The organism is Streptomyces sp. NPDC092296, assembly GCF_044755465.1.
Taxonomy (GTDB): domain Bacteria; phylum Actinomycetota; class Actinomycetes; order Streptomycetales; family Streptomycetaceae; genus Peterkaempfera.
Genome location: NZ_JBIVRB010000002.1, coordinates 499,856 through 555,738 on the forward strand (window position 1 = coordinate 499,856; position 55,883 = coordinate 555,738).

Sequence of the window (55,883 nt, forward strand, 5' to 3'; positions counted from 1 at the left end):
GGGAGCGGCGTACAGCTGCTCCTTGTACTCGTGGTACATCGAGTCCGCGATCGAGGCGATGGTGTCCAGCCCGATCAGGTCGCACAGGCGCAGCGGCCCCATCGGGTGGGCGCAGCCGGCCTCCATGCCCTTGTCGATGTCCTCGGCGGTGGCCACGCCGGACTCGAACATCCGCACGGCGGAGAGCAGGTACGGCACCAGCAGCGCGTTGACCACGAAGCCGGCCCGGTCGCGGGCCCGGATCGGCTCCTTGTGCAGCACCTCCACCGCGAACGCCTCGGCGCGGGCCACCGTCTCCGGCGAGGTGGTCAGGGCCGGGATGACCTCGACCAGCCGCTGTACCGGTGCCGGGTTGAAGAAGTGCAGCCCGAGCACCTGCTCCGGGCGGGAGGTGGTCGCGGCGAGCTTGACGATCGGGATGGAGGAGGTGTTGGACGCCAGGATCGCGTCCGGCCGCGTCACCACCTGGTCCAGGGTCCGGAAGATCGCCACCTTGACGTCCTCGCGCTCGGCCACCGCCTCCACCACCAGGTCGCGGTCGGCGAAGTCGGCCAGTTCGGTGGTGAAGGCGATCCGGGAGAGCGCCGCGTCGCGCTGCTCCTCGGCCAGCTTGCCGCGCTTGACGGCAGTGTCCAGCGAGTTGGCCAGCCGGGCGCGGCCCAGTTCCAGCGCCTCGCCGCTCGCCTCGGAGACCAGTACGTCCAGGCCGGCCCGTGCGAAGACCTCCGCGATGCCCGACCCCATGAGGCCGCAGCCCACCACCCCGACGCGTCCGATGCCGCTCACACGCTTGCCTTTCGTTGTGTCCGGTTGGCACAGCGCGGGGGCAGGGTATGCCGGGCCCGCGCTGCCGTGCCGACGTTACCGGTCCGGTCGGTCCGGCTCACGGCGGGGCCTGCGGCGGGTGGCGCGGCGGATCAGGACAGGTAGTCCTCCACCTCGGTGGCGGGCCGCACCCGGGCCTGCCCCGGGTCCTCGTCGAACTCCTCCTTGGCCCGGCGCTGGCGCAGCAGGTCCCAGCAGCGGTCGAGTTCGGTCTCCAGCGCGGTGAGCTGCGCGCGGGCGATGTCGCCGTCCACGCGGCCCTGCGCGATCTGGGCCCGGAGCTCCTTCTCCGCGGCGACCATGTCACCGATCCGGGTGAACAGCTGCTCGTTTCCGGTGGGTGGTTGGGCTGTCATCGCTCGCCTCCCTGGTCCTCTTGCCACTGTAGGACGGGTTGCCCCTGCAAGTCGGGCTGCCCCTGCAAGACGGGCTGCCACCGTAAGTCGGGCTGCCCCTGCAAGGCGGGCCGCTCCCGGAGGCCGGGTCCGCCGGGCGCGCGGTGCCCCGGGGCGAGGAGCGGCGGGGAGGCGGCGTCGGGCGGCGCGGGGAAGTCGGAGACGGCCAGCTCGACCAGCTCCTCGCAGCCGGCCCGCCCGCACTCGCAGCAGAACGGGTACACCGTCGTGCCGGTGTCCGGGGGCGCCCAGGGCCGGACGAAGAACGCCAGGTGCTGCGAGACGACGGCCCGGTTGCCGTACCGCAGCAGCCGCCGCCGCTCGGCCGCGCCCCCGGCGACCGGGCCCGCGGCCAGCGCGGCGGCGAACAGCTCCTCGACCTCGGCCGCCGTCTCCCGTACGCCGCGCCGCCCGTCGACGGTCAGCACCCGGCCCCCGTGCTCCCGCACCTGCTCCTCGATCTCCCGCAGCAGCCGCCGGTACAGCGCGGCCGCGCCGCGCGACAGCCCCCGCTCGGCCAGCCGGGCGCGCTGCACCTGCGGTGACGGCAGCAGCCACAGCGAGCGGTCGCCGGTCCCGGCGATCTGGGGGGTGACGGGTGTGCCCTCCGCGACGACCAGCGGTGCGGCGGGCAGGGCGCGCACATCGTCGCGGATCATCGGGCCGCGCTCATGGTGCAGGGACATCGCCAGCAGCTCCTCGGACGGCACCGCCCAGCGCTCCGCGCGCGACAGCCGCTCCCAGCGGACGGCGGGCGGGCAGCCGGCGGCGAGGGCCCGGTCCCGGTGCTCCCAGGTGTGGGCGTCCGCGCTGTACCAGCGCAGGCCCCACCGCCGGGCGAGCAGCCGGGCCACGGTCGTCTTCCCCGCGCCGGGCGGCCCCCCGATCCACAGCACCGGCGGCATCGCCCACCACCCCTCTCCGCCACCCGGACCCGGCGGGGACCAGCGTCCCCGGTGCGGGCGGCACGGGGACATCTTGCATGGATTTTCTATACTGCGTATATTCATGCTCAGTCGTAGGAGGGATCACCCATGGCATTCCGGGCTGCCGTCGCCGGTGCGAGCGGATATGCGGGCGGCGAGGTACTGCGCCTGCTCCTCGGCCACCCAGAGATCGAGATCGGGGCGCTCACCGGCGGTTCCAACGCCGGGACGGCGCTCGGCGTCCTCCAACCCCATCTGCTGCCGCTGGCGGACCGGGTCCTGGAAGCCACTACCCCGGAAGCGCTCGCCGGACACGACATCGTCTTCCTGGGCCTGCCGCACGGCCAGTCCGCCGCCGTCGCGGAGGCGCTGGGCGACGAGGTGCTGGTGATCGACTGCGGCGCCGACTTCCGGCTGAAGAACCCCGCCGACTGGGAGCGGTTCTACGGCTCCCCGCACGCCGGGACCTGGCCCTACGGCCTGCCCGAGCTGCCCGGCCACCGCGACGCGCTCAAGGGCGGCAAGCGGATCGCCGTCCCCGGCTGCTACCCGACGGCCGTCTCGCTGGCCCTCTTCCCCGCGTACGCGGCGGGGCTGGCCGAGCCCGAGGCCGTGGTGGTCGCCGCCTCCGGCACCTCCGGCGCGGGCAAGGCGCCCAAGCCGCACCTGCTGGGCAGCGAGGTGATGGGCTCGATGAGCCCGTATGGCGTCGGCGGCGTCCACCGGCACACCCCCGAGATGGCGCAGAACCTCAGCCCGGTGGCCGGGCAGGACGTGCTGGTCTCCTTCACCCCGACCCTGGCCCCGATGTCCCGGGGCATCCTCGCCACCTGCACCGCCAAGGCACGGCCGGGGGTGACCGCCGCCGGGGTGCGCGCCGCGTATGCCGAAGCGCTGGCCGGTGAGCCCTTCGTCCACCTGCTGCCCGAGGGGCAGTGGCCGAGCACCGCCGCCGTGTACGGCTCCAACGCCGCCCTGATCCAGGTCGCGCTGGACGAGACGGCCGGGCGGATCGTCGCCATCAGCGCCATCGACAACCTGGCCAAGGGCACGGCGGGCGGCGCGATCCAGAGCATGAACATCGCCCTCGGCCTGCCCGAGACGCTCGGCCTGCCCCTGATCGGAGTCGCCCCGTGACCGCCACCCCCACCCCGGCCGCCGGCCAGGGCGTCACGGCGGCCCGTGGCTTCCGCGCGGCGGGCGTCACCGCCGGCATCAAGCAGTCCGGCACCCCTGACCTGGCCCTGGTCGTCAACGACGGCCCCTCGCTCGCCGCCGCCGGCGTCTTCACCGGCAACCGGGTCAAGGCCGCGCCGGTGCTCTGGTCCGAGCAGGTGCTCAAGGGCGGCCTGGTCTCCGCCGTGGTGCTCAACTCCGGCGGCGCCAACGCCTGCACCGGCCCGCTGGGCTTCCAGGACACCCACGCCACCGCCGAGCGGGCCGCCGAGGCCCTGGGCCTCAACGCCGGCGAGATCGCCGTCTGCTCCACCGGCCTGATCGGTGAGCGGCTGCCGATGGCCAAGCTGCTGCCCGGCGTCGACCAGGCCGCCAAGGCGCTCGATGCCGACGGCGGCGAGGCGGCCGCCGTCGCCATCAAGACCACCGACACCGTCCACAAGACCGCCGCCGTGACGGTCGACGGCTGGACGGTGGGCGGCATGGCCAAGGGCGCGGGCATGCTCGCCCCCGGCCTCGCCACCATGCTGGTCGTCCTCACCACCGACGCGGCGGTCGACTCCGCCGGGCTGGACGCCGCGCTGCGCGCCGCCACCCGTACCACCTTCGACCGGATCGACTCCGACGGCTGCATGTCCACCAATGACACCGTGCTGCTGCTGGCCTCCGGCGCCTCCGGCACCGCTCCCGACCCGGCGGCCTTCGCGGAGGCCGTCCGCGCGGTCAGCGCCGATCTGGCCCGGCAGCTGATCGGGGACGCCGAGGGCGCGAGCAAGGACATCCGGATCGACGTCACCGGCGCCGCCACCGAGGAGGACGCCGTCCAGGTCGCCCGCACGGTGGCCCGCAACAATCTGCTCAAGTGCGCGATCCACGGCGAGGACCCCAACTGGGGCCGGGTGCTCTCCGCCATCGGTACCACTTCGGCCGTCTTCGACCCCGATGAGCTGGATGTCGCCATCAACGGTGTACTGGTATGCCGGGCCGGGCAGACCGGCGAGGACCGCAACCTGGTCGACATGTCGGCGCGCGAGGTTGTGATCAGCGCCGATCTGCACGCCGGCAGCGCCACCGCCACCGTATGGACCAATGACCTGACCGCCGACTACGTCCACGAGAACAGCGCGTACAGCACATGAGCATCGCAACCGGCAAGCCGTCAGCAGCAGCGACCCACGGGAGCCCCGTGAACACCGAGCCGGCCTCAGCCCAGGCCCGCAATCACACCGCCCTGCCCAAGGCCCGTACGCTCATCGAAGCCCTGCCGTGGCTGGAGCGCTTCCACGGCAAGACCGTCGTCATCAAGTTCGGCGGGAACGCCATGGTCGACGAGGCGCTCCAGCGCGCCTTCGCCCAGGACGTCGTCTTCCTGCGCTACGCGGGCATCAGGCCCGTCGTGGTGCACGGCGGCGGCCCGCAGATCAACGCCCACCTCGACCGGCTGGGCCTGGAATCCTCCTTCACCGCCGGCCTGCGGGTCACCACCGCCGAGACCATGGACGTGGTCCGGATGGTGCTCGCCGGCCAGGTGCAGCGCAATCTGGTCGGCCTGCTCAACGAGCACGGGCCGTTCGCGGTCGGCATGACCGGGGAGGACGCCCACACCCTCACCGCCGTCAAGCGCTACGCCGAGGTCGACGGCGAGCAGGTCGACATCGGCCTGGTCGGGGACATCGTCAAGGTCGAGCCCGGCACCGTCCAGGCGCTGATCGACAACGGCCGCATCCCGGTGATCTCCTCCATAGCCCGCAGCGACGACGGCGCCGTTTACAACATCAACGCCGACCTCGCCGCCGCCGCGCTGGCCTCCGCGCTGGGGGCCGAGATGCTGGTGGTGCTCACCGACGTCGAGGGTCTGTACGCCGACTGGCCGGCCAGCGACGACGTGATCAGCAGGCTCACCACCAGCGAGCTGGAGGAGCTGCTGCCCACCCTGGCCAGCGGCATGGTGCCCAAGATGGAGGGCTGCCTGCGGGCGGTCCGCGAGGGCGTCGGCACCGCCCGGGTGCTGGACGGCCGCGTCCAGCACTCCCTGCTGCTGGAGATCTTCACCGATGAGGGGATCGGCACCATGGTGGTGCCCGACCCCGTGTCCGATGCCACCGCAACAACTGGCGCCACCACGACCACTGACGGGGGTCAGTCATGAGCAGCAACGCGGAACTCACCGGCCGCTGGCAGCAGAGCCTGATGGACAACTACGGCACCCCCCGGCTGCCGCTGGTCAGCGGCGAGGGCGCGCACTTCACCGACGCCGACGGCACGGTCTACCGCGACTTCATCGGCGGCATCGCGGTCAATGCGCTGGGCACCGCCCACCCGGCCGTGGTCGAGGCGGTCAGCCGGCAGATCGCCACCATCGGGCATGTCTCCAACCTCTTCATCGCGGAGCCCCCGGTCCGGCTCGCGGAGCGGCTGCTGGAACTGCTGGGCCGCCCCGGCCGGGTCTTCTTCTCCAACTCCGGCGCCGAGGCCGTCGAGTGCGCCTTCAAGATCGGCCGCCGGACCGGGCGCACCCACCTGGTCGCCACCGAGGGCGGCTTCCACGGCCGCACCATGGGCGCCCTGGCGCTGACCGGCCAGCCCGCCAAGCAGGACCCGTTCCGGCCGCTGCCCGGCGACGTCACCCATGTCCCGTACGGGGACGTCGAGGCGCTGCGGGAGGCCGTCAGCACCGACACCGCTGCCGTCTTCATCGAGCCGATCCAGGGCGAGAACGGCGTGATCCCGGCCCCCGACGGCTACCTCGCCGCCGCCCGTGAGATCACCCGCGCCACCGGCACCCTGCTGGTGCTGGACGAGGTGCAGACCGGCATCGGCCGCACCGGCCACTGGTTCGCGCACCAGGCGCTCGGCGTCGAGCCGGACGTCATCACCCTGGCCAAGGGCCTCGGCGGCGGCCTGCCGATCGGCGCCACCGTGGCCTTCGGCGACACCGGCGACCTGCTGACGCCCGGCCAGCACGGCACCACCTTCGGCGGCAACCCGGTGGCCTGCGCGGCGGCCCTCGCCGTACTGGACACCATCGAGGCGGACGGGCTGCTGGAGCACGTCAAGCGGCTCGGTGAGCGGCTGCGGCAGGGGATCGAGGCGCTGGGCGACCCCCTGGTCGCCCGGGTCCGCGGCGCCGGGCTGCTGCTCGGTATCGTGCTGACCGAGCCGGTCGCCGCCCGGGTGCAGGAGGCCGCCCAGCAGGCGGGCTTCCTGGTCAACGCCTGCGTCCCCGACACGGTCCGGCTCGCGCCGCCGCTGGTGGTCACCGAGCAGGACGTGGACGCCCTGCTGGCAGCTCTGCCCGGGGTGCTGGCGAGCGTGCGGGATGCTGTCCCCAGCGATCGACGACCGTAGGCAGGAGAGCCGCCCCTCATGACCGATGTCCACCGCGCCCAGGCCGGGCAGCCGACGCCGCAGGTCCCGCAGACCCGCACGGCCCGGCACCGGCGGATCGTGGACCTGCTGACCCGCCAGCCGGTGCGTTCGCAGAGCCAGCTGGCCAAGCTGCTCGCCGACGACGGGCTGGTGGTGACCCAGGCCACCCTCTCCCGCGACCTGGACGAGCTGGGCGCGGTCAAGATCCGGAACAAGGACGGCGCGCTGATCTACGCGGTCCCGGCGGAGGGCGGCGACCGTACTCCCCGGGCACCGCTGGGGGAGTCCGCCACCGAGGGGCGGATGGCGCGGCTGGCAGGGGAGCTGATGGTCTCCGCGACCGCGTCCGGCAATCTGGTGGTGCTGCGCACCCCGCCGGGCGCGGCGCAGTTCCTGGCCTCGGCCATCGACCAGGCGGAGGTGTTCGAGATCATCGGCACCATCGCCGGGGATGACACCGTGCTGCTGATCAGCCGCGACCCGCAGGGCGGCCAGGAGTTGGCCGACCACCTGATGCAGCTGGCCCAGTCGAAGAGTGCCTGAGTCGCGCAGCTGAGCCCCGCCCCCGACCGCCCGTGGAGACCCGCTCTCCACGGGCGGTCGCGCGTCCCAGCTGCTCGGCTTTGAATTCCATACGGACTCATGCATACTTATGCCTAGCACCGCATGGAGTGCCCCGCACCCACTGTGGCCCCGCACCCACTGTGAAGGAGAAAGCCGTGACCGAGCGCGTCGTACTCGCCTACTCGGGCGGTCTGGACACGTCCGTCTGCATCGGCTGGATCGCCGAGGAGACCGGCGCCGAGGTCATCGCGGTCGCCGTGGACGTCGGCCAGGGCGGCGAGGACCTCGACGTCATCCGCAAGCGGGCGCTGGCCTGCGGTGCGGTGGAGGCCGAGGTCGCCGACGCCCGCGACGAGTTCGCCGACGAGTACTGCCTGCCCGCCATCAAGGCCAACGCGCTGTACATGGACCGCTATCCGCTGGTCTCGGCGCTCTCCCGGCCGGTGATCGTCAAGCACCTGGTCGCCGCCGCCCACAAGCACGGCGCCGGCATCGTCGCCCACGGCTGCACCGGCAAGGGCAACGACCAGGTCCGCTTCGAGGCGGGCATCTCCTCGCTGGCCCCCGACCTGAAGTGCATCGCCCCGGTCCGGGACTACGCGATGACCCGGGACAAGGCCATCGCCTTCGCGGAGGCCAAGAACCTCCCGATCGCCACCTCCAAGAAGTCCCCGTACTCCATCGACCAGAACGTCTTCGGCCGCGCCGTGGAGACCGGCTTCCTGGAGGACATCTGGAACGCCCCGATCGAGGACATCTACGAGTACACCCAGAACCCCGCCGAGCCCCGTGAGGCCGACGAGGTCGTCATCACCTTCAAGCAGGGCGTCCCGGTCGCCATCGACGGCAAGCCGGTCACCGTGCTCCAGGCGATCGAGCAGCTCAACCAGCGGGCCGGCGCCCAGGGCATCGGCCGACTCGACATCGTCGAGGACCGGCTGGTCGGCATCAAGTCCCGCGAGGTGTACGAGGCCCCGGGCGCGATCGCGCTGATCACCGCTCACCAGGAGCTGGAGAACGTCACCGTCGAGCGGGAGCTGTCCCGGTACAAGAAGGGCGTCGACCAGCGCTGGGGCGAGCTGGTCTACGACGGCATGTGGTTCTCGCCGCTCAAGCGGGCGCTGGAGGGCTTTGTCGAGGAGGCCAACCAGCATGTCTCCGGCGACGTCCGGATGACCCTGCACGGCGGCCGCGCGGTGGTCACCGGCCGGCGAAGCGAGGAGTCGCTGTACGACTTCAACCTGGCCACGTACGACACCGGCGACACCTTCGACCAGTCGCTCTCCAAGGGCTTCATCGAGATCTTCGGCATGTCGTCCAAGATCGCGGCCAAGCGCGACCTGCGGGCCTGACCGCACCGGTGTGACCAGCAGTGCCGATAGCAGTACCGGAGTGACCAAGTAGTGCAGGGCCCCGGCCGTCCCCAGGACTCCGGGGCCCTCGATCGCCACAGCACCCCAAGGAGTACCAGGTGTCGCACGACCCGACCTCGACCGCCGCCGGTGACGTGCGCCTGTGGGGCGGCCGATTCGCGGACGGCCCCGCCGAGGCGCTGGCCCGGCTGTCCGCCTCCGTGCACTTCGACTGGCGGCTGGCGCCGTACGACATCGCGGGCTCCCGCGCCCACGCCCGGGTGCTGCACAAGGCGGGGCTGCTCAGCGACGACGAGCTGACCCGGATGCTGGACGGCCTGGACCGGCTGCTGGCCGACGTCGAGTCGGGCTCCTTCACCGGCACGGTGGCCGACGAGGACGTGCACACCGCGCTGGAGCGCGGCCTGCTGGAGCGGCTCGGCCCCGACCTGGGCGGCAAGCTGCGGGCCGGCCGGTCGCGCAACGACCAGGTCGCCACCCTCTTCCGGATGTACCTGCGCGACCACGCCCGGACCATCGGCGGCCTGCTGCTGGACCTCCAGCAGGCCCTGGTCGGCCTGGCCGAGGCCCACCCGGACACCGCCATGCCCGGCCGCACCCACCTCCAGCACGCCCAGCCGGTGCTCTTCGCCCACCATGTGCTGGCCCATGTCCAGGCGCTCTCCCGGGACGCCGAGCGGCTGCGCCAGTGGGACACCCGGACGGCGGTCTCCCCGTACGGCTCCGGTGCGCTGGCCGGCTCCTCGCTCGGGCTGGACCCGGAGGCGGTCGCCGCCGACCTGGGCTTCGAGGGCGGCTCGGCCGGCAACTCCATCGACGGCACGGCCGCCCGGGACTTCGTGGCGGAGTTCGCCTTCGTCACCGCGATGATCGGCGTCAACCTCTCCCGGATCTCGGAGGAGGTGATCATCTGGAACACCAAGGAGTTCGGCTTCATCACGCTGCACGACGCCTTCTCCACCGGCTCCTCGATCATGCCGCAGAAGAAGAACCCCGACATCGCGGAGCTGGCGCGCGGCAAGTCCGGTCGGCTGATCGGCAACCTCACCGGGCTGCTCGCCACCCTCAAGGGCCTGCCGCTGGCGTACAACCGCGACCTCCAGGAGGACAAGGAGCCGGTCTTCGACTCCTGCGACACCCTGGAGGTGCTGCTGCCCGCCTTCACCGGCATGATCGCCACCCTCACCGTGCACCGGGAGCGGCTGGAGGAGCTGGCCCCGGCCGGCTTCTCGCTGGCCACCGACATCGCGGAGTGGCTGGTCAAGCAGGGCGTGCCCTTCCGGGTGGCGCACGAGGTGGCCGGCGAGTGCGTCAAGGTCTGCGAGCAGCGGGGCATCGAGCTGGCCGACCTCAGCGACGAGCAGTTCGCCGCCATCTCCGCGCACCTCACTCCCGAGGTCCGCTCGGTCCTCACCGTGCACGGCTCGCTGGCCTCCCGCGACGGCCGGGGCGGCACCGCTCCGGCGGCGGTCGCCCGGCAGCTCGCGGAGGTCAAGGCCGACCTGGCGGTCCAGCAGGAGTGGGCGGACGCCAAGCGCTGACCCGCGCCCGCAGGGGCGGTCCGGCAACCGCCGGGCCGCCCCTGCGGCGTACCGGGGGCGGCCGTACGGGCAGACCCCGCGCGCACCCGGAGCCGCCGCGCCGATCGGCTGGGTCTGCTGACGCTGCGTGAGGTTCCGGCGACCCGTGGTCCGGTGCGGACGGAGCCCCCGGCGGTGCTGCCGCTCCGCCCCGCCGCCGCGCGGTGGCATCGGCCGGGACCGGTTCCGCCGCCTCGTCCGGCCGGGTCGGCTGCTCTGCCCGGCCCCGAGCGGCGGCGCGCCGGGAGAGTGATCTTCGCCACGTGGGGGTCCGTCAGGTTGCAAACGTCCGACGGCGGGGTAGTGCCTGGGCGAACGCATCTCTTGACGAACCCGCGCCCGCCCGGATACTGAGCGTGAGCGCGGTCCGTCCTCCTCCGATCCGGCGACCACCGGGCCATGGGAGCGGTACGTTCGCGCCCCACCCCCGGCCGGGAGCGATCCCCGGCACGGGTCCACCTCCGGTCAGGGCCGCCCGCGCGCTCCCCCCATCCCTCGGCGCCGGGCACACACGAAGGGGAGGCATGCGCCCATGGGCATGAGCGTGATCATCTCGGACGCCGGCGAGGACGACGCCGAGCAGATCCTGAAACTCCAGTACCTCTGCTTCCAGAGCGAGGCGGCACTCTACGGGGACTGGACCATCGAGCCGCTGACGCAGACTCTGCAGAGCCTGCGCCAGGAGCTCACCGAGCAGTGCGCACTGGTCGCCCGGCTCGGCGGCGAGGTGGTCGGCTCGGTACGCGGCTGGGTGGACGACGCGGGCGTGGCCCGGATCGGCCGGCTGGCCGTCCACCCGCGCATGCAGGGCCACGGCCTCGGCGGCCGCCTGCTGACCGGCATCGAGCAGCGGTTGGCCGCCACCGGCCGGGTCCGGGTGTACCGGCTGTTCACCGGGCACCGCAGCCTGGGCAACCAGCGGCTCTACCGGCGCCTGGGCTACCAGGAGACCGGCGTGGTGGAGGTGGACCGCCGGCTCAGCATGGTCACCCTGGAGAAGTCCGCGCTCCCCGAGGACCTCCCCTCCCCAGCCGCGCCGACCCTGGCGGCCAGCGCCTGAACCCAGCCGCGCCCGCCCAGCCGCGCCCGCCCAGTCGCGCCCGCCCCGCCGCACCAGGCCGGGCGGGCGCGGCTGTGGGCGGTCTCACGGTCCGGGGCCCGGCCGCCGTCCGGAGCCCCGGGTAGAGTCGAAGATCATGGACATCACCGCAGACGCCCTGCTCTTCGACATGGACGGCACCCTGGTCGACTCCACCCCCGCCGTACAGCGCTGCTGGCTGGCCTGGATGGCCGAGTACGGGCTGACCGCTGCGGACTTCGCCAGGATCTTCACCCATGGCCGCCCGGCGGTGGAGATCATCCGGGATGTGCTCTCCCCGGAGCAGCTGGCCGGTCAGGGGCTGGCGACCGCGCTGCGCCGGATCGAGGAGATCGAGATCGCGGACACCGAGGGCACCGTCGCGCTGCCCGGTGCCCAGGCGCTGCTGGAGTCGCTGCCGGCCGGCCGCTGGGCCGTGGTCACCTCGGCCACCCGGGCGCTGGCGGAGGTCCGGCTGAAGGTCGCCGGGCTGGCGGCGCCGCTGCTGGTCACCGCCGACGACATCACCCGGGGCAAGCCCGACCCCGAGCCGTTCCTGCTGGGCGCCACGCTGCTGGGCGCCGACCCGGCCCGCTGCGTGGCCGTCGAGGACGCCCCGGCCGGGCTGGCCGCCGCCCGCGCCGCCGGGATGCGGAGCATCGCGGTCACCACCACCCACCGGCGCGCCGAGCTGGCTGCCGACGTGGTGGTCGACGGCCTGCGCCAGGTCTCGGCGGCACCGGTACCGGACGGCCTGCGCGTCCGGGTGACCGGCTGACGGACGGTTTTCGTCCGCAATGCGGACGGTCGGGGCCGGAATTTGGGCGCCGTCGCGCCGGTCTGATTTACTTACCGCATGACTGAGACGGCGAACCGCACCCCCACCGGCACCCTGCCGGCAGGTGGTTGTGCCATGTGTCGCCGAATGCGCGTCTGCTGAGGGTCCCCGTACCAGCCTCGCGCCCCGAAGCGAGACCCCCGCGCGCTGCCGCTGCGGCCCGCGCTCTGCCCCCCTGCTGACCCGCACCCAGTCCTCGTCCCGCGCCCCGGGCCCCGGCCGCGCCACGCGCAGCCGCCCGCCGTCGCTGAGGCACGCCCGCACGGCACCCCCGGCCGGTTCGACGCGCCCGCGCGCACCCGGCCCGGAACCGCACACCGCCGACGCGCGGCGGCCTGCCGCCCCGCGCCCCGACCCACGGATGCCCCCTGTGATCACCACCGCAGACCTGACCAAGGTCTACCGCGTACGAGGCCGCGACGTCGTCGCCCTCGACGGCGTCGACCTGCACGTCCGAGAGGGCGAGGTGTACGGCGTCGTCGGCACCAGCGGCGCGGGCAAGAGCACCCTGATCCGCTGCGTGAACATGCTGGAGCGCCCCACCTCCGGCACCGTCACCGTCGACGGGCAGGAGCTCACCCGGCTGGCCGGGCGCGGCCCCCGGGCCGGCCGCGAACTGCGGGCCGCCCGGCGCCGCATCGGCATGGTCTTCCAGCACTTCAACCTGCTCGCCTCGCGCACCGTACGGGAGAACGTCGAACTGCCGCTGGAGATCATCGGCCTGGACCGCACCGACCGCCGCCGCAAGGCCGCCGAACTGCTCGACCTGGTCGGCCTCACCGACAAGGCCGCCGCCTACCCCGCCCAGCTCTCCGGTGGGCAGAAGCAGCGCGTCGGCATCGCCCGCGCGCTGGCGGGCGACCCCAAGGTGCTGCTCTCCGACGAGGCCACCTCGGCGCTCGACCCGGAGACCACCCGCTCGATCCTGGCGCTGCTGCGCGACCTGGGCCGGGAGCTGGGCCTGACCGTACTGCTGATCACCCATGAGATGGACGTGATCAAGTCGGTCTGCGACTCGGCCGCGCTGATGCGGCACGGCAAGGTGGTGGAGTCCGGCCGCCTCAGCGACCTGCTCGCCACCCCCGGCTCCGAACTGGCCCGCGAGCTGTTCCCGCTCGGCGACCTGCCCACCGGCGGCAGCCCGGCGGCCACCGTGCTGGAGATCACCTTCCAGGGCGACACCGCCGCCCAGCCGTTCATCTCCCAGCTGGCCCGCACCTACCACGTGGACCTCAACATCCTCGGCGCGGCCGTGGAGACCATCGGCGGCCGCCAGGTCGGCCGGATGCGGGTCGAGCTGCCCGGCAGCTTCGAGGACAACGTCGTCCCCGTCGGCTATCTGCGCGAGCAGGGCCTCCAGGTGGACGTAGCGGAGCGGCCCGCCACCGGGCCGCGTACGGAGGAGGCAGCATGACCTGGGACGACATGCAGCCGCTGCTCCAGACGGCCACCCGCGAGACGCTCTACATGGTCGGTGTCGCCGCGCTGGTCACCCTGCTGGTCGGCCTGCCGGTCGGCGTGCTGCTGGTCCTCACCGACCGGGGCGGGCTGCTGGCCAACCGCCCGGTCAACAAGGCCGTCGGCGCGGTGGTGAACATCGGCCGCTCGCTGCCGTTCATCATCCTGATGGTGGCGATCATCCCCTTCACCCGCTGGGTGGCCGGGACCACCCTCGGCTGGCAGGCCGCCACCGTGCCGCTGGCGGTCGGCGCCGTCCCGTTCTTCGCCCGGCTGGTGGAGGCCTCGGTCCGCGAGGTGGACCCCGGGCTGGTCGAGGCGGTCCAGGCGATGGGCGGCTCCACCTGGACGGTGGTCCGCAAGGCGCTGCTGCCCGAGGCACTGGCCTCGCTGGTGGCCGGCCTCACCACCACCGTGATCGCCCTGGTCGGCTACTCCGCGATGGCCGGTACGGTCGGCGGCGGCGGCCTGGGCACCCTCGCCGTCAACTACGGCTACATGCGCTTCGAGACCGGCTTCATGGTCGTGATCGTGATCGAGCTGGTCATCCTGGTCACCCTCGTCCAACTGGTCGGCGACGTCGCCGTACGCCGGCTCTCGCACCGAGGCTCCGGCCCGGTCCGACTGCTGCGCCGCCGCCGTGCCGCAGCAGCCCCGCAGTCCACTCCCACCGGCGGGGAGGCGCCCGACCCCGGGCCCGCCGCCACCGGCGCGGACGGCGACCCCGCCGCCGCGCGGCCGGCATCCTCCCCGCGTTAGCACCCCCCGCCCACCGGCCCGCGAACCGGGCCACCGGGCATCCCCATATGGAGAAAGGCACTCTTCGTGCGCAACGCCATCAAGCTCACCACCAGCATCATCGCCGCGGCCGGTCTCTCCCTCGGCCTGGCCGCCTGCGGCAGCGACTCATCGTCGTCCGACTCCGCGACCGGCACGGACAAGCCGCTGGTCGTCGTCGCCAGTCCCACCCCGCACGCCCGCATCCTCGACTACATCAAGGACCACCTGGCCGCCAAGGCGGGCCTGAAGCTGCAAATCAAGCAGGTCACCGACTATGTCACGCCGAACACCGCCGTGCAGGACGGCTCGGCCGACGCCAACTTCTTCCAGCACCAGCCCTACCTGGACGACTTCAACAAGCAGCGCGGCACCGACCTGGTCTCGGTGGAGACCGTCCACCTGGAGCCGCTGGGCGTCTACTCCAAGAAGGTCAAGCAGCTCACCGACCTGCCGGACGGCGCCACCGTCGCCGTCCCCAACGACGCCACCAACGAGGCACGGGCGCTGAAGCTGCTCGCGGACAACGGCCTGATCACCCTCAAGGACGGCGCCGGCACCGCCGCCACCGTGCACGACGTCACCGGCAACCCCAAGCACCTCAAGTGGAAGGAGCTCGAAGCCGCCCAGCTGCCGCGCTCCCTCGACGACGTGGGCGCCGCCGTGATCAACGGCAACTACGCGCTGGACGCCGGGCTCAAGCCCACCAGCGACGCCCTCGCGGTGGAGAAGGCCATCGGCAACCCCTACGCCAATGTGCTGGTGGTCAAGCAGGGCCACCAGAGCGACCCCCGGGTGCAGAAGCTCGCCGAGCTGCTGCACTCCGACGAGGTCCGCAGCTACATCGAGGACACCTTCAAGGGCTCCGTCATCCCGGCGTTCTGACCGCCGCGCCCACCGGGCCCGGCCCCCCGCGCGGGGGGGCCGGGCCCGGTGGGCCGTCAGACCCGATGGGTCCAGTACAGGTCGGTGATGTACGGCAGCTCGATGCGCTCGCCGTCCCTGGTCTGCGGATGGGCCCGCAGCACCGCGTCCACCTCGGCCCGCACCCGCTGCTGCCCGGCCGGGTCCAGCGCCGCGATGATGCTGCTGGACGCCATCCGCTCCAGCACGCCCTCCCGGGTCACCGGATGCGGGTTCGGCAGGTGCCGCTCCTGGATGGCGGACCAGCAGGGCCGCCGCTCCAGCAGCCGCCGCCAGGCGCCGTCCAGATGGCTGGGCAGCCCCTCCGGCGCCCGGCCGAAGTAGATCTGCTGGAAGTCGCGCACCCAGGGCACCGAGGTGTCGAAGGTGTTCCACACCAGGGCCAGCGCCCCACCCGGCCGCAGCACCCGCTCCACCTCGGCCAGCGCCTCGTCCGGCCGGAACCAGTGCCAGGACTGCGCCGCCACCACCACGTCCGCCGAGCCGTCCGGCAGCCCGGTGGCCTCGGCCGTGCCGTCGCCCACCTCCACCCCGGGCAGCAGCTCCGCCAGCCGCCCGCGCATCGCCGCCACCGGCTCCAGCGCGATCACCCGGGCCCCGGTCAGCGCCAGCAGCCGGGTGAACTTGCCGGTACCCGCCCCCAGATCCACCACCGTACGACCGCGCTCCAAGCGCACCGCGTCGGCCAGCTCGCGGATCACCGGCATCGGATAGGACGGCCGGGACCGCTCGTAGGTGTCCGCCGCCCGCTGGTACCCGACCCCTGCCGCCTGGTGAACCGTCACGCCCCCTGACGCTATCAGCCGCAGGTGGACGACGTGCGAACGACGTGCGGCGCCCGTACGGCACCCGTACGGCGCCCGGATGGCAGCCGATCACCGCCCCCGCCGCGTCCCCGGCCGTCCCAAGCCGCTGCGCGCGCCGCGCCGATGCTGCATGCTGCTGTCTCCGCCGTTCGCGCACCGCCCCGCGGTGCCGGCGGCCCCGCTCATAAAGCATGATCACCGAGGTCACCGCCGCCGGGCAGCCCACCGGCAGGCGGGGCGTACCGTGTGTGCACCACCCGGCGAGGAGAGACGGCCATGGCACCCACCTTCCCCGAGACCGCGATCAGCACCGAACGGCTGCTGCTGCGCCCCTTCGAGGAGGAGGACGTCCCCGCCCTGGTGGAGATGGTCAACGACGAGCTGGTCCGCTGCTGGACCGCCGTACCGCAGCCCTACACCGAGCGGCACGCCCGCGAGTGGGTGCACACCCGCGCCCCCGGCGACCGGGCCGAGGGCCGGGGCATCGCCTTCGCCGTCACCGAGAACCTCACCCAGCGGCTGGTCGGCCTCGTCCAGCTGCACCGCACCCACTGGCGGCTGCGCTCCACCGAGGCGACCCTGATCACCGCCGCCTGGGCGCGTGGCGAGGGCTACGCGCCCGAGGCGCTGCTCGCCGTCGCCCAGTGGCTCTTCGAGGACCAGGGCTTCGAGCGGCTGGAGCTGCGCACCGCCGCCGGCAACACCGCCGCCCAGCAGGTCGCCCAGAAGACCGGCGGCATCAGCGAGGGCGTGCTGCGCAGCGCCTGGATAGTGCGCGGCGGCGAACCGGGCGGCGGCGACGGCGAGACGCGCACCGATCTGATCGTCTGGAGCCTGCTCCCGGAGGATCTGGAGCTCCCCCGCCGCCCCGCCGTCGACGACCGCTACGCGAGCTGGGTCTGACGCACGGCTGATCGATACCGGTACGCTCCTCGCGGGCGGACGCCCGGCCCCGCCGCCCGTGGCGGCCCGGCCGCGCACCACCCGTACCACCGGGCAAGGGGGCCCCGGTACTCCGGCACCTCGTACGGCTGCGCGCCGGGACGGTACGCGGGGCACGGCACATCGGGCACGGCGCATCGGTGGGCACGGCACATCGGTTACGGACAGCGAGGAGAGCGGCCGGAATGGCTGACCGGGTCACGGTCATCGGGTGGGACGGCACTCCGCTCACCGAAGCGGCACGCGCGGCGCTCGGCGCCGCCACCCTGGTGGCGGGGGCCCCGTACCAGCTCAACGCGCTCCCACTGCCGCGCGCCGCCGAGCGGATGGCGCTGGGCAGCGTCGAACTCGCCGCCCGCCGGATCGCCGACCACCGGGGGGCGGCCGTGGTCGTCGCCGAGGGCGACCCGGGCTTCTTCGGGGTGGTGCGCACCCTGCGCCGCCCGGAGTTCGGTCTGGAGCTGGAGGTGCTGCCCGCCGTCTCCTCGGTCGCCGCCGCCTTCGCCAGGGCCGGCATGCCCTGGGACGACGCCCAGGTGGTCAGCGCCCACGGGCGGCGGCTGCGCCGGGCGGCCAACGTCTGCCGGGCCAACCCCAAGGTCGCCGTCCTCACCGCCCCCGGCGCGGGCCCCACCGAACTCGCCCTGATGCTCCGCGATGTGCACCGCACCTTCGTGGTCTGCGAGGCCCTGGGCACCCCGGACGAGGAGATCAGCGTGCTGACCTCCGAGCGGGTGCCTGACCACGTCTGGCGCGACCCCAATGTGGTCCTGGTGGTGGGCGGCCACACCCGGGGCGGCACCGAGGCCGCCGGCTGGATCGCCGGGCACCCGCTCGACTACCCCGGCCCGGTGCGCGGCTGGGCACTGCCCGCCGAGGCGTACGCGGCCGGCGACCGCCCGCTCGGCGTGACCGGCGCCGCCCCCGAACCGGCCGACCAGGCCAGGTCCGGCGGCGCGGGGGCCGGTGCGCTGCCGCCCGAGGCCCGCGCCCTGGCGCTGGCCCGGTTGGGGCCGCGCCCCGGTGACCTGCTCTGGTCGGTCGGCGCGGGCAGCGGCTCGCTGGCGGTGGAGGCGGCGCGCTTCGGCGCCGCCGTGGTCGCCGTCGACCCGGACGCCGGGGCCTGCGGGCAGGTCGCGGTCAACGCCCGCCGCTACGGCGTGGAGATCGGGGTGGTGCACGGCAACCCGCCGGAGGTGCTGGGCGAACTGCCCGAACCCGACCTGGTGGCCGTCGAGCACAGCGGTGCCGAGGTGCTCGCCGCCTGCCTGGCCCGGCGGCCGGAGCGGGTGGTGGCGGCGCCGCGCACCCTGCCGGAGACGGTGGACTTCCGCCGGGCCTTCACGGCGGCCGGCTACCGGGTGTCCGGCACCCTGGTGCAGGCGTCCGCGCTGCTCCCGGCCAATGAGCAGTGGCCCGGCGGTGACGGCGCGCTGGCGGCCGCCGTCCCGGTCCTCCTGCTCTGGGGCGAGCGCTCCGGCTGAGAATCGTCGTACGGTGGCCGTCCATGATCCGGACGAACACGGGCGTACCAGTCGGGATGGGGCACCGCCCTGACCCGATGTCCTTGTCGGCCGGTAGTCTGACGTCCGGTTGTCTCCGCGGCGGTGCGGCGGCCAGGTACCGGCGACCCCGGAACCCGACCAAGACGTGGCGGAGCCCACACCGGGCGCGCGCGTGCAGGTGTGCCGTCGGACGGGCCGGGCGAGGAGAATGCCCTGTCGTCCGGGGGCGGTCGTGCCGGTTGCCCCGGGTCCGTCGTTGTTGTAGCGGCAGGTCGGTCGCCCGGCCGGTCGTCGGCGCAGCGGAGGACCGGACGGGAACAACGGCTGCCGCGCCTGTGCGGGAGCCTCCTGCGGCCTCCGGCCGCAGGGACCCCCATGCACGCGACGGGGCGGGTGCGCTTGCGGCCCGGCCCTGAGCGGTCGGGCGCCGCGGTCTGCGGATCGCGCGCCAAGGACGCCCACGCGGCCCTGGAAGGAGTTTCTGAGATGACCGATACCGGCCACGTCCCAGCCGAGGGACTGCCGGAGCGCCCGCTCGCCGAAGCAGGTCCCGACCCGGCGTACCCGGTCGGCGTACCAGCAGGGGCGGCAGGCGCCGGTTTCCGTCCCGATCCCTTCGGCCCGGAGGCCGTCCCCGGGCCGGACGCCGCACCGCGCCCCTCCTTCACCTTCCTCGACCAGCCGGACCAGCTGGACGAGGAGGAAGACGTGCTGCTGATGCCCGGCCCGCAGGGGTCCTGGAGCGAGGCCGCGCTGCGCGAGCCGGCCCCCGGCGAGGAGACCGCCGCCCTGCCCGAGCCGCCGCCGGTCGGCGCCCCGCCGGCGGCCGCCGCCGAGCAGACGCTGCCGCTGCGGCCGGTGGCGGCAGCGGAGCCGGCCGCCCCGCCCGTCGGTACGCCGATCGCGCCCTCCTGGCCGCCGCTCCCCCCGCCGGAGGTGGCCGGCCAGGCCGCCGCCGAGCCGCAGCAGTCGCCCGTACCGCAGCAGGCCGCCGCAGCGGAGGCCGCGCCGGGCCCGTTCACTGTCGCTCCGCCGGCCGAGCCGGCACCGGTCCAGGCCGCATCGGCGGCCCGGCGTCCGCTGCACGCCGGTCCGCCCATCCCTGACCCGTCGATGACGACCGGTCAGGTGCCGGTGCGCTCGCTGGCCGACCGAGGCCCCTCGTCGGGGGAGACGCAGGGGTACGGCATCCGGATGGTGCCCGTGCAGCAGACGGGCGCACCCGACCAGGCCACCCCCGAACCGGTCGCCGCGGCGGTGCCGCAGGCTCCGGCCCCGGCCGCCGAGCCGGTCGCGCCGGTCGCGGTCGAGCCGGTTGTGCAGGCCGTACCGGAGCCGGTCGCCGCCGCGCCGGTCGCGCCCGCGCCGGTCGCCGCCGAGCAGCCCGCGCCCGCGCCCGCGCCGGTCGTTGCTGAGCAGGTCGCTGCTGAGTCGGCCGCGCCCGAGCAGGCGACCACCGCCACCGAGCAGACCCCGGCCGCAGCCGTCCCGGTGGAAGCCGCAGCGGCTCCGGCGCCGGAGGCTCCGGTGGTCGAGACCTCGGTAGCTGAGCCCCCGACAGTCGAGCCCCCGGCGGCTGAAGCCCCGGTGGTCGAGGCGACGGCGGCGGAGCCCGCCGCCGAGCCGCAGCCCGCCGAGGTGACGGCCCCCGAGGTCGCCCCCGAGCCGGCGCCGGAAGCGGCCCCCGCCCCCGAGCCGGAGAGCATCCCGGTCGTCGGCGCGGAGCAGGGCGGAGCGCAGGCGGTGCTGATCCCGGCCCCCGCCCCGGCTCCGGGCGGCCCGCACAGCCGGATCGCGGCCTTCCTGGCCGTACCGTCGGCACCCCGCCTGGCGGAGCCCGAGCCCGTCGCGGCCCCGCAGCCGGTCGAGCAGCCCGCCCCGGCACCGGTGGCACCCGAGGCCCCGGCCGAGGCCGTCGCCGCCGCCGAAGCGCCCGCCCCGGAGGCCGTACCCGCCGAAGCGCCCGCCGAGCAGCCCGAGCAGCCCGAGCAGCCCGCCGAGGCCGTGCTGCCCGAGCCCGCCGCCCCCGCCGAGGAGCCGATAGAGGCGCCCGCCGCCGTACCGGACGAGCAGCCCGCCCCGGCCGCCGCCGAGCAGCAGCCCGAGGCCACCTCGGCCGCGCCCGCCCAGGACGCCGCCGAGCAGGCCGCCGCCGCCGAGGCGCCCGCCGCCGTGGAGCCCGCCCCCGAGCCGCAGCCCGCGGCTGCGGCCCCCGCGCCGCAGGCCGAGGAGCCCCAGCAGCCCGCCGTCCACCCGGTGGCCGCCGATGGCACCGCCGCCCCCGCCGAGCCGCAGGCCGCCGCCGAGGAGCCGACCCAGGCCGCCGCCGACCCCGCCCCCCAGCCGGAGCCCGAGCCCGAGGCCGAGGCCGAGCCCACCCCCGAGCCGCCAGCCGCCCCCCAGCCCGAGGCAGCACAGGCGCCCGAGCCCGACCCGGCGCCCGAGCCCGAGCCGGAACCCGCCCAGCCGCAGGGCCCCGCCGCCCCCGGCTACGACGAGGGCATGCGCGAGGCCGTCCACCGCGTGATGCGCGAACGCCGCGACATCCGCAACGGCTTCCGCCCCGACCCGATCCCGCACGAGGTGCTGATCCGGGTCCTGGAGGCCGCCCACACCGCCCCCAGCGTGGGTTACTCCCAGCCCTGGGACTTCGTGGTCATCCGCTCCGCCAAGACCCGCCGGCGGATGCACGAGCTGGCCGAGCGCCAGCGGGTCGCCTACGCGGCCTCGCTGCCCAAGGGCCGGGCCAAGCAGTTCAAGGAAATGAAGATCGAGGCCATCCTCGAGACCCCGGTCAACATCGTGGTCACCGCCGACCGCACCCGGGGGGGCCGCCACACCCTGGGCCGCCACACCCAGCCGCAGATGGCGCCCTACTCGGCCGCGCTCGCCGTGGAGAACCTGTGGCTCGCCGCCCGCGCCGAGGGCCTGGGCGTCGGCTGGGTCTCGTTCTTCGACGAGCAGGAGATGATCCGCGAGCTGGGCCTGCCCGAGCACCTCGACGTGGTGGCGTACCTCTGCGTCGGCTATGTCGACTCCTTCCCGGACGAGCCGGAGCTCCAGCAGGCCGGCTGGGCCAAGAAGCGCCCGCTGTCCTGGGTGGTGCACGAGGAGCAGTACGGCAACCGGGCGCTGCCCGGCGAGGAGCCGCACAGCGTCCTCGGCGAGACCCTGCGCGGCATCCGCCCGCTGGACGCCAAGGCGCTGGGCGAGGCGTGGGACCGGCAGAAGCGGATGACCAAGCCGGCCGGCTCGCTGGGCATGCTGGAGATAATCTCGGCGCAGTTGTGCGGCCTCTCGCGCAAGTGCCCGCCTCCCATCCCGGAGCCCGCCTGCGTCGCCATCTTCGCGGGCGACCACGGGGTGCACGCCCAGGGCGTCACCCCGTGGCCGCAGGAGGTCACCGCCCAGATGGTGGGCAACTTCCTGGCCGGGGGAGCGGTGGTCAACTCCTTCGCCGCCCAGGTCGGCGCGGAGGTCTGTGTGGTGGACGTCGGCGTGGCGGCCGACCTCCCGGCGCCCGTCCAGCAGGGCCGTACCACCGGCCTGCTGCCGCGCAAGGTCCGCGCCGGCACCGCAGACATGACCACCGGCCCGGCCATGAGCCGGGAGGAGGCGCTGCGCGCGCTGGAGACCGGCATCGAGATCGCCCGCGACCTGGTCGCGGCCGGCAACAAGGTGATCATCACCGGGGACATGGGCATCGCCAACACCACCCCGGCGGCCGCCCTGATCTCGGTCTTCACCGACACCGATCCGGCCGAGGTCACCGGCCGGGGCACCGGCATCGACGACGAGACCCACGCCCGCAAGGTCGACGTCATCCGCCGCGCCCTGGAGCTGCACCACCCCGACCCCACCGACCCGATCGGGGTGCTCGCCGCCGTCGGCGGACTGGAGCACGCGGCCATCGCCGGTCTGCTGCTGGGCGCCGCCTCGCTGCGCACCCCCGTCATCCTGGACGGTGTCATCGCCGGCGCCGCCGCGCTGGCCGCCAAGGCCATCGCCCCGGAGGTGCTCGCCGCCTGCATCGCCGGCCACCGCTCGGCCGAGCCCGGCCACAAGGCCGCGCTCGCCAAGCTCGGCCTGCGCCCGCTGGTCGACCTGGACCTGCGGCTGGGCGAGGGTACCGGTGCGCTGCTCGCCCTCCCGGTGGTGCAGTCCGCCGCCCGGACGATGCACGATGTAGCCACCTTCGACTCCGCCGGGGTCACCGAGAAGCACTGATCCGGCACCGTACGCACCGCTCCGCAGCCGGTCCGAGGGCGCACCGGCTGCGGAGCCGCATCCGGCCCCGCCCGACCCCGACACCCGGCCGACCCCGACACCCGGCCGACCCCGACACCCGGCCGGCCCCCCAGACCGGCCGGCCCCAGCCCCGTCCGGCCTCCGGACCCGCCCCCGCCCCACCGAGCCCGTCCCGCACAGGAGCCCCACCCATGGCCGCGCCCACCCACCGCCCCGCCGAGACCGAGACCCCCTACCCGGTCGGCCTGCGCCTCGCCGGCCGCCGCGTGGTCGTCGTCGGCGGCGGTCAGGTCGCCCAGCGCCGACTGCCCGCCCTGATCGCGGCCGGCGCCGACATCCAGCTGATCTCCCCCGCCACCACCCCCGCCGTGCAGGCGATGGCCGACGCGGGCGAGATCACCTGGCACGCCCGGGGCTACACCCCGGGCGACCTCGACGGCGCCTGGTATGCCCTGGTCGCCTCCGACGACGCCGCCGTCAACGCCGCCGTCAGCGCCGAGGCCGACCAGCGCCGGGTCTTCTGCGCCCGCAGCGACGACGCCGCCGCCGCCAGCGCCTGGACCCCCGCCACCGGCCGGGACGGCGCGGTCACCGTCGCCGTGCTCTCCGGCGACCCCCGCCGCTCGGCCGCCCTGCGCAACGCCGTGGTCGAGGGCCTGCGCGACGGCTCGCTCGGCGCCCGCCGCCACCGCGAGCGCACCCCCGGCGTCGCCCTGGTCGGCGGCGGCCCCGGCGACCCCGACCTGATCACCGTGCGCGGCCGCCGGCTGCTGGCCCAGGCCGATGTGGTGGTCGCGGACCGCCTCGCCCCCCGGGAGCTGCTGGCCGAGCTGCCCCCGGACGTCGAGGTGATCGACGCCTCCAAGATCCCTTACGGCCGGGCGATGGCCCAGGAGGTCATCAACCGCACGCTGGTGGAGCAGGCCGGGGCCGGGAAGTTCGTGGTCCGGCTCAAGGGCGGCGACCCGTACGTCTTCGGCCGTGGCATGGAGGAGGTCATCGCCTGCACCGAGGCGGGCATCCCGGTCACCGTGGTGCCGGGCATCTCCAGCTCCATCAGCGTCCCCGCCGCCGCCGGCATCCCGGTCACCCACCGCGGGGTCACCCATGAGTTCACCGTGATCTCCGGCCATGTCGCCCCGGCCGACCCCCGCTCGCTGGTCGACTGGGAGGCCGCCGCCCGGATGCGCGGCACCCTGGTGCTGCTGATGGCCGTCGAGCGGATCGCGGAGATCGCCGCCACCCTGATCGCCCACGGCCGCGCCGCCGACACCCCCGTCGCCGTGATCCAGGAGGGCACCACCGCCGCCCAGCGCCGGGTCGACGCCACCCTCGCCACCGTCGCCGCGACCGTCGCCGCCGAGAACGTCCGGCCGCCCGCCGTGGTCGTCGTCGGCGCGGTGGTCCCGGTCTTCCAGGGCTGACCGGCGGACGGGATCGGGACCGTGGCACGGATCATCACCGTCGAGGACGCCCAGGACCCGCGCCTGGGCGACTACACCTCCCTCACCGACGTGGAGCTGCGGCGCCGCCGCGAACCCGCCGAGGGCCTGTTCATCGCGGAGGGCGAGAAGGTGGTCCGCCGCGTCCTGGCGGCCGGCTACCGGATGCGGTCCATGCTGCTCACCCCCAAGTGGACCGAGGTGATGCGCGATGTCATCGAGGCGGCCGACGCCCCGGTGTACCAGGCCACCCCGGCCCTCGCGGAGGCCGTCACCGGCTACCACGTGCACCGGGGCGCCCTCGCCGCCATGCAGCGCAGGCCGCTGCCCGCCGTCGCGGACGTACTGTCCGCCACCGGCCCGGAGAGCCGGATCGCCGTCTTCGAGGACATCGTCGACCACGCCAACATCGGCGCCGCCTTCCGCAACGCCGCCGCACTGGGCGTCGACGCCGTACTGCTCACTCCGCGCTGCGCGGACCCGCTCTACCGGCGGGCGGTCAAGGTCTCCATGGGCGCCGTCCTCCAGGTCCCCTGGACCAGGATCGACCCCTGGCCGCAGAGCATCGACCTGCTGCGCGCCGCCGGATACACCACGGCGGCGCTCACCCTGGCCGCGGACTCGCTCACCCTGGACGAGCTGGCGGCCCGCCGCGACCGCCGGCTCGCCCTGGTCTTCGGCACCGAGGGTGACGGCCTGCGCCGCTCCACCGTCGCGGCGGCCGACCTCTCGGTGACGATCCCGATGGCGGCCGGCGTCGACTCGCTCAATGTGGCGGCCGCCTCCGCCGTGGCCTTCTACGCGGTGGCTCACGGGCGCTTCTTGACATGAGCGGCGCAGCCCGCCCGCGAGTGAGGCGCCTCCCGGCCGGGAAGGCTCCTCTTCCGGGGCGGGGGAGCGGACCCCCGCCCGTCCCCCGGACGGAGCCCCCCCGAGATGGCATTCTGCCCCGTGGAAGCCCCTGACGGCCGCTACCTCACCGTCGGGGTCGAGGAGGAGTTCCTGCTGGTCGATCCGGTCGGCGGCAGTCCGATCCCGCACGCCCCGGCCGTCATCGAGCAGGCGGTCTCCTGGTTCGGCGACGACCAGGTCCAGGCGGAGCTGTTCCCCACCCAGATCGAGATCGCCAGCAGGCCCTGCGCCGCCCTGGCCGACCTCCGCGCCGACCTGCACCGGCTGCGCTGCGGGATCGCGGACGCGGCCCGGCCGCACGGCTGCCTGCCGATGGCCTCCGGCACCGCCGTCCTGGCCGCCCAGGCGCCGGTGGACGTCACCGACAAGCCCCGCTACCGGCAGATGGTGGACGCCTTCGGGCCGAGCGCCCGCGCCCAGACCGAGGGCGTCTGCGGCTGCCACGTCCACGTCGGCATCAATGACCGCGAGGAGGCCGTCCAGGTCAGCAACATGCTGCGCCCCTGGCTGCCCGCGCTGGAGGCGCTCGCCGCCAACTCGCCCTTCCACCACGGCCGGGACAGCGGCTACGCCAGCACCCGGGCGGTCATCCTGCGGCAGTGGCCCAGTACCGGGCCCGCCCCCTGCTTCACCTCCGTCAAGGCGTACGACGACATGGTCGACACCCTGGTGGACTCCGGCATGCTGCTCGACCGCAAGATGGTGTACTGGTACGCCCGGCTCTCCGACCACTACCCGACCCTGGAGGTCAGGGTCGCGGACGTCAACGCCGACCTCGACACGGTGGTGCTGGTCGCCGCCCTGATCCGGGGCCTGTGCGGCACCTTGCTCGCCGAGGTCCGGGCCGGGCGCCCCGTACCGGCCGTCCCCGACGAGCTGCTGCGCGCCGCCCACTGGCGGGCCGCCCACGACGGCCTGGACGGGCTCGGCCTGGACCCGGTGACCGGCAGGCTGCGCCCGGCCTGGGACCTGCTCGACCAACTGGTCCGGCACGCCGCCCCCGGCCTGGAGGCGGCGGACGACCACGGCGCCGTACTGACCCTGCTCGGCCGGGTGCGCCGCCTCGGCGGCGGCACCGCCCGGCAGCGTACGTCCTTCGGCCGCCACGGCCGGCTGGGCGGGGTGGTCGGGGACCTGGCCGCCGCCACGACGGCGGCCTGAGCCCCGGCCCGGCAGTCCGAGCCGCTATTCGATCCGGCAGTCCGCGCGTCCGGCGGCCTCAGCGGGCCGGGATCACCGGCCGCCGGTGGCGGTGGCGGTGGCGCCCGGCCAGGACTCCTCCAGGGTGCCGTCGCCCCGTACGGTGTAGCGGGTGACCGTGGCCGGGCCGCCCGGCACCCGCTCCTCCCGGATCAGCGTCCCGTCGTCGATCCACCACGCGGCGGTCGCCCCCGCGTCCGCGACGGAGGACCGCGCGGCCAGCAGCACCGGTGTCCGCCCGGAGAAGCCGAACACCTCCACCAGGTCGACCGGTACCGAGCCCTGGGTCCGGTGCAGCACCACCACCGCGGCCGGAGCGCCCCGGTAGCGGGCGGAGAGCACGGTGGCCAGCTCGACCCGGGCGCCGCCCGGCGCCGCCACACCGTCCCGCAGCCGGATCGCCGGCCCGTCGTCGGGGTCGGAGTAGCTGCGGTTCGCCCAGTCGACGTCGGGCGGCGCGGCCGACGACGCCGACAGCCCCCCGTCGCCGGGCGCCCCCCGGCCGGCCGCCGAGCTACCGGGGGAGGGCGAGGTCAGCGCCGCACCGTCCACCGGGCCCTCCGCCCGGTCCGCCGACTGGTGGAAGCCGCTGCGGACGCCCACCGGGCTGTGCAGCCCCTCGGTGTCCCGGTTGCGGCAGCCCTGGGCCGCCGCGATGGCCAGCGCCACCCCCACCGTCACCGTGACGAAGACCACCAGCCGCTGGCGCAGCAGCCGCCGCCGGTCGGGGGCGGGGCGGCCGGGCGCCGGAGTCCGCTGCCGGTCGGCCGCCGGGCGCGGCCGGGCGTCGGGCCGGCCCTCGCCCGGCTGCTGCCCGCCGCCGGCCGGCCCTTGCGGCATCGCCGCCGTCGGCGCCTGCCCGAGCGGCCGGCGCCGCGCGCTCTGCTCGGTGCCGGACGGCTGCCGGGGCCGCCGGGCGGCACCCGGCTCCCCGGTCGGCGGGTGCGCGGCCCGGCCGGGCGCCTCGGCGGCGGTCCCGCGGGCGGCCAGCTCGCGCAGCCGCTCGTACAGCTGCGCCGTCCCGGGCCGCTCGCCGGGCTCCTTGGCCAGGCAGGCCCGGATCAGCGGTGCCAGCGCCCCCGGCACCCCGGTCAGGTCGGCCTCCTCGTGCACCACCCGGTAGAGCATCACCTCGGAGGTGCCCGAGCCGAACGGCGAGTCGCCGGTGGCCGCGTACGCCAGGGTGGCGCCCAGCGCGAAGACGTCCGTCGCCGGGGTCACCGCGGCGCCCCGCACCTGCTCCGGGGCGAGGAAGCCGGGCGAGCCCACCGCCGTGCCCACATGGGTGAGGGTGCTGGCACCCAGCGACCAGGCGATGCCGAAGTCGATGATGCGCGGGCCCTTGGGGGAGAGCAGGATGTTGGACGGCTTGAGGTCGCGGTGCACCACCCCGGCCTCGTGCACATGCACCAGGCCCTCCGCGAGCGCCGAGCCGATCGAGGCCACCTCGGGCCACGGCAGCGGGCCCTCGTCGCCGACCTTCTTGTATAGCGAGGGGCCGGGTACGTACGCGGTGGCCAGCCAGGGCCGGTCGGCGTCGATGTCGGCCGAGACCAGCCGGGCCGTGCAGCCGCCCCGGATGCGGGCGGCGGCGGCGACCTCGCGCGCGAAGCGGGTCCGGAACTCGGGGTCCTCGGCGAGTTCGGCGCGGATCAGCTTGAGTGCCACCCGCTGCCCCCGGCGGTCCGAGCCGAGGTAGACCACGCCCATGCCGCCCGTGCCCAGCCTTCGGTGCAGCCGGTAGGTGCCCACGATGCGCGGATCCTCTCTCCGGAGCCGCATCAACGCCATTCGCTTCCCGCCGCCTCAGTTCCCCTCACCGGGGCATCGCCAGACCTCGTCGGGCACAGCTTACGGACTGCCCGCAGCGGTGTGCTGATACGCAACGCCTGGGCGAGCGGCGGGATTGCCGGATCGCGCGGCCGCCGGCGGGCACCGGCCCCGGGCCCTTGGACCGGCCCGCGGAGCGCCGCAGCCGTACCGATCTTGTGAGCCGGGCGAATTGACGCTACGTCAGTTCGAACACTTCTCCGGCGAGACCCAGCTCAGCACCGTGATCAACGATCACTCGACCATCCCCTCGGGGGTGCCCTCAGGGTTGCGTCGGGGTGCGGGGGTCGATCTCTCAGTCTCTGGTAGTACGCCTCGGGGGCGCGCCTCATCCTCCGGGATGCCGGAAGGACGTACGCGGGCATGAGGACCCGGCGCCCCCGCCGCACCTACGGTAGAGACCAGCGGTGGACGGGACACTCGTCCCCCGAGGTACACCGTCCACCGCGCCAGACCCAGCAGGAATCCCCAGCGGTATCCGTGCAAGTGCGGCGGTACCCGCGAAGTGAAGTACGGCAGCACGACGAGGAGCAGAGGCCATGGCAGTGCAGTTCGCGGGGCCCGTGCGGCGCCGCCGCCGGGTGCCTGCCGCCCGACGGGCGGTGGGGGACACCCGCCATCCGCTGGTCGCCGCCGCCATCGTCGTCCCCTGCGCCGTGCTGCTGACCGTGGCGTTCGGCGGGTGGCACCAACTGGTGGTGCACACCCAGTCCGTCGCCGCTCTGGTCGGGCGCTGACTCCCAGGGGTTGGGAGCAGCGTCGGTCGAGGTGCGGTTCGCGTTCGCGTGGGACACGCGGACGGGCGAAGCGATACGCGTACCGCCCCGGCCAATCGGTGGCGCCGCGTCCGGATGTCGGTGAGGGCATTCGGACGCGGTCGCCGCGTACCCACCGCCGGCGCCCCCGGAGGCGACTGGCATCCCCGCAGACGACTGGCATCCCCGGAAACGACTGAGGCCGCCAACCCCCGTGGGGGTGGCGGCCGTTGCCGTATCTGCTGTGGGCGATACTGGGATCGAACCAGTGACCCCTACCGTGTCAAGGTAGTGCTCTCCCGCTGAGCTAATCACCCGTGACGCCCGCCGAGGCGGCCGTACGTTACTGCGTCGTACCTTACTGCGTGGACGATACTGGGATCGAACCAGTGACCCCTACCGTGTCAAGGTAGTGCTCTCCCGCTGAGCTAATCGTCCTGGCGACCGGAGACCGGCCGTCGAGGAGGTGCGCGCACGAGGCGCGACCGCCGGGCCCCGAAGGACCCGGTGGGCGATACTGGGATCGAACCAGTGACCCCTACCGTGTCAAGGTAGTGCTCTCCCGCTGAGCTAATCGCCCCAGGGGTATCCCGGCGAACCGGGACACCTCTTGGAGGTGGAGACGGGATTTGAACCCGTGTAGACGGCTTTGCAGGCCGTTGCCTCGCCTCTCGGCCACTCCACCAAACGAAGGGTTGACCAACCCTTCTCCGAGCGGACGACGAGATTCGAACTCGCGACCCTCACCTTGGCAAGGTGATGCTCTACCAACTGAGCCACGTCCGCATGCCCTCCGGTCGGCTTCCCCGCTTCTGTGCGGCTCCGCTTCCCGGCGACGTCATGAACTTTAGCGGATTCCCTCGCCAGCTCAAATTCCGTATCCGCAGCGTGGCGGCGCAGTGCACCGGCCGACGCCGGCCGCGGCCGTGAATGCGGTGGCGGCAGCGGCCCGCCACCCGCCCGACGACGGTGCCGACCTACACTTCCGGCACGCCCGAACCCGTTCCCCCCACCGTTTCGCCCACCCGTTCCGCCCACCCGTTCCGCCCACCCGTTCCGTCCACCCGTTCCGTCCGCCCGTTCCGTCCGCGCCAGGAGCACCATGTCCGGCACCGCCCACCGACCGTCCGCCGCCGACCCCGGCCTGCCGCCGCTGGCGCGCTTCGGCGGCCGGATCGCCACCGGCCTGCGCGAGGTGACCAGCGACCCGGCGGCGCTGGACTCGGCCGGATTCTGGGCCGTGGTGGCCGACTTCGAGGGCCGCACCACCTGCGCCCGCTTCGACCGGGTCACCGCCGCCCCCGCACCGCCCGCCACCACGGGCTGGCACGGCCCCGCCCGCACCGCCTGGACCGGCTCGCTGGACCGGGCCGGCTACACGGCGGGCGTACGGCGCATCCGGGAGCACATCGCGGCCGGCGAGGTGTACCAGGCCAATCTGTGCCGGGTGCTGTCCGCGCCGCTGCCCGACCCGGCCCGCAGCGATGTGGACGCCCTCACCGGCCGGCTCGCGCGGGGCAACCCGGCCCCGTACGCCGGAACGGTCCGGCTGCCCGCACACGGCGTGGAGGTGGCCACCGCCTCCCCCGAGCTCTATCTGCACCGCAGCGGCAGCACGGTGGCCTCCGGCCCGATCAAGGGCACCGGCCGCACCGAGCACGACCTGCTGGACAAGGACTTCGCCGAGAACGTGATGATCGTCGACCTGGTCCGCAACGACCTGGGGCGGGTCTGCGCCACCGGCAGCGTCACCGTGCCCGACCTGTGCGCGCTGGAGAAGCACCCCGGCCTGGTCCACCTGGTCTCCACCGTACGCGGCACCCTGCGCCCCGACGCGGGCTGGCCGGAGCTGCTGGCCGCCACCTTCCCACCCGGCTCGGTCACCGGCGCCCCCAAGTCCACCGCGCTGCGGATCATCGAGGCGCTGGAGACCGCCCCCCGGGGCCCGTACTGCGGTGCCGTCGGCTGGGTGGACGCCGACCGGGGCGAGGCCGAGCTCGCCGTCGGCATCCGCACCTTCTGGGTCGACCGCGCCGACCCGGCCGGGCCCGTCGTCCGGTTCGGCACCGGCGCGGGCATCACCTGGGACTCCGACCCGGACCGCGAGTGGGACGAGACGGAACTCAAGGCGGCGCGGCTGCTGGCGGTAGCGTCGGAACCGGAGCCCGACGTCCGCTGATCCCACCCGGTACCGGTCCCGGTTCCACCCGTCCGGCCCCACGCCGTCCTGGCAGAGCACAGACGAAGGAGCAGACACCCATGATCTGGGTCAACGATTCGCTGGTCGATCCCGGGGACGCCGCCGTCTCCGTGCTCGACCACGGCCTCACCGTAGGCGACGGGATCTTCGAGACCGTGAAGGCCGTCGACGGCCGGGCCTTCGCCCTCACCCGCCACCTGGACCGGCTCGCCCGCTCCGCAGCCGGCCTCGGACTGCCCGAGCCCGACCGCGACCTGGTCCGCCGCGCCTGCGAGGAGGTGCTGCGTACCAACCCGATGCCGCTCGGCCGGCTGCGCATCACCTACACCGGCGGCCTGGCCCCGCTCGGCTCCGACCGGGGCGACGCCGGGCCCACGCTGGTCGTCGCCCTCGGCACCGCCGCCCCGCGCCCCGACACCACCGCCGTGGCCACCGTGGAGTGGACCAGGAACGAGCGCAGCGCCGTCGCCGGCCTCAAGACCACCTCGTATGCCGAGAACGTCGTGGCGCTGGCCCACGCCTCCCGGCGCGGCGCCTCGGAGGCGCTGTTCGCCAACACGGCGGGGCTGCTCTGCGAGGGCACCGGCTCCAATGTCTTCGCGGTGCTCGGCGGCCGGCTGCTCACCCCGCCGCTCAGCTCCGGCTGCCTGGCCGGTGTCACTCGCGCCCTGGTCATCGAGTGGGCCGGCGCCGAGGAGGCCGACCTGCCGCTGTCGGCGCTGTGGGAGGCGGACGAGGTCTTCCTGACCTCCAGCCTGCGTGACGTCCAGGCCGTCACCCGGGTCGACGACCGCGAACTGCCCGCCGCCCCGGGGCCGGTCACCGCCAAGGCAATGGCCGTCTTCGCCGAACGCAGCGCCGACGACATCGACCCCTGAGCCGCCCCGGGATAGCCTCGTCGGCCCGGAGACCACCGGGCCGACGACCGGGAGAGGCGGGTACACCCACCCCATGACCACCACACTGCGCCCTGCGGCCCCCGAGGAGCCGCTGCCGGGCGGCGGACGGACCCGGCACTACCACGTCTGCGCCAACGGCCGCCCCATCGGCACCCTGCGCCTGAGCGCCCATGCCACCGGACCGCGCCCGACCGGCGAGATCGCCGGACTTGAGATCACCGAAGGCCGACGGCGCGGCCGGGGCACGGTGGCGGTGCTGGCCGCCGAGGAGGTGTTGCGCGGCTGGGGCTGTACCCGGGTGGACGCCACCGTGCCCGAGGACGCCGCCGAGGCGCTGCGGCTGGCGGCGGCGCTCGGCTACCAGGAGCGGATGCGCTCGATGGCCAAGCGGCTGCCCACCGGGCCGCCGCAGCTGCCCGCCGGGCTGGTCGAGCGGCCGATCGACGCCGCCGCGTTCCCCGACTGGATCGCGGTGCAGGAGCAGGGCTACGCCCAATCGCTGGTCGACTCCGGACTCAGCCCGGAGCACGCCCGGCGGAAGTCCGCCGCCGACCATCAGGCGCTGCTGCCCGACGGCGTCGACAGCCCGGACACCGCGCTCCGGTTCCTGGCCCCGGCGGACCCGCCGGAGGCGCCGCCGCTGGGCAGCCTCTGGGTGCAGCTGCGCGGCCGCTCGCTGCCCGGCGGCGGCCGCCTCGCCTGGGTGCTCTCGGTGGAGGTCGCCGAGGGCAGCCGGGGCCACGGGTACGGGCGCGCGCTGATGCTGCTGGCCGAGCGCTGCTGCCTGGCGGTCGGCGTCCACGACCTGGGCCTCAATGTGTTCGCCGGCAACGAGGTGGCCCGCGGCCTGTACACCTCGCTCGGCTACCGCACGCTGGACCGTACGCTCGGCAAGGCCCTGCTGTGACGCAGGGCCCCACCGTGCCGCGCGGTGCCGCGCGCCCGGCTCAGCCCGCCGTGCGGGAGCGCTCCAGCACGGCGGTGATCCGGTCCCGCAGGCCCGCCTGGCTCTTGCCGCCGTCCAGCCGCTCGCCCGCGATCACATAGGTGGGCGTGCCGGTGACCCCGATCGCCTTGCCCTCCGCCTGGTCCGCGTCGACCGCCAGGAAGTGCCGGCCGTCGATCAGCGCGGTGTCCAGCTCCTCCACGTCCAGGCCCACCTCCCGGGCCACCTCCAGCAGCAGCGCGTCGCCGCGCCGGTCCAGCTCGGCCACCCGTGCGAGCACTGCTTCCACGAACGGCCAGCCGAGGCCCTGGGCGAACGCCTCCTCGGCGGCCTGGGCGGCGGTGAAGGCGTGCTTGTGCTTCTCCAGCGGGAAGTGGCGCAGCTGCACGGTGAGGGCGTCGCCGTACGCGGCACGCAGCGCGCGGACGTCGTCGAGCGCGGTGCGGCAGTCGGGGCACTGGAGCTCGCACCACAGGTCGAGGCGGGGAAGGGAACGGTCGGTCATGGGGCCCAGTCTTCCACTGGCCGCCCTGCCTCCACTGCCCACCCGCCTTTCGTTGGCCGCCCGCCTTTCATTGCCCGCCCGCCTTTCGTTGCCCACCCGCCTTTCGTTGCCCACCCGGCGTGGTTGCCACCGCAGGGGGTGGGCACGATGGAGGGCGTGACGACCGAAGAGGTGTGCATCGCACTGTTCGCGGTGGGGCTGCTGGTGGCCCTGCTCCTCGGCGTGCGCGGGCGCCGGCTGGCGGCCACCCGCTGGGCGGCCGCCGCCCTGCTGCCGCTGGGCGCCTGGCTCATCGGCCTGGCCCCGGTCGTCCGCCGACTCGGGCGGGCGCTGCGGAGCTGGGGTGACGAGCTGGTGTTCGATCCCCGGGTGTGGACCGGGATCGGGGTACTGGCGCTCTCCCTGGTGCTGTTCGCCGCCGCCCGGATCGCGGGCCGCCGTCGAGCCGCCCGTACGGCACCCGCCGCGCCCCCGCGCGCGGCGACCGCCGCCCCGGGCCGCTCCCCGGCCCTCGGCAGCGGCCCGGCCGGCGGGCAGCAGGCCCCCGGCCGTGAGCAGCCGCCCAAGCCCGCGCCGAAGGCCGACCCCGCCCGCAAGGGCGACGACGACCTGGGGGACTTCTCGGAGATCGAGGACATCCTGCGCCGCCGGGGCATCTGACCACCGGCCCGACCGCAGGCCCGACCGCAGCGAGGGCCGCCGCCGCTCAGCGCGCGGCGGTCACGCCCTGCTGCGCCGGGACCGTGTCGGGGACGTCGGACGCCGAGCGGCGGCGGGCCCGGTACGCGGCGACATGCAGCCGGTTCCCGCAGGTGCGGCTGTCGCAGTAGCGGCGCGAGCGGTTGCGGGAGAGGTCGACGAAGGTCCGGGCGCAGTCCGGCGCCTCGCAGCGGCGCAGCCGCTCCCGCTCCCCGGCCACCAGGATGAAGGCCAGTGCCATCCCCGCCTCGGCGGCCAGGTGGTCGGCCAGCGCCGCGCCGGGCGCGAAGTAGTGCATGTGCCAGTCGTGGCCGTCGTGGTCGGTCAGCCGGGGCGTGGTGCCCGCCTTGGCGACCAGCGTGTTCACCAGCTCGGCGGCGGCCCGGGTCGAGGTGGCCGCGAAGACGTCCCGGAAGCGGTCCCGCAGGGCGTGCACCGCCACCAGATCGGCCGGCCCCAGCGCACCGACCTCGCTGATCTCCCGCCGTACGACGAACTCGCGCAGCGCCGCCAGATCCGGCAGCTCCTCCTGCCCGCAGGCCTCGGGCGAGGTGTTGAGGAGTTCCACCAGCATTCCGAGTGCGCACTCGGTGTCATGGGTGATCAGCACGTCGAGGTACTCCTCGCTCGGCGTCCGGGCTCGGCCCGGCTGCGGCGGGGCGGTCCGGCCGCCCGCGTCGGTCACCGCGACTTTACCGGTACAGGCGCCGGGGTACCGCTGACGCCACGCGCTGTACGCCGCAGTGGCCGCCGTGTCGGGACACGACGGCGACTGCGGCGTACGGCGGCGCTCCTCCGCCGTGCCGCGCCGGAGCGCGGACCCGCCGCAGAAGCGCGCCGAGCGGCCGTACCCCCGAGTAGGACGGCCGCTGCGGCACCGGACGGGCGCTGCCCGCCCGGCGGTCAGCTCTCCGCCAGGATGTGGGTCAGCTCCCGGTCGAGGTCGAAGTGACGATGCTCGGTGCCGGGTGGCACGGCCGCGTCGGTGCGCTTGAGGAACGACTCCAGCGCACGCGCCGGGGCTTCGAGGAGGGCTTCTCCTTCCGGGGAACTCAGGGCGATGCAGACGACGCCCTGCCCATGGCTGCGGGACGGCCACACGCGGACGTCGCCGGTGCCCGTCGGGCGGTGCAGCCCCTCCGCCAGGAGGTCGCGGGCGAACACCCACTCCACGGTCTCGTCGGCACCGGTGTGGAAGGTGGCGTGCACGGCATAGGGGTCGGCCGTGTCGTAGCGCAGGCCCGCGGGGACGGGCAGGGAGGAGTCGCTCGACACGATGAGGCGCAGGTGCAGCTCGCAGCTGACCGTGGTGTTCATAAGCGCCAGGGCCTTTCGCTCAGTGTGCGCTCGGGGAATCGCACGTCGGCGAACGGACCATCCCACCGTGGCGACCGGTGTAAACCCCTCTGTCCCGATTCGGGGCCGCTTCGTACCCCTTACGGCGCATCGCGGAATCCGTTCCGGCACGGTGTCGGCACGCGGCGTCGCGAATGAGTCGGTAGGTTTTCGAGCATGGCGCCGAACAGGGACGATCACAGCGCCGGGCAGACCCCGTCCGGCACCGCCGCCGCTCCGCTCCCGGCGCCCCCACCGGAGCCCGCGCGGCCGGTGGCGGACGGCGGCGCCACCCGGGTCGAGCGGCCGGAGCGGCAGCCCGGGTACGGCTCCAAGGCGCCCGCCTTCATCCGGCGCTCCCGGTCGCTGCACCTCGCCTGGCGGATCGGGATCATGGTGGTCGGCTGCGCGGTGATCGCCGGCGGCGTGCTGCTGCTGCCGCTGCCCGGACCCGGCTGGGCGATCATCTTCGCAGGTCTGGCGATCCTTGCCACCGAGTTCGCCTGGGCGCAGCGGCTGCTGCACTGGACGAGGGCCAAGCTCACCGAGTACGCCCGCCGGGCCGTCGATCCCGGCGTGCGCCAGCGCAATCTGGCGATCCTGGCGGGCCTGCTGGTGCTGCTGGCGGTCGGCGTCGCGCTGTACGTCTGGCAGTGGGGCTGGACGCTGCCCTGGTGAGCCCGGTCCGCCGGTGTGCACGACCACCCCGGGCGATGCGGTAATGTTTTCCCTGCACCCGGGCGATTAGCTCAGCGGGAGAGCGCTTCGTTCACACCGAAGAGGTCACTGGTTCGATCCCAGTATCGCCCACCGGGAATTACCCCGGCCGGATATCCGGCCGGGGTTTTCCGCATTGTCGTAATACTGCTCCGCCCGGTGTCGGGAGCCGCTCTGCGGCGGCGGGTGCGGCGCTGACGGCCGATCATGCGAACGGCGTTGCGGGGCCGCCCCCGAGTGGTGCTAATGTTCTTCCTGTGCCCAGGGCGATTAGCTCAGCGGGAGAGCGCTTCGTTCACACCGAAGAGGTCACTGGTTCGATCCCAGTATCGCCCACCGGGTTGCAGGCCCCGACCGGATCATCCGGTCGGGGCCTGCGCCGTTTCACGGCGGCCGTCCCGGCGGTCGTCCCGGTGGCCGCCCCCGCTGTCGGGCGTACGGCCCGTCAGGCCGCCAGCTGGCAGCGGTGCGACCGGCCCGGCACCAGCGGCCTGCCGCAGGCGCACCGCTGGTGGCGCAGCGGCCAGGCGGTGTCCACCCGCTCCGGCGTACCGGCCCGGTCGAACCACTCCTGGAGTCCCCGGGCCTGCGCCGCGTGCCAGGTGGCCTGCCGCTGGTGCAGTTCGGCGGGGGAGTGGCCGCCCAGCGTGGCCGGGTGCCGCGCGCCGAGCACCCGTACCAGCTCCAGCGAGGCCAGCGCGTCCGCCGCGGCGTCATGCGCCGACCCCAGCACCACCCCGTAGTGCGCGCACAGGTCGGTCAGCGTCCGGCGGCCCTTGCGGTAGCGGTCGATGTGCTTGTCCAGCACCCGGGGGTCCAGTACCAGCAGCGGTGCGTCCGTCAGGTAGTCACCGAGCGGGCGGCCCCGGTGCCGGCGCAGCTCCCGGTCCAGCAGCGTCAGGTCGTACGGCGCGTTCATCACCACCAGCGGCACGCCCGCCCGCGCCTGGGCGGCCAGTGCCAGCGCGACCTCCTCCACCACGGCGTGCGGCGGTCGGCCGTGTTCGCGCACCCGGGCGTCGCTGATCCCGTGCACTGCGCGGGCCGCCTCGGGGATCGGCACGCCGGGGTCCGCTAGCCAGTCCCGGGTGTGCACCGGGGCGCCCGGCGACGGCTGGAGCACCAGGGCGGCGGAGACGATGCGGTCGCTCTCCACGTCCACGCCGGTGGTCTCGGTGTCGAAGGAGGCGAGCGGGCCCTCGTACCAGAGCGTCATGACGGCACCTCACTTCCCTCGGCCTGCGGCCTCCTTGGGGTTGATACCCGCGCGGCGCCCTTTCGCAACCCCGCCGCGACCTGGGGACTTCCGGCGCGGTTGCGGCCCGGTCGGGCCGGGAACGTACCGGGGTGACGGCCCGTCCACTCCAGGCGTGCGGCGCCGTCACGGGGACACGGGGACGGCGTGCGATGGCGCTGGCACAGCCCGGACCGGACGGCCCGCCGACCGCGTGGGCCGCACCGCTGAGGGGAGATCTGGCCACCACCGCCTGCATGGAGACGCTGCAGGTGGCGTATCTGCACGCGGTCGCGGCGGCGGCCGGCTGCTCGCTCTCCCAGCCGTTTCCGGACAATGGCATCGACTGGCACCTCAGCCACGGCTCGCGGGCGCACGCGGTGGACGACGAGGTGACGCTCAAGGTCCAGCTGAAGGCCACTCAGCAGACCGCGCCCTGCCCGCCGGGACCGTACTTCAGCTTCACCCTGGACAACGACCACCTGCGCAAGCTGGCCCGGCCCCGGGTCGCGGTGCCCAAGATCCTGGTGGTGATGCTGCTGCCCAGGGCGGTGGACGACTGGCTGCTGGCCCGGCCGGACCGGCTGGAGCTGCGGCACTGCTGCTACTGGATCAACCTGGCGGGCCACCCGGTCAGCGGGCGGTACCGCACCAACGTCCGCATCCCGACCGCGCGGATCTTCGACGACCGCGCGCTCTGCGCCATCATGGCGCGGGTCGGCGCGGGGGGCGTCCCATGACGGGCACGGATGGCACGGGCCTCATCGGCGGGGGCCCGGACGGCGGGGGCCCAGCCGGCGGGGGCCCGGACGACGAGAGCACTGACGGCATGGGCAGGGGAGGCGCGGTGTGACAGCGGTACGGCGCGGCGGCGGGGCGGACGGGGACAGCGCGGACGGCGACAGAACGGACGGGGGCGTGGCTGACGGGGCCGGGGCGGACCGGGAGGACGGGGTGCCGCCGCCCGACCCGTCCCGGGTGGACCCGCAGGTGCTCGGCACCCTGCTGGCCCGGCACGGCTGGGTGCGGCGCGGCGGCCCGGCCGGGCGGTACGGACGCTGGACGCCGCCCGGCGGCGGACCCGGGACCGGGCTCAGCCTGCTGATCCCGGTCGGCCGCGACCACGACGACGCCGCCGACCTGATCGCCGAGGCCGTCACGGCCCTCGCCCGCTCCCGGCTGCCGTCGGCCCGCGCGGTGCTGCTGGCACTCGGCGTACCCGGCGACGAGATCCGCTGGGACCGCGAGCTCCCCGGGACCGGCGGCGCGGTGCCCTGGGAGGCCGACGCCGAGCTGCGCGGCGCCGCCGCCGCCATGCTCACCGCCGCCGCCAAGGCCGGGCGCAGCCGGGCCGCCTTCTTCGGCGCCCGGCTGGACGGCCACGCCGCCGCCTTCCTGCGCCGGGTACTGGTGGCCGGGCCCGGCAGCGGCGCCGGCCGGCTCACCGCGTACGCCCCCGCCCCCGAGGGGCGCGGTGCGGCCACCACCCTGGCCGGGGCGCTGGCGGCGATGCGGGACGCGGTGGACTACCGCCGCGCCACCGGGCGGCTGGACGCCTTCGACAACGCGGTGCGCACCGGCGTGAGCCGGGAGCTGGTGGGGTCGGTGGAGCGGCTGGTGCGCGGCAGCGAGGGGGCCAGGATCGCGCTGGCCTGGTCGCCGGCGGCCGGTCCGCCGCGCGGCTTCGCCGACCGCCCGCTGGAGTTGGAGTTCTCGCCGGGCGACCTGCCGGCCCTGGCGGCGGCCGCCGAGCGGCTGGAGCGCAGCGAGCCGGCGGTGGAGGTGCGGATCACCGGCGCGGTGGTGCGGCTGGACCGGCCCCGGCCGGACGGCGCGGGCACGGTGCGGCTGCGGGTGCTGTCCGGCGCCGAGGTGGCCGAGGTCGCCGCCGGGCTGGACGAGGCGGCGTACCGGGTGGCGGCGCGGGCGCATCTGGCGGGGGTGCCGCTGCGGCTCAGCGGCCGGCTGGAGCGCCGGGGCGGCTTCCGGCGGCTGACCCGGGCCCGCGACCTGGCGCCGTGCGAGCTGGACGCGGCGGAGCGGGAGCGGCTGTTCAAGGCGCTGCGGGAGCGGCCGGAGGGCCCGGGGACGGGCGGCGAGGAGGGCGTCCGGTAATTCTCGGTACCATCGTCAGCGCAGTCGTACGCTGCGTGGAACGCATTCCGTGAGTCAGGAGAGACCGGTGACGGACGTCCGTGTATTCATCAGCCGCGAACCCGATCGGGAAGAGCGCGTGGTGACCACGGGCACTACCGCCGCCGAGCTGTTCGCCGGTGACCGCTCCATCGTGGCCGCCCGGGTCTCCGGCGCCCTCAAGGACCTGGCGTACCGGGTCCAGGACGGCGACGAGGTCGAGCCGGTCGCCCTCACCAGCGAGGACGGCCTGGCGATCCTGCGGCACTCCACCGCGCACGTCATGGCGCAGGCGGTGCAGGAGATCTTCCCCGAGGCCAAGCTGGGCATCGGCCCGCCGATCAAGGACGGCTTCTACTACGACTTCGACGTGGAGAAGCCCTTCCACCCCGATGACCTCCGCGCCATCGAGAAGAAGATGCAGGAGATCATCAAGCGCGGCCAGCGGTTCTCCCGCCGCGCGGTGAGCGACGAGGACGCCCGCGAGGAGCTGGCCGCCGAGCCGTACAAGCTGGAGCTGATCGGCCTCAAGGGGTCGGCCGCCGAGGCCGCCGACGGCGCCTCCGCCGAGGTCGGCGCCGGCCAGCTGACCATCTACGACAATGTGGACGCCAAGACCGGCGACCTGTGCTGGAAGGACCTCTGCCGGGGCCCGCACCTGCCCACCACCCGGAACATCCCCGCGTTCAAGCTGATGCGCTCCGCCGCCGCCTACTGGCGCGGCAGCGAGAAGAACAAGCAGCTCCAGCGGATCTACGGCACCGCCTGGCCGTCCAAGGACGAGCTCAAGGCGTACCTGGACTTCCTCGCCGAGGCCGAGAAGCGCGACCACCGCAAGCTCGGCGCCGAGCTGGACCTGTTCTCCATCCCCGAGGAGATCGGCTCCGGCCTGGCCGTCTTCCACCCCAAGGGCGGGGTGATGCGCCGGGCGATGGAGGACTACTCCCGCACCCGGCACGAGGAGGCGGGCTACGAGTTCGTCTACACCCCGCACGCCACCAAGGGCACCCTCTTCGAGCTCTCCGGCCACCTGGACTGGTACGCCGACGGCATGTACCCGCCCATGAAGCTGGACGGCGAGGTCGACTACTACCTCAAGCCGATGAACTGCCCCATGCACAACCTGATCTTCCGGGGCCGGGGCCGCTCCTACCGCGAACTGCCGCTGCGGCTCTTCGAGTTCGGCACCGTCTACCGGTACGAGAAGTCCGGCGTGGTGCACGGCCTGACCCGCGCCCGGGGCTTCACCCAGGACGACGCGCACATCTACTGCACCAAGGAGCAGATGCCGCAGGAGCTGGACTCGCTGCTCACCTTTGTGCTGGACCTGCTGCGCGACTACGGCCTGAACGACTTCTACCTGGAGCTGTCCACCCGCGACCCGGAGAAGTCCATCGGCACCGACGAGGTCTGGGAGGAGGCCACCGAGACCCTGCGGCAGGCCGCCCAGAAGCAGAACCTGGAGCTGGTGCTCGACCCGGGCGGCGCCGCCTTCTACGGCCCGAAGATCTCGGTGCAGGCCCGGGACGCCATCGGCCGCACCTGGCAGATGTCCACCATCCAGGTCGACTTCAACCTGCCGGAGCGGTTCGAGCTGGAGTACCAGGGCTCGGACGGCACCCGGCAGCGCCCGGTGATGATCCACCGCGCCCTGTTCGGCTCCATCGAGCGGTTCTTCGCGGTGCTGCTGGAGCACTACGCCGGCGCCATGCCGCCGTGGCTGGCCCCGGTCACCGCCGTCGGCATCCCGATCACCGACGAGCATGTGCCCTACCTCCAGGAGGTCGCGGCCGAGCTGCGCAAGCAGGGCGTGCGGGTCGAGGTGGACACCTCCGACGACCGGATGCAGAAGAAGATCCGCAACGCCCAGAAGCAGAAGGTGCCCTTCATGCTGCTGGCCGGCGCGGAGGACATCGCGGCGGGCGCGGTCTCCTTCCGCTACCGCAGCGGTGAGCAGAAGAACGGCGTCCCGGTCCAGGAGGCCGTGGCCGAGATCGTCAAGGCCGTCCGGGACCGCGTCCAGGTCTGACCGGTACACGTAGCGTCGCAGGGCGGCACCCTACGGGGTGCCGCCCTGCGACGCTTATGCTGATCGGCATGACGAGCGAGCCGGAGCTTCAGGAGGGGGTCGGGGAGCCGGACGGTTTCCAGCGTCTGTGGACCCCGCACCGTATGGCGTACATCAAGGGCGAGGGCAAGCCCGCCGGGCCCGGCGGGGACGACGGCTGTCCGTTCTGCGCCATCCCCGGCAAGAGCGACGAGGAGGGGCTGATCGTCGCCCGTGGCGAGCGGGTCTACGCGGTGCTCAACCTCTACCCGTACAACGGCGGCCATCTGATGGTGGTCCCCTACCGGCACGTGGCCGACTACACCGACCTGGACGAGGGCGAGACCGCCGAGCTGGGCGTGCTCACCAAGCGGGCGATGGTCGCGCTGCGGGCCGCCTCCGGCGCGCACGGCTTCAACATCGGCATGAACCAGGGCGAGGCGGCCGGCGCCGGGATCGCCGCCCATCTGCACCAGCATGTGGTGCCGCGCTGGGGCGGGGACACCAACTTCATGCCGGTCGTCGGCCACACCAAGGTGCTGCCGCAACTGCTGGCCGACACCCGCAAGATGCTCGCCGACGCCTGGCCGGACGTCTGAACCGGCTCCCGAACGGATGAGGCCCGCCCCCGTGTCACACGGGGGCGGGCCTCCTGCCGTCCGGCCGGGCTCAGGCGTCGTAGACGTCCGGCTTGCCGGGCCGCACCCCCTCCGCCTCGGAGCCCGGGTTGAGCGAGTGGCCCTTGGCGAAGTGGTCGACGTCCACATCGTGGTCGGCCAGGAACTCGTCCAGGGCGGTGCGCACCAGGCGGACGATCGGGGTGGTGGCCCGGATCGCGTCATCCGCCATGAAACGGTGCGTCCACATCCCGTCCGTCCAGGCGGATCGCAGCCCGAACGGCTCGGGCAGCACCAGCCGGCCGCCGATCCAGTCGCGGATCACCGGCGCCCACATCAGCGGCGCCCGCACCGCGAGCCGTACCACCTCGTCGCTGTCCACCACCGGCAGCTGCCGGGACTCGGTCTTCCACGGCCGCCCCGGCCGGGTGAAGCTGACCTGCCTGGGCGACGGCTTGCCGTTGAACAGCCCGGCGATCGGGCCGAGCGCATACGCCGTCACCTCCACCCGCAGGTAGTTGTGCAGCACGGTGACGTTGGTGAGCAGCGACACCACCAACTGGCCGCCCCACAGCACGAACTGGGTGCCCTGGTAGTGCCGGGGCTGGCCGCCGCCGAACTTCTGCTCGTTGCAGATGTTCTGCACGGCGAAGTCGCGCATCCGGGGGCCGTCCATGGTCTCCGCCCCGGACGGGCGGCTGACCTCGCCGGCGCCCTCACCGACCGCCATCACCACCCACTGCCGCAGCTGCGCATGGGGCATGCCGCCGCCGGAGACCTCGCTGCGGTCCAGCGAGCCGAGCCGGTCGGTGATCCGGCGGACCAGGTCCCACGGGTGGAAGGCATGCAGGTCGGGCACGCCCTCCCGGGGCTTCAGCGGGCCGGTGAGGTGCCAGGACGCCCAGCGGCGGCCGAGGCCCAGCACCCCCTTGGTACCGGCGTAGTGCAGGACATTGGTCTCCTGCTCGGCCGCCAGCCGGTCGAGCTGCTCGCGCAGCCGCGTCGCGGTGGAGTCGTTGTCGTCCTTGGGGACGAGCTTGGGCAGCAGCGGACCCAGCGCATTGCCCTCCACCAGGCCCAGCCAGCGGGCCCGCAGCTCCTCGGTGCTGGTCAGGCAGATCCGCCTGGCGACGAACCAGCCGATCACCGGTGCGAACAGCATCAGCCGCAGATAGAGGCCGAGCACCCCACTGGCCGGCGGCCGCCAGATCAGCAGCACCCCCAGCAGGCCGAGCGCGGCCAGCACGATGCCGCCGTACAGCCCCGCCCGGTTGCCGGCGGACTTCTTGACCATGGCGCGCAGTTGGAAGGCGGCCAGCCACAGCAGGGTGCCGGGCAGGAACAGCACACCGGTGAGCAGGGTGACCAGGGTGAGTTTGCGGTCCCGCTGGTTGCGCAGCTCCTGGGCCTCCAGGCAGTGCTCCACCACCATCCGCGGGTCGACGCCGAAGGACGGCACCAGGGCGGCGCGGCCGTTGCCCAGCGTGCGGGCGATGACCGCCTCGGTGAACGCCTCGCCCAGATTGGCCCGGAACAGCCGGAACCGGGGCTCCTTGGGCTTCACGTCCGGTTGGAGCTTGACCAGGGCGTCCAGCTCGCCGTCGCGGTACGCCGTCGAGGCCAGCGCCTGGGTGACCATCGTCTGGGGACCGATGTCCAACCGGGGTATCTGCGCCCCGGGAGTCATGTCGAGCGTGGTCATGCGGCGTCCCCTCCTCCCCTGTCAGCGGCAGGTTACCGCGCTGCCGCGCCGCCGCGTCGATGATCGTCCGATCCGGCGTCAGCACGCCGTGAGGGCGGTTCACCGGTCTGGGTGGTTCTCCCCATCCGACCGCTCGCGCATGCCTGCGGGGCGGATGAGAGAGGATCGGACCATGGCCATACGACCTGTGCTCGTCTACGACGGCGACTGCGCCTTCTGCTCCAGCTGTGTCGCACTCGCCGGGAAGCGGCTGGCCGGCCCGGCCGCCGCGCCGCTCTGGGACGCCATCCCGTTCCAGTTCGCCGATCTGCCGGAGCTGGACGCGGCGACCGGCGGGGGCCTGGTGACGGCGGAGCGCGCCCAGCAGGAGGTGCTCTGGGTGACGCCGACCGGCCAGGTGTACGGGGGCGCGCAGGCGGTGGCCCGGCTGCTGATGCGCGCGGGGGGCGCGTGGTCGGTGCCGGGCGCACTCCTCACCCTGCCCCCGGTGCGCTGGCTCGCGGCCGGCGTCTACCGGCTGATCGCCCTCAACCGCCACCGGATGCCCGGCGGCACCCCCGCCTGCGCGATGCCCCCGCGCCGGCCCTGACCGTACGTCCCGAACCCGTACCGCCCTGACCCCGCCCGCCCTGACCCCGCCCGCCCTGACCCCGCCCGCCCTGACCCCGTACCGACCCGCCGCCGGTCCGGCGCCCGCCCCGCCCGGGGGAGCGCCGGACCGGCGGCGGTCAGTGCTGCCCGGCCTGCTCCCGGGTCCGGGCCGCCAGCTGCGGCGGCATCGGCTCATGCCGCGCGTACGTCCGGGAGAACCGCCCGGTGCCGTGCGACAGCGACCGCAGGTCCACCGCGTACCGGCTGATCTCCAGCTCCGGCACCTCCGCCCGCACCACCGACCGGCCGCCGGGCGGCACCGGCTCGGTGCCCAGCACCCGGCCGCGCCGCGCCGACAGATCGCTCAGCACCGCGCCCACGTAGTCGTCCGGCACCAGCACCCGGACCTCGGAGACCGGCTCCAGCAGGTGGATGACGGCCTGCGCCGCCGCCTCCCGCAGCGCCAGCGCGGCGGCGGTCTGGAACGCGGCGTCGGAGGAGTCCACCGAGTGCGCCTTGCCGTCCACCAGGGTCACCCGTACGTCCACCATCGGGCAGCCCGCCGCCAGCCCCTTGGCGAGCTGGGCCCGCAGCCCCTTCTCCACCGAGGGGACGAACTGCCGGGGCACCGCGCCGCCGACCACCCTGTCGACGAACTCGAAGCCCCCGCCGACCGGCAGCGGCTCCACCTCGATCTCGCAGATCGCGAACTGCCCGTGCCCGCCGGACTGCTTGACGTGCCGCCCCCGCCCGGTGGCGGCCGAGCCGAAGGTCTCCCGCAGCGGCACCCGGTACGGCACCGGGTCCACCCGCACCCCGTACCGGGTGCGCAGCCGCTCCAGCAGCACATCCGCGTGCGCCTCGCCCAGACACCAGAGCACCAGCTGCCGGGTGTCCTGGTTCTGCTCAAGCCGGAGCGTCGGGTCCTCCGCGACCAGCCGGGCCAGCCCCTGGGAGAGCTTGTCCTCGTCGGCCTTGCTGTGCGCCTCCACCGCGATCGGCAGCAGCGGGTCGGGCATCTCCCAGGGGGCCATCAGCAGCGGCTGGTCCTTGGCCGACAGCGTGTCGCCGGTCTCGGCGCGGGCCAGCCTGGCGACACAGACCACGTCCCCGGCGATGCCCTTGGGGATCGGCAGCTGCTGCTTGCCGAAGGGCGCGGACAGCGCGCCGATCCGCTCGTCCACGTCGTGGTCCTGGTGCCCCCGGTCGGCCAGCCCGTGCCCGGAGACATGCACCGCCGCGTCCGGCCGCAGCGTGCCGGAGAACACCCGGACCAGGCTGAGCCGGCCGACGTACGGGTCGCCGCTGGTCTTGACGACCTCGGCGGCCAGCGGGCCCTCGGGGTCGCAGGCCGGCGCGGGCCGGGCGGCGCCGTCCGGGGTGGTGACCGGCGGCACCGGGCGCTCCTCGGGGGAGGGGAAGGCCGAGGCGATCAGATCCAGCAGCTCCACGGTGCCGATGCCGTGCCGGGCGCCGTCGGCGGGGGCGGCCGCCGCCAGCACCGGGTGGAAGGAGCCCCGGGCGACCGCGCGCTCCAGGTCCTCGACCAGGGTCTTGACGTCCAGCACCTCACCGCCGAGGTACCGGTCCATCAGGGTCTCGTCCTCGCTCTCCGCGATGATGCCCTCGATCAGCCGACCGCGCGCCGCCTCCAGGGCCGGCCGCAGCCCGGGGTCGGGCTCCCGCTCGGTGCGGCTGCCGCCTGAGTGGTCGAAGATCCGCTCGGTGAGCAGCCCGACCAGGCCGCAGACCGGCGGCTCGCCGTCCGGCCCGGGGTCGCCGCCGCGCAGCGGCAGGTAGAGCGGCAGTACGGTCTCGGGGTTGTCGCCGCCGAAGGCGTCCCGGCAGACCTCCACCATGGCCTCGAAGTCGGCGCGGGCCGCGTCCAGCCTCGTCACCACGACGGCGCGCGGCATGGCGACGGCCGCGCACTCGTCCCACAGCAGCCGGGTGGCGCCGTCCACGCCGTCGGTGGCGGAGACCACGAACAGCGCCGCGTCGGCCGCCCGCAGCCCGGCCCGCAGCTCGCCGGTGAAGTCGGCGTAGCCGGGAGTGTCCAGCAGGTTGATCTTGACGCCGCCCCACTCCAGCGGAAGCAGCGACAGCTGCACCGACCGCTGCTGGCGGTGCTCGATCTCGTCGTAGTCGCTGACCGTGGTGCCGTCCTGCACCCGGCCGGCCCGGGTCACCGCCCCGGCGGCCAGGGCCAGCGACTCGGCCAGCGTGGTCTTGCCGGCCCCGCTGTGGCCGACCAGCACCACATTGCGCAGCCGGGCGGGCCGGTCGGCCGTGGGTGCCGTTCCGGGGGCCGTCGGCTGGTGGGTTCCCTTGTCGGCCATGGGCTTCTCCTCCCGAGGGCCGCTGAACGGGCCCGCTGGGCTGTAGAGGGCGCTGACGTGCGAGGCATGGTCCGAGCGCGCCACGGGGGAGCCGCACCGGGTGGGCGGCGGCCGCCACCCGCGGTCCTTCGAGCTTTCCACCGCCCGGTCGACAGGTCCATACGGGAGGCCGCCGGGTACGCCGAAGGGGTGCGCGGCCGGAACCGGTCAGCAGCGCGGATACGATGGGCCCGCCGTGACGGCCGTACGCTCGACGTACACAGCGGGGCCGCGCCGGTACCACACGACCGACCGAGATCGGAGCCGTCGGGAAGGCCATGCTCAACAAATACGCGCGTGCATTCTTCACGCGCGTCCTCACGCCGTTCGCGTCGATGCTGCTGCGAGCCGGGATCAGCCCGGACGCGGTCACCCTGATCGGCACTGCGGGCTCCGTGGCGGGCGCGTTGGTCTTCTTCCCCAGGGGGGAGTTCTTCTGGGGGACCATCGTGATCACGCTGTTCATCTTCAGCGACCTGGTGGACGGCAACATGGCCCGCCAGGCCGGCCGGTCCAGCAAGTGGGGCGCCTTCCTGGACTCCACCCTCGACCGGGTCGCCGACTCGGCGATCTTCGGCGGCATCGCCATGTGGTACGCGGGCAAGGGCGACAACCTGCTGCTCTGCGCGGTGGCGCTGTTCTGCCTGGCCTGCGGACAGGTGGTCTCGTACACCAAGGCGCGGGCCGAGAGCCTGGGCCTGCCCTGCGATGTCTCCGGGCTGGTGGAGCGGGCCGAGCGGCTGGTGGTCACGCTGGTCGCCGCCGGTCTCGCCGGGCTGCACGGCTTCGGGGTGCCGGGCGTCGACTGGCTGCTGCCGATCGCGCTCTGGCTGATGGCGGCGGGCAGCCTGGTCACCGTCTTCCAGCGGATGCTGACGGTCCGCCGCGAGTCCGAGGAGGCCGCGCGGGCCGCCCAGGGGGCGGGGACCGGATGAGGGAGCGCCTGGTCGACTCGGCGTACGCGCTGGGCTGGTCCGCCCTCAAGCACCTGCCGGAACCGGCCGCACGGGCCCTCTTCCGGCAGCTCGCGGACGTCGCCTGGCGGCGGCGGGGCCGCAGCGTGCAGCGGCTGGAGGCCAATCTGCGCCGGGTGCGGCCGCAGGCCGGCGAGGCGGAGATCCGCGCCCTGTCGCGGGCGGGGATGCGCTCCTACCTGCGGTACTGGATGGAGTCCTTCCGGCTGCCGGTGTGGGACGCCGACCGGATCGCCCGCACCTTCACCGTCGAGGGCCATGAGCGGATCACCCGCACCCTGGCCGAGGGGCGCGGGGCGGTCCTGGCGCTGCCGCACATGGGCAACTGGGACCTGGCCGGCGCCTGGGTGGTCTCCCACCTGGGCCACCGCTTCACCACGGTCGCGGAGCGGCTGAAGCCGGAGTCGCTCTTCGACCGCTTCGTCGCCTACCGCGAGGGCCTGGGCATGGAGGTGCTGCCGCTCACCGGCGGATCGGTCTCCACCATCGGCACCCTGGCCAAGCGGCTGCGGGCCGGCGGTCTGGTCTGCCTGGTCGGTGACCGCGACCTGTCGGCGGGCGGCATCGCGGTCGACTTCCTGGGCGAGACCGCCCGGGTGCCGGCCGGGCCCGCCGCGCTGGCGGTGCAGACCGGCGCCGCGCTGCTGCCGGTCACCCTCTGGTACGAGGGGCCCGTGATGAAGGGCACCGTGCACCCCGAGATCGCGGTGCCCGAGCAGGGCAGCCGGCGGGAGAAGTCGGCGGCCATGACCCAGGCCCTGGCCGACGTCTGGGCCGACGGCGTCCGCAGCCACCCCGAGGACTGGCACATGCTTCAGCGCTTCTGGCTCGCCGACCTGCCCGCCGCCGCCCGGGTGCCCGCCCCGGCGTCGGGCGACTCCGCCCCGGGCCCGGCGGCTTCGGGCCCGGCGGCTTCCGGTTCGGCGGTTTCGGGTTCGGCGGCTTCCGGGCCTGCGGTTTCGGGGCCCGACGGCGAGGGGGCCGCCCGGTGAGGATCGGCATCGTCTGCCCGTACGCCTGGGACGTCCCCGGCGGCGTCCAGTTCCACATCCGCGACCTGGCCGAGCATCTGCTGCGGCTGGGCCACCAGGTCTCGGTGCTGGCCCCGGCCGACGACGACACCCCGCTGCCGCCGTACGTGGTCTCGGCCGGCCGCGCGGTGCCGGTGCCCTACAACGGCTCGGTGGCCCGGCTGAACTTCGGCTTCCTGTCGGCCGCCCGGGTGCGCCGCTGGCTGCACGAGGGCGGCTTCGACGTGCTGCACATCCATGAGCCGGCCTCGCCCAGCCTCTCGCTGCTGGCCTGCTGGTCCGCCTCCGGGCCGATCGTGGCGACCTTCCACACCTCCAACCCGCGCTCCCGGGCGATGATCGCGGCCTATCCGATCCTGCAACCGGCCCTGGAGAAGGTCCGGGCCCGGATCGCGGTCAGCGAGTACGCCCGGCGCACCCTGGTGGAGCACCTGGGCGGCGACGCGGTGGTGATACCCAACGGCGTGGACGTCTCCTTCTTCGCCGACGCCGAGCCGGACCCCCGCTGGACCGGCGGCGCGCTGGACGGCGAGCCCGGCACCATCGGCTTCATCGGCCGGATCAACGAACCGCGCAAGGGCCTGCCGACGCTGCTGGCCGCCCTGCCCCGGATTCTCGCGGCCCGCCCCGGGGTGCGGCTGCTGGTGGCCGGCCGGGGCGACGAGGAGGAGGCGCTGGCGGGGGTCCCCGCCGTGGTCCGGCGGCAGATCGAGTTCCTGGGCATGGTCAGCGACGAGGAGAAGGCCCGGCTGCTGCGCAGCGTGGATCTCTACGTCGCCCCCAACACCGGCGGCGAGAGCTTCGGCATCATCCTGGTCGAGGCGATGTCCGCCGGGGCTCCGGTGCTGGCCAGCGACCTGGACGCCTTCCGCCAGGTGCTGGACGGCGGCGGCGCGGGCGAGCTGTTCCCGGTGGAGGACGCGGCGGCGCTCGCCGACGCGGCGCTGCGGCTGCTGGACGACCCGCAGCGGCTGGCGGAGCTGCGGGCGGCGGCGGTCCGGCATGTGCGCCGCTTCGACTGGGAGACCGTCGGGGCCGACATCCTGGCCGTGTACGAGACCGTCGCCTCCGGGGTCGTCGCCGTGCAGGACGACGAGCGGACCGGCTGGCTGGGCCGGCTCGGCCTGGCCCGCGACTGAGACCGCGCCCCGGGCGGCCGGTAGCCTGATCGGCCGTGAGTACCTGGATCTGGGTCGCGGTCGCCGTCGTCGCCGTGGGCCTCTACCTCAGCTGGACGGCGGGCCGACTTGACCGGCTGCACTCCCGGATCGACGCGGCCCGAGCGGCGCTGGACGCGCAGCTGCTGCGCCGCGCCTCGGTCTCCCAGGAGCTGGCCACCTCCTCGCTGCTCGACCCGGCCGCCTCGATCCTGCTGTACCAGGCGTCGCACGCCGCCCGGCAGGCCGACGAGGAGCACCGCGAGATGGCGGAGAGCGAGCTGAGCCAGGCGCTGCGGGCCGTCTTCGGGGAGCCCGAGCAGGTCGCCGCGGTGCGGGCGGCGCCCGGCGGTGAGGAGGCGCTGCGCGACCTCACCGCGGCGGTGCGCCGGGTGCCGATGGCCCGCCGCTTCCACAACGACGGGGTGCGGGCGGCCCGCGCGGTGCGCCGCCATCGGATCGTGCGCTACTTCCGGCTGGCGGGCCATGCGCCGTTCCCGCTGGCGTTCGAGATGGACGACCAGCCGCCGGTGTCGCTGACCCCGGAGGGGGCGCCCCGATGAGGGTTGCGGTACGCGGCCCGGTGGGCGCCGCAGCGGCCCCGCAGTAGCGGCTGCGCTCCGCACTGTCGCAATACCGGACGGAAAGCTGGACCGGGTGGCAGATGGGCTAGTGTCGCGCCGGGCCTAGGATAGGTCTATCGCACCGATTCGTCTCCGAGTGAGGTCTTTCGTGTCCACCACCACTCCCGCCACCCCCTCGAACGGTGAGGTCGACCAGCCCCAGGTCGGCACGGCCCGCGTCAAGCGCGGCATGGCCGAGCAGCTCAAGGGCGGCGTGATCATGGACGTCGTCACGCCCGAGCAGGCGAAGATCGCCGAGGACGCGGGCGCCGTGGCCGTCATGGCCCTGGAGCGGGTGCCCGCCGACATCCGCAAGGACGGCGGCGTCGCCCGGATGTCCGACCCGGACATGATCGACGGCATCATCAACGCCGTCTCCATCCCGGTGATGGCCAAGTCCCGGATCGGCCACTTCGTGGAGGCCCAGGTCCTCCAGGCGCTGGGTGTCGACTACATCGACGAGTCCGAGGTGCTCACCCCGGCCGACGAGCTCAACCACAGCGACAAGTGGGCGTTCACCACCCCCTTCGTCTGCGGTGCCACCAACCTGGGCGAGGCGCTGCGCCGGATCGCCGAGGGCGCCGCCATGATCCGCTCCAAGGGCGAGGCCGGCACCGGCAACGTCGTGGAGGCGGTCCGCCACATGCGGCAGATCCGCGGTGACATCCGCCGGCTGAGCACGCTGGACGACACCGAGCTGTTCGTCGCGGCCAAGAACCTCCAGGCGCCCTACGAGCTGGTCAAGGAGGTCGCCCAGCTCGGCAAGCTGCCGGTCGTGCTGTTCAGCGCGGGCGGCGTGGCCACCCCCGCCGACGCCGCGCTGATGATGCAGCTCGGCGCCGAGGGCGTCTTCGTCGGCTCCGGCATCTTCAAGTCCGGCGACCCGGCCAAGCGCGCCGCCGCCGTGGTGAAGGCCACCACCTTCTACGACGACCCGGACGTCATCGCCAAGGTCTCCCGGGGCCTGGGCGAGGCCATGGTCGGCATCAACTGCGACACCCTGCCCGAGACCGAGCGCTACGCCAACCGAGGCTGGTAGCCCCGGCTGGGCCGGGCCCGCGTCCGCAGCGGTCCGCCACGCCGGGGCACTCCGGCGCGGCGGACCGTACGCGTCCCGGCGTCCGCCACCGCCGGCCCCGGAACACCGGAACCTCGGAGCGCCGGACAGCCTGGAACACCCGAAACAGCCTGGAACGCCGAAACAGCCCGGAACACCAGCAGCCCTGAAGAGGAAGCCCTTGTCCAGCACCCCAGTCGTCGGAGTCCTCGCCCTACAGGGTGACGTCCGTGAGCACGCCGTGGCACTCGCCGAGGCCGACGCGCTCGCCCGTCCGATCCGCCGCCCGGAGGAGCTGGCCGAGGTCGACGGCCTGGTGATCCCCGGCGGCGAGTCCACCACCATGTCCAATCTGGCGCTCTCCTTCGGCCTGATGGAGCCGCTGCGCGCCCGGGTGGCCGAGGGCATGCCGGTGTACGGCTCCTGCGCCGGCATGATCATGCTGGCCGACAAGATCCTGGACGGCCGCGACGACCAGCAGTCCGTCGGCGGCATCGACATGACCGTCCGCCGCAACGCCTTCGGCCGGCAGAACGAGTCCTTCGAGGCGCCGGTCGACTTCACCGGTCTGGACGGCGGCCCGCTGCACGGCGTCTTCATCCGCGCACCCTGGGTGGAGTCCGTCGGCGCGGGCGTGGAGGTGCTGGCCGAGCTGACCTCCGGCCCGGCGGCCGGCCGGATCGTGGCGGTCCGTCAGGGTAGCCTGCTGGCCACCTCCTTCCACCCGGAGCTCACCGGCGACCACCGGGTGCACGGCTACTTCGTCGACCTGGTGCGGGCCGCCGCGCGCTGAGGTCCGCCGGTTCCGGGCGGTGCCCCCGGTCTCGGTAGGATCACCTCTGTTCATTTCCGTTGGATGACGTTGTAAGGAGCCAGGCGATGTCCGGCCACTCCAAATGGGCCACCACCAAGCACAAGAAGGCCGTGATCGACGCCAAGCGCGGCAAGCTGTTCGCCAAGATGATCAAAAACATCGAGGTGGCGGCCCGCACCGGCGGTGGTGACCCGGCGGGTAACCCCACCCTGTACGACGCCATCCAGAAGGCGAAGAAGAGTTCGGTACCGAACGACAACATCGACCGCGCCGTCAAGCGCGGCTCCGGTGCCGAGGCCGGCGGCGCCGACTACACCACGATCATGTACGAGGGCTACGGCCCCAACGGCGTCGCCGTGCTGATCGAGTGCCTCACCGACAACCGCAACCGCGCCGCCTCCGACGTGCGCGTCGCGATGACCCGCAACGGCGGCTCGATGGCCGACCCGGGTTCGGTGTCGTACATGTTCACCCGCAAGGGTGTGATCATCGTCCCCAAGACGGGTGAGCTCAGCGAGGACGATGTGCTCGACGCTGTGCTGGAGGCCGGTGCCGAGGAGGTCAACGACCTCGGTGAGGCGTTCGAGGTGGTCTCCGAGGCAACCGACCTGGTCGCCACCCGCAGCGCCCTGCAGAGCGCCGGCATCGACTACGACTCGGCCGACGCCAACTTCGTGCCCAGCGTCCAGGTCCCGCTGGACGCCGACGGCGCCCGCAAGATCTTCAAGCTGATCGACGCGCTGGAGGACAGCGACGACGTGCAGAACGTCTTCGCCAACTTCGACGTCCCGGACGACGTGCTCGCCGAGCTCGACGCCTGACCCGGCACGGCCCCCGGCCCGGCAGCCCCCAGCGGGCCGCCGGGCCGTCGTGCTCCCCGGCGGGGCGCGGCACCCCGTTGTCCGAGCCTGCCGATAGCCTCGGGTCGCGGACGGTGATCGAACACAGCGACGTCCGCCACAGCGACGTCCGCCACAGCGGCGTCCGACCTGGCGACGTCCGGCACGGCGACACCAGATGAGCGCGGCCCGCAGCGCACTGCGGGCCCGGAGGAGAGGCGGCGACCGCGTGCGGGTACTGGGCGTGGACCCCGGGCTGACCAGATGCGGCGTCGGCGTGGTCGACGGCGCCCCCGGCCGCCCGCTGCGGATGGTCGGCGTCGGCGTGGTCCGCACCCCGGCCGACGCGGACATCGGCCCCCGGCTGCTGCGGATCGAGCAGGGCCTGGAGGAGTGGCTCGACCTGCACCGCCCCGACCTGGTCGCCATCGAGCGGGTCTTCGCCCAGCACAACGTCCGTACCGTGATGGGCACCGCCCAGGCCAGCGCCGTCGCCATGCTCTGCGCCACCCGCCGCGGCCTGCCGGTCGCCCTGCACACCCCCAGCGAGGTCAAGGCCGCCGTCACCGGCAGCGGCCGGGCCGACAAGGCCCAAGTCGGCGCCATGGTCACCCGGCTGCTGCGGCTGGACGCGCCACCCAAGCCCGCCGACGCCGCCGACGCCCTGGCGCTGGCCATCTGCCACATCTGGCGCGGCGCGGCCGGCGACCGGATCGCCGCCGCCCTGGCCGCCGCCCCCCGGCCCGCCCGCACCCCGACCCGTACGCCCGCCCGCACCCCGGTCCGCCCCGCCGCCCGCACCGCATCGCCCGAGGAGAACCGCCTGTGATCGCCTTCGTCGCCGGCCCCGTCGCCGCCGTCGCCCCGGGCACCGCCGTCATCGAGGTCGGCGGTATCGGCCTCGCCGTCCAGTGCAGCCCGAGCACCACCGCCGCCCTGCGGATCGGTGAGCACGCCCGGCTGGCCACCTCGCTGGTGGTCCGCGAGGACTCCCTCACCCTGTACGGCTTCGCCGACGACGACGAGCGCCGCACCTTCGAACTGCTCCAGACCGCCAGCGGCGTCGGCCCCCGCCTCGCCCAGGCGATGCTGGCCGTGCACAGCCCCGACGCGCTGCGCCTCGCCGTCGCCCAGGGCGACGAGAAGGCCCTCACCGCCGTCCCCGGCATCGGCAAGCGCGGCGCCCAGAAGCTGCTGCTGGAGCTGAAGGACCGCCTCGGCGCCCCGGTCGGCGCCGTCCCCGCCCAGGGCCCCGCCACCGGCCCGGCCGCCTGGCACGAGCAGCTGCACGCCGCGCTGGTCGGCCTCGGCTACGCCCCGCGCGAGGCCGAGGAGGCCGTCGCGGCGGTCACCCCCGACGCCGAGGCCCAGGAGAAGCCGGACATCGCCGTGCTGCTCCGCACCGCCCTGCGCGGCCTCAACCGCACCCGCTGAGCCCCACCCCGCCCGCCACCCCTCCCGGAGAGCGCCCCCATGAGCCCGTACGACCCCACCGCAGCCGCCCACGATCCCGGCGACGGCGGCGACCGGCTGGTCACCGGCGCCGCCGACGGCGAGGACCGGGCGGTGGAGGCGGCGCTGCGGCCCAGGGACCTGGGGGAGTTCATCGGCCAGGAGCGGGTTCGCGAGCAGCTCTCCCTGGTGCTCCAGGCGGCCCGCAAGCGCGGCGCCACCCCGGACCATGTGCTGCTCAGCGGCCCACCCGGGCTGGGCAAGACCACGCTGTCCATGATCATCGCAGCGGAGATGAACGCCCCGATCCGGATCACCTCGGGGCCCGCCATCCAGCATGCCGGAGACCTGGCCGCGATCCTCTCCTCGCTCACCGAGGGCGAGGTGCTCTTCCTCGACGAGATCCACCGGATGTCCCGGCCCGCCGAGGAGATGCTCTACATGGCGATGGAGGACTTCCGGGTCGACGTCATCGTCGGCAAGGGCCCCGGTGCCACCGCCATCCCGCTGGAGCTGCCGCCCTTCACCCTGGTCGGCGCCACCACCAGAGCCGGGCTGCTGCCCCCGCCGCTGCGCGACCGCTTCGGCTTCACCGGCCACATGGAGTTCTACGCCCCGGCCGAGCTGGAGCGGGTGGTCCACCGCTCGGCCGGGCTGCTCGACGTGGACATCGACGCCAGGGGCGCGGCCGAGATCGCCGGCCGCTCCCGGGGCACCCCCCGGATCGCCAACCGGCTGCTGCGCCGGGTCCGGGACTATGCCCAGGTCAGGCATGACGGCCTGATCACCCCGGAGATCGCGGCGCAGGCGCTGGACGTCTACGAGGTCGACGCGCGCGGGCTCGACCGCCTCGACCGGGCCGTGCTCGACGTGCTGCTGCGGCTGTTCGGCGGCGGACCGGTCGGCCTGTCGACGCTGGCCGTCGCGGTGGGGGAGGAGAGCGAGACGGTGGAGGAGGTGGCCGAGCCGTTCCTGGTCCGCGAGGGGCTGCTCGCCCGCACCCCCCGGGG

Annotated in this window: 49 protein-coding genes, 7 tRNA genes and 1 pseudogene (2 of these 57 running past the window's edge); 41 read left to right on the plus strand and 16 right to left on the minus strand. The window is 74.3% G+C overall.

Annotated features, from left to right (window positions below; translation table 11 throughout):
* From ACIQGZ_RS09815 to ACIQGZ_RS09825, 3 genes are all read right to left on the minus strand, one after another.
* Positions 1 to 786, minus strand: the 5' portion of a protein-coding gene (locus ACIQGZ_RS09815; protein ID WP_402600541.1) for a 3-hydroxybutyryl-CoA dehydrogenase. 87 nt of this gene lie to the left of the window's left edge; the window shows 786 of its 873 coding nt (coding positions 1–786); it begins with the start codon at positions 784 to 786; its stop codon lies beyond the left edge, outside the window.
* A gap of 131 nt (positions 787 to 917) precedes the next feature.
* A complete protein-coding gene (locus ACIQGZ_RS09820) occupies positions 918 to 1,181 on the minus strand; it encodes a DUF2630 family protein (RefSeq protein WP_402600542.1) in 264 nt (87 codons plus the stop codon).
* Positions 1,178 to 2,125 (minus strand): hypothetical protein, encoded by a 948-nt coding sequence (locus tag ACIQGZ_RS09825; protein ID WP_402600544.1) that lies wholly within the window; start codon positions 2,123 to 2,125, stop codon positions 1,178 to 1,180. The genes ACIQGZ_RS09820 and ACIQGZ_RS09825 overlap by 4 nt, the downstream gene beginning before the upstream one ends.
* A gap of 129 nt (positions 2,126 to 2,254) precedes the next feature.
* On the opposite strand from ACIQGZ_RS09825, the gene argC reads away from it, so the two are divergent.
* The 12 genes from argC to ACIQGZ_RS09885 all read left to right on the plus strand — a co-directional run bounded on the left by argC (position 2,255) and on the right by ACIQGZ_RS09885 (position 15,244).
* Positions 2,255 to 3,283, plus strand: a complete 1,029-nt coding sequence (argC, locus tag ACIQGZ_RS09830; protein WP_402600545.1) for an N-acetyl-gamma-glutamyl-phosphate reductase — start codon at positions 2,255 to 2,257, stop codon at positions 3,281 to 3,283.
* The gene (gene argJ / locus ACIQGZ_RS09835; RefSeq protein WP_402600547.1) at positions 3,280 to 4,461 is read left to right on the plus strand and encodes a bifunctional glutamate N-acetyltransferase/amino-acid acetyltransferase ArgJ; all 1,182 of its coding nucleotides are present in this window, start codon (positions 3,280 to 3,282) and stop codon (positions 4,459 to 4,461) included. Before argC ends, argJ begins: the two co-directional genes overlap by 4 nt.
* A gap of 47 nt (positions 4,462 to 4,508) precedes the next feature.
* Positions 4,509 to 5,471, plus strand: coding sequence for an acetylglutamate kinase (gene argB / locus ACIQGZ_RS09840; RefSeq protein ID WP_402600549.1), 963 nt, complete (start codon positions 4,509 to 4,511; stop codon positions 5,469 to 5,471).
* A complete protein-coding gene (locus ACIQGZ_RS09845) occupies positions 5,468 to 6,670 on the plus strand; it encodes an acetylornithine transaminase (protein WP_402600551.1) in 1,203 nt (400 codons plus the stop codon). Before argB ends, ACIQGZ_RS09845 begins: the two co-directional genes overlap by 4 nt.
* Before the next feature lie 18 nt (positions 6,671 to 6,688).
* Positions 6,689 to 7,234, plus strand: coding sequence for an arginine repressor (locus ACIQGZ_RS09850; protein ID WP_402600553.1), 546 nt, complete (start codon positions 6,689 to 6,691; stop codon positions 7,232 to 7,234).
* 176 nt (positions 7,235 to 7,410) lie between these two features.
* The gene (locus ACIQGZ_RS09855; protein WP_402600554.1) at positions 7,411 to 8,607 is read left to right on the plus strand and encodes an argininosuccinate synthase; all 1,197 of its coding nucleotides are present in this window, start codon (positions 7,411 to 7,413) and stop codon (positions 8,605 to 8,607) included.
* Positions 8,608 to 8,726: 119 nt separating this feature from the next.
* The gene (argH, locus tag ACIQGZ_RS09860) at positions 8,727 to 10,169 is read left to right on the plus strand and encodes an argininosuccinate lyase (RefSeq protein WP_402600555.1); all 1,443 of its coding nucleotides are present in this window, start codon (positions 8,727 to 8,729) and stop codon (positions 10,167 to 10,169) included.
* A gap of 571 nt (positions 10,170 to 10,740) precedes the next feature.
* Positions 10,741 to 11,268, plus strand: coding sequence for a GNAT family N-acetyltransferase (locus tag ACIQGZ_RS09865; protein WP_402600556.1), 528 nt, complete (start codon positions 10,741 to 10,743; stop codon positions 11,266 to 11,268).
* Between the two features lie 136 nt (positions 11,269 to 11,404).
* Positions 11,405 to 12,064 (plus strand): HAD-IA family hydrolase, encoded by a 660-nt coding sequence (locus ACIQGZ_RS09870; protein ID WP_402600558.1) that lies wholly within the window; start codon positions 11,405 to 11,407, stop codon positions 12,062 to 12,064.
* 430 nt (positions 12,065 to 12,494) lie between these two features.
* A complete protein-coding gene (locus ACIQGZ_RS09875) occupies positions 12,495 to 13,538 on the plus strand; it encodes a methionine ABC transporter ATP-binding protein (protein ID WP_402600560.1) in 1,044 nt (347 codons plus the stop codon).
* Positions 13,535 to 14,341 carry a methionine ABC transporter permease gene (locus ACIQGZ_RS09880; RefSeq protein WP_402600561.1) on the plus strand — a complete coding sequence of 269 codons (807 nt, stop codon included), beginning with the start codon at positions 13,535 to 13,537 and terminating at the stop codon, positions 14,339 to 14,341. The genes ACIQGZ_RS09875 and ACIQGZ_RS09880 overlap by 4 nt, the downstream gene beginning before the upstream one ends.
* A 66-nt stretch (positions 14,342 to 14,407) precedes the next feature.
* Entirely contained in the window at positions 14,408 to 15,244 is an 837-nt protein-coding gene (locus ACIQGZ_RS09885) for a MetQ/NlpA family ABC transporter substrate-binding protein (RefSeq protein ID WP_402600562.1), read from the plus strand.
* A gap of 56 nt (positions 15,245 to 15,300) precedes the next feature.
* Here the strand turns inward: ACIQGZ_RS09885 and ACIQGZ_RS09890 are convergent, their stop codons facing one another.
* Positions 15,301 to 16,068 (minus strand): class I SAM-dependent methyltransferase, encoded by a 768-nt coding sequence (locus tag ACIQGZ_RS09890; protein ID WP_402600564.1) that lies wholly within the window; start codon positions 16,066 to 16,068, stop codon positions 15,301 to 15,303.
* A gap of 297 nt (positions 16,069 to 16,365) precedes the next feature.
* Here ACIQGZ_RS09890 and ACIQGZ_RS09895 point away from each other — a divergent pair, with 297 nt between their 5' ends.
* The 6 genes from ACIQGZ_RS09895 (at position 16,366) to ACIQGZ_RS09920 (ending at position 26,299) form a co-directional block, all read left to right on the plus strand.
* Entirely contained in the window at positions 16,366 to 16,992 is a 627-nt protein-coding gene (locus tag ACIQGZ_RS09895; RefSeq protein ID WP_402600566.1) for a GNAT family N-acetyltransferase, read from the plus strand.
* Between the two features lie 224 nt (positions 16,993 to 17,216).
* Positions 17,217 to 18,515, plus strand: a complete 1,299-nt coding sequence (cbiE, locus tag ACIQGZ_RS09900; RefSeq protein ID WP_402600568.1) for a precorrin-6y C5,15-methyltransferase (decarboxylating) subunit CbiE — start codon at positions 17,217 to 17,219, stop codon at positions 18,513 to 18,515.
* Positions 18,516 to 19,022: 507 nt separating this feature from the next.
* Positions 19,023 to 22,763 carry a nicotinate-nucleotide--dimethylbenzimidazole phosphoribosyltransferase gene (cobT, locus tag ACIQGZ_RS09905; RefSeq protein ID WP_402600570.1) on the plus strand — a complete coding sequence of 1,247 codons (3,741 nt, stop codon included), beginning with the start codon at positions 19,023 to 19,025 and terminating at the stop codon, positions 22,761 to 22,763.
* A 212-nt stretch (positions 22,764 to 22,975) separates the two neighbouring features.
* Entirely contained in the window at positions 22,976 to 24,208 is a 1,233-nt protein-coding gene (cobA, locus tag ACIQGZ_RS09910; RefSeq protein ID WP_402600572.1) for a uroporphyrinogen-III C-methyltransferase, read from the plus strand.
* 21 nt (positions 24,209 to 24,229) lie between these two features.
* Positions 24,230 to 25,057 carry a TrmH family RNA methyltransferase gene (locus ACIQGZ_RS09915; RefSeq protein WP_402600573.1) on the plus strand — a complete coding sequence of 276 codons (828 nt, stop codon included), beginning with the start codon at positions 24,230 to 24,232 and terminating at the stop codon, positions 25,055 to 25,057.
* A 105-nt stretch (positions 25,058 to 25,162) separates the two neighbouring features.
* A complete protein-coding gene (locus tag ACIQGZ_RS09920; protein ID WP_402600574.1) occupies positions 25,163 to 26,299 on the plus strand; it encodes a glutamate--cysteine ligase in 1,137 nt (378 codons plus the stop codon).
* A gap of 672 nt (positions 26,300 to 26,971) precedes the next feature.
* Here ACIQGZ_RS09920 and ACIQGZ_RS09925 read toward each other — a convergent pair.
* Positions 26,972 to 28,129: pseudogene (locus ACIQGZ_RS09925) on the minus strand (protein kinase); the annotation flags it as partial.
* 578 nt (positions 28,130 to 28,707) lie between these two features.
* Here ACIQGZ_RS09925 and ACIQGZ_RS09930 point away from each other — a divergent pair.
* Complete coding sequence (locus ACIQGZ_RS09930; RefSeq protein WP_402600575.1) at positions 28,708 to 28,905, plus strand: hypothetical protein; 198 nt, start codon at positions 28,708 to 28,710, stop codon at positions 28,903 to 28,905.
* A 263-nt stretch (positions 28,906 to 29,168) separates the two neighbouring features.
* On the opposite strand, the gene ACIQGZ_RS09935 is transcribed toward ACIQGZ_RS09930, so the two are convergent.
* From ACIQGZ_RS09935 to ACIQGZ_RS09955, 5 genes are all read right to left on the minus strand, one after another.
* Positions 29,169 to 29,240 (minus strand) — tRNA-Val (locus ACIQGZ_RS09935).
* A 49-nt stretch (positions 29,241 to 29,289) separates the two neighbouring features.
* A tRNA-Val gene (locus ACIQGZ_RS09940) sits at positions 29,290 to 29,361 on the minus strand.
* A 70-nt stretch (positions 29,362 to 29,431) separates the two neighbouring features.
* Positions 29,432 to 29,503, minus strand: a tRNA-Val gene (locus ACIQGZ_RS09945).
* A 31-nt stretch (positions 29,504 to 29,534) separates the two neighbouring features.
* A tRNA-Cys gene (locus ACIQGZ_RS09950) sits at positions 29,535 to 29,608 on the minus strand.
* A gap of 28 nt (positions 29,609 to 29,636) precedes the next feature.
* Positions 29,637 to 29,709: transfer RNA gene (locus ACIQGZ_RS09955), tRNA-Gly, on the minus strand.
* 316 nt (positions 29,710 to 30,025) lie between these two features.
* Between ACIQGZ_RS09955 and ACIQGZ_RS09960 the strand changes: the two genes are divergently transcribed.
* The 3 genes from ACIQGZ_RS09960 to ACIQGZ_RS09970 all read left to right on the plus strand — a co-directional run bounded on the left by ACIQGZ_RS09960 (position 30,026) and on the right by ACIQGZ_RS09970 (position 32,929).
* Positions 30,026 to 31,102, plus strand: coding sequence for a chorismate-binding protein (locus ACIQGZ_RS09960; protein ID WP_402600577.1), 1,077 nt, complete (start codon positions 30,026 to 30,028; stop codon positions 31,100 to 31,102).
* Positions 31,103 to 31,182: 80 nt separating this feature from the next.
* A complete protein-coding gene (locus tag ACIQGZ_RS09965) occupies positions 31,183 to 32,001 on the plus strand; it encodes an aminotransferase class IV (protein WP_402600578.1) in 819 nt (272 codons plus the stop codon).
* Positions 32,002 to 32,074: 73 nt separating this feature from the next.
* A complete protein-coding gene (locus ACIQGZ_RS09970) occupies positions 32,075 to 32,929 on the plus strand; it encodes a GNAT family N-acetyltransferase (protein ID WP_402600580.1) in 855 nt (284 codons plus the stop codon).
* Positions 32,930 to 32,969: 40 nt separating this feature from the next.
* Here the strand turns inward: ACIQGZ_RS09970 and ACIQGZ_RS09975 are convergent, their stop codons facing one another.
* Positions 32,970 to 33,473, minus strand: coding sequence for a DsbA family protein (locus tag ACIQGZ_RS09975; protein WP_402600582.1), 504 nt, complete (start codon positions 33,471 to 33,473; stop codon positions 32,970 to 32,972).
* A gap of 156 nt (positions 33,474 to 33,629) precedes the next feature.
* On the opposite strand from ACIQGZ_RS09975, the gene ACIQGZ_RS09980 reads away from it, so the two are divergent.
* Positions 33,630 to 34,133, plus strand: a complete 504-nt coding sequence (locus tag ACIQGZ_RS09980) for a hypothetical protein (RefSeq protein ID WP_402600583.1) — start codon at positions 33,630 to 33,632, stop codon at positions 34,131 to 34,133.
* 46 nt (positions 34,134 to 34,179) lie between these two features.
* Here the strand turns inward: ACIQGZ_RS09980 and ACIQGZ_RS09985 are convergent, their stop codons facing one another.
* Together ACIQGZ_RS09985 and ACIQGZ_RS09990 are read right to left on the minus strand one after the other, a co-directional pair.
* Positions 34,180 to 34,782, minus strand: a complete 603-nt coding sequence (locus ACIQGZ_RS09985; RefSeq protein ID WP_402600754.1) for a CGNR zinc finger domain-containing protein — start codon at positions 34,780 to 34,782, stop codon at positions 34,180 to 34,182.
* Between the two features lie 293 nt (positions 34,783 to 35,075).
* Positions 35,076 to 35,489, minus strand: coding sequence for an SsgA family sporulation/cell division regulator (locus ACIQGZ_RS09990; RefSeq protein WP_402600585.1), 414 nt, complete (start codon positions 35,487 to 35,489; stop codon positions 35,076 to 35,078).
* A 195-nt stretch (positions 35,490 to 35,684) separates the two neighbouring features.
* Between ACIQGZ_RS09990 and ACIQGZ_RS09995 the strand changes: the two genes are divergently transcribed.
* The 3 genes from ACIQGZ_RS09995 to ACIQGZ_RS10005 all read left to right on the plus strand — a co-directional run bounded on the left by ACIQGZ_RS09995 (position 35,685) and on the right by ACIQGZ_RS10005 (position 36,560).
* The gene (locus ACIQGZ_RS09995; RefSeq protein WP_402600586.1) at positions 35,685 to 36,185 is read left to right on the plus strand and encodes a TIGR02611 family protein; all 501 of its coding nucleotides are present in this window, start codon (positions 35,685 to 35,687) and stop codon (positions 36,183 to 36,185) included.
* Positions 36,186 to 36,245: 60 nt separating this feature from the next.
* Positions 36,246 to 36,317: transfer RNA gene (locus tag ACIQGZ_RS10000), tRNA-Val, on the plus strand.
* Positions 36,318 to 36,488: 171 nt separating this feature from the next.
* A tRNA-Val gene (locus tag ACIQGZ_RS10005) sits at positions 36,489 to 36,560 on the plus strand.
* A gap of 109 nt (positions 36,561 to 36,669) precedes the next feature.
* Here the strand turns inward: ACIQGZ_RS10005 and ACIQGZ_RS10010 are convergent.
* Positions 36,670 to 37,440, minus strand: a complete 771-nt coding sequence (locus tag ACIQGZ_RS10010) for an exonuclease domain-containing protein (protein ID WP_402600588.1) — start codon at positions 37,438 to 37,440, stop codon at positions 36,670 to 36,672.
* Positions 37,441 to 37,631: 191 nt separating this feature from the next.
* Here ACIQGZ_RS10010 and ACIQGZ_RS10015 point away from each other — a divergent pair, with 191 nt between their 5' ends.
* From ACIQGZ_RS10015 to ACIQGZ_RS10030, 4 genes are all read left to right on the plus strand, one after another.
* Positions 37,632 to 38,198, plus strand: coding sequence for a DUF4365 domain-containing protein (locus tag ACIQGZ_RS10015; RefSeq protein WP_402600589.1), 567 nt, complete (start codon positions 37,632 to 37,634; stop codon positions 38,196 to 38,198).
* Positions 38,199 to 38,376: 178 nt separating this feature from the next.
* On the plus strand, positions 38,377 to 39,573 hold the full coding sequence (locus ACIQGZ_RS10020; RefSeq protein WP_402600591.1) for a hypothetical protein: 1,197 nt from the start codon (positions 38,377 to 38,379) through the stop codon (positions 39,571 to 39,573).
* A 67-nt stretch (positions 39,574 to 39,640) separates the two neighbouring features.
* Positions 39,641 to 41,620: a threonine--tRNA ligase gene (thrS, locus tag ACIQGZ_RS10025; protein ID WP_402600593.1), complete on the plus strand. Its 1,980-nt coding sequence runs from the start codon at positions 39,641 to 39,643 to the stop codon at positions 41,618 to 41,620.
* Positions 41,621 to 41,676: 56 nt separating this feature from the next.
* Complete coding sequence (locus ACIQGZ_RS10030) at positions 41,677 to 42,237, plus strand: HIT family protein (protein WP_402600594.1); 561 nt, start codon at positions 41,677 to 41,679, stop codon at positions 42,235 to 42,237.
* A gap of 70 nt (positions 42,238 to 42,307) precedes the next feature.
* Here ACIQGZ_RS10030 and ACIQGZ_RS10035 read toward each other — a convergent pair whose 3' ends face one another.
* Positions 42,308 to 43,957 carry a hypothetical protein gene (locus ACIQGZ_RS10035; RefSeq protein WP_402600595.1) on the minus strand — a complete coding sequence of 550 codons (1,650 nt, stop codon included), beginning with the start codon at positions 43,955 to 43,957 and terminating at the stop codon, positions 42,308 to 42,310.
* Positions 43,958 to 44,129: 172 nt separating this feature from the next.
* Here ACIQGZ_RS10035 and ACIQGZ_RS10040 point away from each other — a divergent pair, with 172 nt between their 5' ends.
* Positions 44,130 to 44,546 (plus strand): thiol-disulfide oxidoreductase DCC family protein, encoded by a 417-nt coding sequence (locus tag ACIQGZ_RS10040; RefSeq protein WP_402600596.1) that lies wholly within the window; start codon positions 44,130 to 44,132, stop codon positions 44,544 to 44,546.
* A 139-nt stretch (positions 44,547 to 44,685) separates the two neighbouring features.
* Here the strand turns inward: ACIQGZ_RS10040 and ACIQGZ_RS10045 are convergent, their stop codons facing one another.
* The gene (locus ACIQGZ_RS10045) at positions 44,686 to 46,887 is read right to left on the minus strand and encodes an elongation factor G-like protein EF-G2 (protein ID WP_402600597.1); all 2,202 of its coding nucleotides are present in this window, start codon (positions 46,885 to 46,887) and stop codon (positions 44,686 to 44,688) included.
* Between the two features lie 317 nt (positions 46,888 to 47,204).
* Between ACIQGZ_RS10045 and pgsA the strand changes: the two genes are divergently transcribed.
* The 10 genes from pgsA to ruvB form a co-directional block, all read left to right on the plus strand.
* Positions 47,205 to 47,861 carry a phosphatidylinositol phosphate synthase gene (gene pgsA / locus ACIQGZ_RS10050; protein ID WP_402600598.1) on the plus strand — a complete coding sequence of 219 codons (657 nt, stop codon included), beginning with the start codon at positions 47,205 to 47,207 and terminating at the stop codon, positions 47,859 to 47,861.
* Positions 47,858 to 48,892 (plus strand): phosphatidylinositol mannoside acyltransferase, encoded by a 1,035-nt coding sequence (locus ACIQGZ_RS10055; protein WP_402600599.1) that lies wholly within the window; start codon positions 47,858 to 47,860, stop codon positions 48,890 to 48,892. The genes pgsA and ACIQGZ_RS10055 overlap by 4 nt, the downstream gene beginning before the upstream one ends.
* Positions 48,889 to 50,070, plus strand: a complete 1,182-nt coding sequence (locus ACIQGZ_RS10060) for a glycosyltransferase family 4 protein (protein ID WP_402600600.1) — start codon at positions 48,889 to 48,891, stop codon at positions 50,068 to 50,070. Before ACIQGZ_RS10055 ends, ACIQGZ_RS10060 begins: the two co-directional genes overlap by 4 nt.
* Before the next feature lie 35 nt (positions 50,071 to 50,105).
* The gene (locus ACIQGZ_RS10065) at positions 50,106 to 50,651 is read left to right on the plus strand and encodes a hypothetical protein (protein WP_402600601.1); all 546 of its coding nucleotides are present in this window, start codon (positions 50,106 to 50,108) and stop codon (positions 50,649 to 50,651) included.
* A gap of 169 nt (positions 50,652 to 50,820) precedes the next feature.
* On the plus strand, positions 50,821 to 51,750 hold the full coding sequence (pdxS, locus tag ACIQGZ_RS10070; protein WP_402600603.1) for a pyridoxal 5'-phosphate synthase lyase subunit PdxS: 930 nt from the start codon (positions 50,821 to 50,823) through the stop codon (positions 51,748 to 51,750).
* Positions 51,751 to 51,949: 199 nt separating this feature from the next.
* Positions 51,950 to 52,561, plus strand: a complete 612-nt coding sequence (pdxT, locus tag ACIQGZ_RS10075) for a pyridoxal 5'-phosphate synthase glutaminase subunit PdxT (protein WP_402600604.1) — start codon at positions 51,950 to 51,952, stop codon at positions 52,559 to 52,561.
* A gap of 86 nt (positions 52,562 to 52,647) precedes the next feature.
* Positions 52,648 to 53,403: a YebC/PmpR family DNA-binding transcriptional regulator gene (locus ACIQGZ_RS10080; protein WP_402600606.1), complete on the plus strand. Its 756-nt coding sequence runs from the start codon at positions 52,648 to 52,650 to the stop codon at positions 53,401 to 53,403.
* Between the two features lie 247 nt (positions 53,404 to 53,650).
* Positions 53,651 to 54,250: a crossover junction endodeoxyribonuclease RuvC gene (ruvC, locus tag ACIQGZ_RS10085; protein ID WP_402600607.1), complete on the plus strand. Its 600-nt coding sequence runs from the start codon at positions 53,651 to 53,653 to the stop codon at positions 54,248 to 54,250.
* Positions 54,247 to 54,855: a Holliday junction branch migration protein RuvA gene (ruvA, locus tag ACIQGZ_RS10090; protein ID WP_402600608.1), complete on the plus strand. Its 609-nt coding sequence runs from the start codon at positions 54,247 to 54,249 to the stop codon at positions 54,853 to 54,855. The genes ruvC and ruvA overlap by 4 nt, the downstream gene beginning before the upstream one ends.
* A gap of 39 nt (positions 54,856 to 54,894) precedes the next feature.
* Positions 54,895 to 55,883 carry the 5' portion of a Holliday junction branch migration DNA helicase RuvB gene (gene ruvB / locus ACIQGZ_RS10095; RefSeq protein ID WP_402600609.1) on the plus strand. It continues 136 nt past the right edge of the window, so only the first 989 of its 1,125 coding nucleotides appear in the window; it begins with the start codon at positions 54,895 to 54,897; its stop codon lies off the right edge, out of view.

Excerpts from the sequence above, each read along its gene's own strand:
- ACIQGZ_RS10010 (WP_402600588.1), bottom strand. The coding sequence starts at position 37,440 with ATGACGCTCTGGTACGAGGGCCCGCTCGCCTCCTTCGACACCGAGACC.
- ACIQGZ_RS10015 (WP_402600589.1), top strand. The coding sequence starts at position 37,632 with ATGGCGCTGGCACAGCCCGGACCGGACGGCCCGCCGACCGCGTGGGCC.
- ACIQGZ_RS09865 (WP_402600556.1), top strand. The coding sequence starts at position 10,741 with ATGGGCATGAGCGTGATCATCTCGGACGCCGGCGAGGACGACGCCGAG.
- ACIQGZ_RS09880 (WP_402600561.1), top strand. The coding sequence starts at position 13,535 with ATGACCTGGGACGACATGCAGCCGCTGCTCCAGACGGCCACCCGCGAG.
- pgsA (WP_402600598.1), top strand. The coding sequence starts at position 47,205 with ATGCTCAACAAATACGCGCGTGCATTCTTCACGCGCGTCCTCACGCCG.
- ACIQGZ_RS09820 (WP_402600542.1), bottom strand. The coding sequence starts at position 1,181 with ATGACAGCCCAACCACCCACCGGAAACGAGCAGCTGTTCACCCGGATC.
- ACIQGZ_RS09825 (WP_402600544.1), bottom strand. The coding sequence starts at position 2,125 with ATGCCGCCGGTGCTGTGGATCGGGGGGCCGCCCGGCGCGGGGAAGACG.
- ACIQGZ_RS09965 (WP_402600578.1), top strand. The coding sequence starts at position 31,183 with ATGATCTGGGTCAACGATTCGCTGGTCGATCCCGGGGACGCCGCCGTC.
- ACIQGZ_RS10035 (WP_402600595.1), bottom strand. The coding sequence starts at position 43,957 with ATGACCACGCTCGACATGACTCCCGGGGCGCAGATACCCCGGTTGGAC.
- ACIQGZ_RS09895 (WP_402600566.1), top strand. The coding sequence starts at position 16,366 with ATGGCACCCACCTTCCCCGAGACCGCGATCAGCACCGAACGGCTGCTG.
- ACIQGZ_RS09960 (WP_402600577.1), top strand. The coding sequence starts at position 30,026 with ATGTCCGGCACCGCCCACCGACCGTCCGCCGCCGACCCCGGCCTGCCG.
- ACIQGZ_RS10030 (WP_402600594.1), top strand. The coding sequence starts at position 41,677 with ATGCTGATCGGCATGACGAGCGAGCCGGAGCTTCAGGAGGGGGTCGGG.
- ACIQGZ_RS09995 (WP_402600586.1), top strand. The coding sequence starts at position 35,685 with ATGGCGCCGAACAGGGACGATCACAGCGCCGGGCAGACCCCGTCCGGC.
- ACIQGZ_RS10055 (WP_402600599.1), top strand. The coding sequence starts at position 47,858 with ATGAGGGAGCGCCTGGTCGACTCGGCGTACGCGCTGGGCTGGTCCGCC.
- ACIQGZ_RS10080 (WP_402600606.1), top strand. The coding sequence starts at position 52,648 with ATGTCCGGCCACTCCAAATGGGCCACCACCAAGCACAAGAAGGCCGTG.
- ACIQGZ_RS09970 (WP_402600580.1), top strand. The coding sequence starts at position 32,075 with ATGACCACCACACTGCGCCCTGCGGCCCCCGAGGAGCCGCTGCCGGGC.
- ACIQGZ_RS10040 (WP_402600596.1), top strand. The coding sequence starts at position 44,130 with ATGGCCATACGACCTGTGCTCGTCTACGACGGCGACTGCGCCTTCTGC.
- ACIQGZ_RS10045 (WP_402600597.1), bottom strand. The coding sequence starts at position 46,887 with ATGGCCGACAAGGGAACCCACCAGCCGACGGCCCCCGGAACGGCACCC.
- ACIQGZ_RS09975 (WP_402600582.1), bottom strand. The coding sequence starts at position 33,473 with ATGACCGACCGTTCCCTTCCCCGCCTCGACCTGTGGTGCGAGCTCCAG.
- ACIQGZ_RS09990 (WP_402600585.1), bottom strand. The coding sequence starts at position 35,489 with ATGAACACCACGGTCAGCTGCGAGCTGCACCTGCGCCTCATCGTGTCG.
- cobA (WP_402600572.1), top strand. The coding sequence starts at position 22,976 with ATGGCCGCGCCCACCCACCGCCCCGCCGAGACCGAGACCCCCTACCCG.
- argC (WP_402600545.1), top strand. The coding sequence starts at position 2,255 with ATGGCATTCCGGGCTGCCGTCGCCGGTGCGAGCGGATATGCGGGCGGC.
- ACIQGZ_RS09870 (WP_402600558.1), top strand. The coding sequence starts at position 11,405 with ATGGACATCACCGCAGACGCCCTGCTCTTCGACATGGACGGCACCCTG.
- ACIQGZ_RS09920 (WP_402600574.1), top strand. The coding sequence starts at position 25,163 with ATGGCATTCTGCCCCGTGGAAGCCCCTGACGGCCGCTACCTCACCGTC.
- ACIQGZ_RS09930 (WP_402600575.1), top strand. The coding sequence starts at position 28,708 with ATGGCAGTGCAGTTCGCGGGGCCCGTGCGGCGCCGCCGCCGGGTGCCT.
- ACIQGZ_RS09845 (WP_402600551.1), top strand. The coding sequence starts at position 5,468 with ATGAGCAGCAACGCGGAACTCACCGGCCGCTGGCAGCAGAGCCTGATG.
- cbiE (WP_402600568.1), top strand. The coding sequence starts at position 17,217 with ATGGCTGACCGGGTCACGGTCATCGGGTGGGACGGCACTCCGCTCACC.
- ACIQGZ_RS09850 (WP_402600553.1), top strand. The coding sequence starts at position 6,689 with ATGACCGATGTCCACCGCGCCCAGGCCGGGCAGCCGACGCCGCAGGTC.
- cobT (WP_402600570.1), top strand. The coding sequence starts at position 19,023 with ATGACCGATACCGGCCACGTCCCAGCCGAGGGACTGCCGGAGCGCCCG.